The following is a 57,671-nucleotide window of genomic DNA, read 5'->3' as shown; positions in this document are numbered from 1 at the left end:
CCGGACCCCGGCATTATTGAAATTCGGTTGGCGGCTTTTCTCACAAGTTGTTCTATCAACTCCGGAGCATCCGTGGCCTTGCCTTTTTGTCCTGAAGTCAGAATCCTTTCGCATCCTGTTTCAATAACATCTTCCAGTGCTTCGAACGGGTCGGGAGTCAGATCAAAAGCACGGATAAAAGTCACCCCCATAGGATGGGCAAGTTCTACCAGTTGCTTCATTCGGATGACATCCAACCGATTGTCGGGTAATAAAACTCCTGTAGCAATACCTTTACAACCTGCATCTTTGCAAAAGAGGATATCTTCCTTCATCATTTCAAACTCATCCTCTGAATAGCAAAAACCACCTCCCCGTGGACGAATAATGGGATATACCGGGATGTTGCATTTCCGGCAGGCTGCTGTTACCAAGGCAGGGTGAGGTGTTGTTCCCCCTTCCATCGGGTTGCTGCAAAGTTCCAGCCGGTCTGCGCCACTATTTTCAGCTTTCATTGCCGCATCCAGGGAAAAGACACAAATCTCAAGATTTCTTTTTCTCATTCTTATAAATTTAGCCTACTTTATTGACTCCGTCGAACAGCGTTTTTTTTAAGGCCGAAGGTCTTTGAGCAATAGCCGTTATATGTATATGATAAATTAATTCAACCTGCATTACAAGCTGTTATTCTTAATAAAGGCAACAATCTCATCAAGGTAACCAAAAGCCAGTCCTATCACCGTATCGGCTGCACCATAATAAACAGCTACTTTCTCTCCGTCACAAAGCGCCGCACAAGGAAAAATTACATTAGGCACATCCCCCGTCAGTTCATAAGTCTCGTTGGGAGCCAGCAAATATGGCTGTGTCCGGTAAAGCACCTTTGACGGATCCTCCGAATCAAGAATGGCAGCCCCCATAGAATAACGGAAACCACGGCAGGTATTGATGACTCCGTGATAAAAAATCAGCCACCCCTCATTAATTCTGATGGGGGCCGAACCAGCACCAATCTTTGTACATTGCCAGGCACTATCTTCAAAATCCGCCACTTTCATGACACATCGGTGCTCTCCCCAGTATTTCATATCGGGACTGTAACTGATATAAATATCTCCAAAAGGCGTGTGCCCGTTATCACTTGGACGACTAAGCATGGCATAACGGCCGTCAATTTTTTCAGGAAAAAGAACCCCGTTGCGATTGAAAGGGAGAAATGCATTTTCGCACTGATAAAAATCCACAAAATCGAAAGTGTAAGCAATACCAATGGTCGGTCCGTGATATCCGTTACACCAGGTCACCCAGTAACGATCTTCGATAAAGACCACCCGCGGATCGTACTTATAGTCCGAGTCGATCATATCTGTATTCCCGGGTTTCATCTCAATGGGCGTGTGATTGATATCCCACTTTATCCCGTCTTTGCTGAATCCGGCATAGATATTCATCTGAACGGCCTTGTTATCGGATCGAAACACTCCGGCATACCCGTCTCCAAAAGGGACCACTGCACTATTAAAAATGCTGTTGGAAGAGGGAATGTCATACCGACCAACTATCGGATTGTTGGAATACCGCCACATAACATCCTTGCATTCTGCAGGACGTTCTTCCCAGGGAATTGAAATATCTTTTGCACTCATAAATATCAATCAATGTTTTTTATATGATCGTACCAGGTAAATTTTAATATTGCAGACGTTCCAACCAGCACTGCCAGTGAAATCCAGGCAGCCGTATATTCTCCAGAAAGAAAATAGAGCGGCAACACCACCATAGACATTTGCCAGGTGATACCAATTAGTACATTAAAACTGTCACGTTTAAAATCTTTATTGGGGATGAAAGACGGATCATCTTTAATAACCTCCCTTTTTACAGGTTCCCAAAATCCCCAGGGACGTGTTTGTTTATAGAACTTTTTCAGGACATCCATTTTATCGGGTTTGGTCATTAAGGTTCCAATAACAGAAGCGGACATGGAAATCAGCAGGGTAACAGGAAACATATAAATATCGATGGCACCGGGCACTATAATTCTGTAAATCGGCGGCACCACAACCGATGCGACCAAACCTCCCAGCATCCCGTAGAAATAGCCCATTCCGTTGAATCGCCACCAGATCCACTTCAAGACGTTTGCAGCAGCATAGCCCCCATATAGAGAAGAAGTGATCCACAAAGTAAGACTGTTCAGCGATTGGGCAAAAAGACCAAAAATCAGACCGATCACTACCAGCAACAAACTGGACATATAACTGTAACGAACCAGTTTTTTATCGGAGGCGCCGGGATTCAGGTATTTCTTATACAAATCATTGATCAGGTAGGCAGGTGCAGCATTAATAAATGCAGCAAAAGTCCCCATGAAAGCGGCAAGTAAACCGGCAAGCAACAATCCTTTAATACCTACCGGAATAAACTCCTGAATAGCCATGGGCAGCACCATTTCAAAATCCAGATCAGCCCCCATCTTCATCAACTCAGGTTTCAGATAAACCAAACCCAGAACTGCAAGTCCCCCAATCATAAGGTAACGTGGGATAAAAAGAACCAACGAGGTCAGTCCGCTCATTTTAGCGGCTTCAGCCGGAGTCCGGGTGGATAAGATACGCTGCATATCATAACTTGGAACCGGCCCTGCAAGACTGGCAAAGACTCCTTTGAGAATCATCAACAACAACAACATACCAAACATCTCATATCCGTCCTGATCTATTTTATCGTTAAGTTCAGGAAATATTCCCGACCAGTCAAGGCTCAGGTTCCACTCGGGCCACAGATTGGCCCACCCCTCAGGTGTGGCAGCTGCAATTTGATCAGGTGTCACTTCATTAAAAGCGATTACCCCGATGGAAACACAGGCAACTGTCATAATCAGAAACTGAAGCACTTCGGTACTTACCACACTATACATACCGCCTTTCATGGTATATACGGTAGTGATGGCAATTATTATCAGTGCATAAACCTGCTGAGATGTAAGCTGGAAACCCAGAATTGAAGCCGACAGATCCCAAGTGAAAAAGGTGGTGGCAAACTTCCCAATGCCTTCTACAAAATAGGCAATAAATCCAATTACACTCACCACCGCAAAAAGCACCACGATAATATGAGACAAACGTCCGCCCCGTCCATCTCCAAAACGGAAAGTGATCCACTGCGCCCCTGTCATGGCATTGGAGCGTCTCATCCAGACGGCCAGAAAAACCATCACAAATATCTGATTCCAGACAGGCCACAGCCAGGGAATCCAGGCGCTCTTAAGACCATAAACAAAAACAATGGCCACAGTCCACATTGTGCCGGAGATATCAAACATTCCCGAGGCGTTTGATAACCCCAGGTAGTACCATTTAATCCTGTTTCCTCCAAGAAAATAAGCTTCCAGATCCTTGGATGCCCGCTTTGACAGCCAGAAACCGATAAATAAGGTGAGGACTAAATAACCAAGAAGAATGCTTATATCTATTAGTGAGAGATTCATGAGATCCTTTAAAGGTTAAACTGATAACTAATCAACTTTAATTGTTCCTGACAACCTGATATCATCCGATGCTGCACCAATCATCAGTTGAAAGGTCCCCGGTTCCACTACCCATTCTTTTTTTTGATTGAGTATGGCAAGGTCTTTTTCATTCAAGTGAAAAGAGACCTGCTTTTCTTCGCCCTTCTTCAAGAACAATCTCTTGAAGTGTTTAAGCTGCTGAACGGGTTGAACAACTGATGCATACTCATCTCTCAGGTATAACTGAACCACCTCATCTCCATCAAAGTTTCCGGTGTTTTTCACTTTAAAATTCACAACAAATTCCTCTTGCCCCACAGGAGCAACTTCAAGATCAGAATACGTAAAAGAAGAATAACTTAACCCATAACCAAAACTATAAAGTGGTGTTGCAGATAACTCCACATAGTCATGCGGCCTGGGGTTCTTTTTATTATAATAAATGGGCAATTGTCCCACATCTCTTGGAACCGACATGGGCAATCGGCCAGCAGGATTGTAATCTCCAAATAGTACATCAGCGATCGCATTACCACCTTCCTGTCCCGGATACCAGGCGCAGATCAGGGCATCGGCATTTTCAGCGGCCCAATTCATCTTCATAGGACGTCCCTGAATGTAAACCACCACCAATGGCTTACCGGTTTTCTTTAACGCTTTCAACAAGTCCGTCTGTTTGCCGAGCAAATCCAGTGTTGCCCTGTCAAAACCCTCACCTGCATCCATGTCACTAACCGATTGGTTGTTGGCAACGGCAGCACCAGTCTCCAAATACTCAGTTTTAAAGTCCCTGGCACTTGAACCTCCAACCACAGCAAGAATAACATCAGAATGCTCAGCAGCCTCCACTGCCTTATCAATATTTACATTGCTGGTATCGCGGATTGCGCAACCTTTAACATACTCAACCTGTTCGGGTGATAATTTATTCAATACTCCTTCCAATATAGTAACCACATTGTCAGAATCCTGAGGGGCTGTGTAATCACCCAGCATATTGTATTGGTTGTCCGCATTGGGCCCAACAACCAGAATTTTTCCCGGATCCCTCTTTAAAGGCAAAATCTCATGGTCATTCTTCAGCAACACCAGTGTATTTTGTGCTACCTCTCTGGCCAGAGCAATATGTTCGGCACTACGAACCATTTTTTCAGCCTTCGTAGGGTCAACATAAGGATTATCAAAAAGTCCCATTTCGAACTTCAATCTTAACACCCGGGTGACTGCTGTATCAATCAAGGACTCCTGAACCTCTCCGGCATTTACCGAATTCACAAGTTTAACGAAGGCATTGGATCCAAGATCTACATCCACACCCGCTGACAAAGCCATATTGGCAGCTTCCTGAACAGATTGGGCAACGTAATGGGATCCATAAAGACCTTCAATACTTGCAAGATCAGATACCACAAATCCGTCAAAGTTCCATTTTTTTCTTAAAACATCTGTCAACAGATAATGATTGGATGTGGAAGGAATACCATCAATAGAATTATAGGAAGTCATTACCGACAAGGCCCCGGCATTAATAGCCTCTTTAAAGGGTGGCAGGTAATTTTGCATAACATCCAACGGGCCTATCGTTGTTATTCCGCCATTTTGACCAGCCTCCGGAGTTCCATAAGCCAAAAAATGCTTCAATGTAGCAATCAGACCATGTTTATCATGCAGACCATCACCGGCCATTCCCCTGACCATAGCTGCCCCCATAATTCCGGCAAGCACGGGATCCTCCCCATAAGTCTCCTCAACTCTGGACCAACGGGCATCACGTACCAGATCTAAAACAGGTCCATAACCAATGTGTCCTCCCTGGAGGCGGACTTCCCGACCAATAACCTTACCAACTTCTTCAATTAATTCCGGAGCCCAGGTGGACGCAAGGCCTATCCCGGTTGGAAAAACAGTAGCCCCGATAGCCATATGTCCATGAGGAGCTTCTTCTGCCAGAAAAAGAGGGATTCCCAAACGGGTTTCCTCCATGGCATACTTTTGAATAGAATTGGCCGCTTCAGCTGCCAATACCGGTTTTAAACCATTCCTCAAAGTTTTTCTGGTCCATGGATCTGCCCGGAAAGTAGCCCACAACATTCCAGTATGATTCTGCTTCAGACTTTCTTTAAATTGCATTGAAACTTCCACCCCTTTCCCATTCTTCTCATACATTGGCCATCCAAGAGGGCAAAGCAGCTGTCCAACTTTTTCTTCCAAAGTCATTCGGGATAGTAAATCCTGAGTTCTCTCTTCAACACCGTTGGAAGAATTTTTATAAAACTGCCCGGACATTATGCCAACACTCAGGCTCAGCAACAATGTCAAAAATATCTTCTTATTCCTCATTAATTATTTCTTATCCGGTTTCTTACAATAAATGTATTAAACGCTATTTTTTATACTTTTAAAAAAATAGAAAAACAGCACTGTTCTTTAATTTATAAAATTGATCATGCACGCTAAACCACCTCCCATGAACTCTACATCATTTTCGATAATAACCGCTCTTTTCTATTGGCACAACCAACATGCATTTACATTTCACGGTAATTAGAATTTATCATTATGCGAATATACAAAAAATAACACAACATCATTTTCTTTTGGTATTTTTTGATAAAAGTCTTGCAAGAAAGAAAAAAAATAGTGTGCTTTGTAAAATCTAATTCACTATGTTGCAAAATAAAATGGAAAATATATTACTTAACAGTTTCTTATTTAAAACACTCTCCAATATTGAGAAAAAAAAATATAATTTATTGGTCAGAGTTTTAAAGTACCTTTATTTTAAAGGCCCAAATCCCGTTGCGGACATCTGCAGTCATCTCAAGATCAGCTCTCCAAATGGAAATGCCATTTTGGGAATGCTCATGGATCACGACCTGATAGAAAAAAAAGGTTATGGTCTTTCCAAGGGAGGCCGCAAACCCGAATTGTATGGTCTGAAAGCAGATGCCTTCTATACTGTGGCAGTGGACATGAACATCCACAAAACACGGTTAACCATTTTTGACAGCGAGAATAAGCAAATCTCGGAAACATTTATTTTCCCCCTTGAAATGGACAGTGAGTTGACCACATTAAAAAAACTCACGTCACAAATAAAGAAATACATACAAACAAAGGAGATTGAGTCCTCAAAAATTATTGGCGTAGGAGTTAGCATGCCCGGACTGGTAGATTCACAAAACGGGTTTAATTATTCTTACTTCAATTATGGAGAAAAATCTTTTAGAAAGCTCATGCAGGAAGAGTTGGATCTTCCGGTTTTCATAGAAAACGATGCAAAGGCAGTTGCTTTAACAGCCTGGCGGTTCGGAGCTGCCAGAAATCAACAAAACGTACTGGTACTATTGCTGGACTGGGGTATTGGCCTTGGAATGATCTTAAACGGGAAATTATACCGGGGGGCCAATGGGTTTGCCGGAGAATTGAGCCACATCCCCATGGTAGAAAACGGGGCTTCATGTATATGCGGAAAAAACGGATGTCTTCAAACAATCGCTTCCGGGTCTGCACTTGTGGCCAAAGCCCGGGAAGGAATCATGGCCGGAAAAAGTTCTCTAATGTCACATTATGCCGCCGAGAACATTGAAGATGTAGATATGACAACTGTTGTAGAGGCCGCCCTTCATGGAGATCAGTTTGCCATCAATCTGCTGTCAGAAGTGGGTGAACATCTTGGAAAAGCCATCGCAATTCTCATCCAGATTTTTAATCCCGGAATGATCATCCTGGGAGGTAAAATGGCAGAATCGGGACAATACATTACCATTCCTGTACAGAAGTCAATCAACACCTATTCGATGCACAAAATCAGCGAAGGAGTTACCATCAAAAACTCTGAGATGGGCAAAGAAATAGGTTTAAAAGGGGCTTTGGCTGTAGCCATGGAAGATGTTTTTGATGAATTGGCAGGACTACACAGCAAGAAAAAAGGTAAGATTCTTGTCTGACACCTGCACAAAACATTTTACAATTAAATAAAGCCTATTGAAGAAGCCCTACCCAACAGCGGTTTCAAAGAATTGAATGGCTGACCATTGGTTTTAAATTCAAACACAATTTGGTATGTTCATCAGAGTTTCCATATTGCTTATTTGCACCCTGATTATATCGGGATGCCAGACCCACGACACACTGACAGGGGATAAAAAAAAAGCACTGGAAATAAAACAAAAGAGTGAAGAAACCCAAATTCTGGCATCTGGCAGAAAAGATAAACTCTTCAACTTTGAAAATGAAAACCTCTCTCATTCCGAAAAGCAGGCATTAGACTTTCTCTATGCATGGATGCCCCTCAGCGACCTGTCAAACCATACGGGAGATTTCTACCTGCAAAACGTTCGCTATGCGCTGAAAGCAAAGAATACACTTCCATGGGGGAAAAACATTCCGGATGAAATTTTTCTGCATTACGTCCTGCCCCACCGGGTCAATAATGAATATACTGATACTGCCAGAGTCGTTTTTTACAATGAACTCAAAGACCGGGTAAAAAACTTGTCTTTAAAAGAGGCCGCCCTCGAAGTTAACCACTGGTGTCAGGAAAAAGTAATCTATCATTCCACCGATGAATACCGCACCAGTGCCCCGTTAAGCACGGTCAAGACAGCCTATGGACGTTGCGGAGAACAGTCCACATTCACAGTCGCTGCAATGCGCTCTGTAGGTATTCCTGCACGCCAGATTTACACACCCCGCTGGGCACACACCAACGACAACCACGCATGGGTGGAAGTATGGATCGACGGCAATTGGTACTTTCTGGGAGCTTGCGAACCCGAACCTGAACTTAATATGGGTTGGTTTGAGAGCCCTGCTACCAGAGCAATGCTTACCCATCATCGTACTTATGGACACGTTTCCAATGGCGGGGAAATCGTCACTCAAAACAGGCCCTTTACCGAAATTAACACCCTTGACCACTACGCCCCCACAAAAAAAATATGGGTCAAAGTTCAGGATGAGAATCAAAACCCCCTTAAAGATGCGGTTGTACATTTTCAGCTTCCCAATTTTGCTGAGTTTTACGACATTGCAAGCATTCGCACCAACAAAGACGGAATAATTGAATTTACCACAGGACTGGGCGATCTGATGGTGCAGGTCATTCATGATCGGCAATATGCCTGGGAGAAACTTCCCGTGCCCGAAACAGACACACTCCTTGTCACTATCAGCAACAACAGCATGCCAGCTGCCGGAACGCTAAAGGAGTTCTCGATAAATGTACCCCAACCATCGTCCACTGAAGATCACAGCAATGTTGACAGAACCGGCCATGCAGAACGATTAAAACAGGGGGATTCTATTCGCAATGCTTACGTCAGCACCTTCATTGATTCTCTGACATCACTGAAAATCAGCAAAAATTTGGAGATCGATCCAACGCAAACCATTACCCTGTTTAAACAAAGCAGGGGTAACTGGGACATCATAAAGCAATTTTTGGAGTACGCTGTCCCCATTGATAAACAAAAAGCATTGACCCTTCTTTCAGTGATTTCTGACAAAGACAGGCGCGATACCCCCCTTGAGGTATTTACAGACCATTTTGATCATTCCATCAATGAAGAAAATATCGATCCGGAAATCTTCAGGAGTTACATCTTGAACCCGAGAATCGCCAATGAAAAAATTTCAGCATATAAAGCTTTTATCCGGGATTATTTTGACGATCAGTTTAAAACTAAAGTTCAATCGGATGTTTCTGTGTTAGTTGACTGGATTCACCACAATATTGAAGTCCGGGATTCTGCAAACGCATGGGGAGTCCCGCAGCTTCCCTCAGGGGTTCTTGAATTGAAGGTTGCCGACACCAATTCAAGAAATATTCTTTTTGTAGCAATTGCACGCAGCTTCGGAATTCCTTCGAGAATAAACCAGGTTAACAAAGAGCCACAAGTTCTGCTGAACAATGAATGGACAGATGTTGATCCGGACAATAACAAAGTAGGCAATGCCGCAAAAGGGGTTCTGAAACTGACGTTTGATGATCCGAAGGAAAACACTTCCCTTCCGGAATATTTCAAAGATTTTACGCTCAACCGTTTTGAGAAAAATCAATTCAAGACACTGGACTATAGCAATACCGATGTGTTCAACCAATTCCCGGCGTCAATTCAACTTGACGAAGGCTTGTACTCTCTGGTAACTGTTAGAAGATTACCTGATGGTTCATCAAAAATCAGACGTCTGTTTTTTGAAATGAACGCAAACCAGAAACAGGAAATTATCCTTAAAATACCTGAAGAGAGCGAAGAGGAAAACACGCTGGCCGGTAAAATCACCATCGATCTTAATCAATCCGTAAAATCATGGGATACTGCTGAAGATATAAATATACAAACGCTTCACAGTGAATCCGGATTGGTGCTTATATGGTTTGACCCAGCCCGTGAACCTTCCAAACACCTGCTTAACGATCTGATCAGATTAAGAAGTAATTTCAATAACTGGAATGGAAACATTCTTCTCCTGACAGACCATGATAAAATCACCCCGGCCTTTTCCCCAGGCGAATACCCCGGATTACCCACCCGAACTGTTTTTGCCACCGATGACTCGGACTGGCTTTCAAAATTAAGCCAAAAAATCAACGTCATTCAAAAAGATGAGCTGCCCGTAGCACTTGTCATCAATGGTGACAAGGAGGTTATTTATCACTCTTCGGGATACAGAATCGGAATTGGTGATGATGTGTTAAACCAGGTGGTTACGGGATGTGCAGTCAACTGATTATCTGAAGAAAACCCTCTCCATCTCTACCCAGATAAATCAACCTCCTACCCCACACACCCAAACATTACTTTCAAACACAGAAACTTAAAACCATGTAATCAAATCCCATTTTCTAACTTTCAATAATCTTGAACATGAAAAATCTATTCCTTACAACAATCATCATACTCTTTACAGTCGCTGCAACAGGCCAGGCAATATATGAAGACGAACGATACGTCCCGGAAACAGACCCGCTGGTACTGGAAAAACTGGAACAATGGAAAGACTTTAAGTTCGGTCTGCTAATGCATTGGGGCCCTTATAGTCAATGGGGAATCGTTGAATCCTGGAGTATTTGTGCCGAGGATGAAGGTTGGTGTCGGCGTCCACATGAGGATTACATTGCATACAAAAAAGAATACGAAGGATTAAAAGAAACTTTCAACCCCGTAAATTTCAATCCCGACAAATGGGCCAAAGCAGCCAACAATGCAGGAATGAAATATGTTGTTTTTACCACCAAACATCATGATGGCTTTTGCATGTTCGACTCCAAATATACCGACTACAAGGTAACCTCCAAGGAGTGTCCGTTTCATACCAACAAGCGTTCAAATATTGCGAAGGAGATATTTGACTCATTCAGGAAAAAAGATTTTTGGATTGGAACCTATTTCTCAAAACCGGATTGGCACAACAATGATTACTGGTGGAGCAATTTTGCCACACCAGACCGCAATGTCAACTACGATCCGGAAGAATATCCTGAGAAATGGGAATCTTTTGTTCAGTTTACCCACAACCAGATCCTTGAATTAATGACGGACTACGGAGATATTGATATACTATGGCTTGATGGAGGATGGGTAGCAAAGAAATCTCCCAAAACCATCAAAGAAGCTTATAATCGCAAACTGGAAAACACTGAATCAGGATTTATTAAAGCCCAGGTAATAAATCAGGACATTCGTATGGATGAGTTGGTGCAGAAAGCAAGGAAAAAGCAACCCGGGCTTATCGTAGTAGATCGTGCTGTTCATGGGAAAAATCAAAACTACTTAACTCCGGAAAACAGGGTGCCGGAAAAACCACTTCCCTATCCGTGGGAATCCTGCATAATCTCAGGAGGTGGATGGTCATATACTCCTGATGCAAAATACATGAGCGGTCAAGAGGCCATCCATATGCTCATCGACATTGTAGTTAAAGGAGGAAACCTTTTATACAATATCGCTCCCGGACCTGATGGTGATTGGCAACAGGGAGCCTACGACCTATTGGAAGACATCGGTGAATGGATAAAGATAAACGGAGAGGCCATCTACGGAACCCGCACGATGGAACCCTATAAAACAGACAACATCGGCATTACCGAAAAAGAGGGAACTGTTTATTTTCTCTATTTAGACGAAAAAGGTACCAATCAGTTGCCTCAATCAATTTCCATCAACACTCATTGTCCTGCAGAAGGTGCAAAGGTATCCCTTCTTGGAACCCAGGAGCAATTGGATTGGGAAAAAACTCAAGAGGGTTTTACAGTCAAAATCCCATCCGCGTTGCAAGAAAATCCACCCAGTAAATATGCCTGGGTAATTAAGGTTACAAAAATCGAAAAGTAGAATCTCTTTTCACACACACTCAACTTAAAGATGCAGGTTTCGCCTTCTGATAACAGAGGACGGAACCTGCTTCACAAGAGCATCTTAATGCTGAAAAATAAAACAGCACCAATTGACTAAAATCTATTCCGCCACTAAGCGACTCTCTCCCGCCCCACTTTGCAGTTTATTTCAACACCCCTTCCCAATCATTCTAGAAAACAAAAACAGAATAAATCATTTCAACGATGAAAAAAATATTTTGGAGTATTTGCACGCTCGTTCTGACACTTGCTTTTTCAGACGCAAAAGCTCAGGAGGTTACCAATGTGACGACCCACGATCACATAACCATCACGACTGATGTCTCGCAGGGCACCAATTCATTTACTGAATGGGGGTTATTCCCGCATCAACAGGAAAGCATTCGTCGCATCAAAATGCAGGTAACTCTGGGACATCCGGATTCTCTGGCTATTGCCCACTGGGATTACCTGGACTTTATCAACATCAAAAAAACAGGAGGAATTTCAGGACAAACACGTGACATTGAGCTCGGACGACTGATAACTCCTTATGGAAGCAGCTTCACCAAAGACTGGAGTTACACATGGGAAGTGGATGTTACTGATTTCTCTTCAATGCTGCGCGACAGTGTCCTGATTGAATTTGTCCATAACGGCTGGGAGCCCGAGAAACTGGGATGGGAACTGACAGTCAACTTTGAGATACAGAAAGGAACGGAAATTGCAAAGCAAATCAAGTTCACCGAGCTTTATAAAGGTGATTTTCCTTACGGAAACATTGATGACCCGGTGGAGAATTACCTGACTCCCGTTTCATTCAGATTTGAAGATCAGGCAGACTTCGGAAGGATAAGAATCCAGCATACCGGACATGGTTTTGGAAAACCGGACCTTTGCAGTGAATTCTGCACCCGCTGGCGCGAAGTGGTTTTTAATAACCAGATAATTGATAAACGACACCTCTGGAAAGAGTGCGGAGACAACCCGTTATATCCTCAGGGAGGCACCTGGATTTTTGATCGCGGACACTGGTGCCCGGGAGATCTGCAGGATCCGGATGTATTTCAAGTGCCAGCCAAAGAAGGAACCAACTCCATTGACATCGATATGATGCCCTATGTGGACTCAATAGGTGAAGTGGAAGGGCGTGAAATAGTAACTGCTTATCTGATTGAGTACGCTGCTCCCAACAACAAATTTGATGTGGCCATGGAAGAAATCATGGTGCCCAATAAAAAACAAAATTACGGACGCATGAACCCGGCGGTTTTTGAACCGGTAATTCGTTTCAGAAACCTCGGAAGTGAACCGCTGAAAGAACTTAAAATCAAATACGGAACTGAGGGATTCAAGACTAAAACATTCAAATGGACAGGAAACCTCAACTTTAACGAAGAGACAACGCTTTACCTCCTGGAGATGGTACAGTTCAATGCCGGACAAAATACCTACAGCGTTGAATTGCTGCGTCCAAACGGAAAAAAAGATCAATGGCAGGGGGACAATAAAATGAAATCGGTTTTCCATGCTCCCAAACAGTTACCCACAGAATTTGTGGTAACCTATAAAACCAATAACAACCCCGAAGAGAACCACCTGTTTCTGATCAATGAAAAAAAGGACACCCTTTATCAAAGGATGCCATCAGAATGTGAAGCCAACACGCTTTATCAGGACACCTTGAGGTTAGATTCCGGACTTTATGAGTTCGAGCTTACAGATAGCGAAGGAAACGGACTTGAGTTCTGGGCACAACCGGATGCCGGATATGGATACCTGCGCTTTCTGGATATTGAGGGGAACATTCTTCATCACTTTATAAGCGACTGCGGCAATGGCCAGTTCCTGTCGTTTGAAGCTACAACGGATGCACAAAAAGACACCACCGTTTCTCAAAATGCCTTTTTCATTTATCCACGTCGCACAAAAGACAAACTTGAGCTGGATGCTTTTCTTGAGAAACCCCAAACCATGAGAGTACAATTCATGTCTGATGGTGTAGCTGTGGAAACACATGAATATTCCAACTTTAAACAGGGAACTTTTGAGTACTCTCTGAGTTATCTGCCAGCCGGACGTTATGTTGTGGAAATATACGTGGACGGTCAGCTGGTGCATAAAGACCGGATCAACAGGGATTAAGGGTCCCTGAAAGGGGCCAATTTGAATCGAAGATCGACGACAGTCAATAACCCCGGGTGGGTAACCCGGGGTTGGCATAACAAATGAATCAGGTCCCCGAATGGGGTCCAATTATTAATTATCTGATTTTTTTGCTTATTGCAAAAATCTGTCATCGGTAACGCAGTGAAGCAACCTCAATTTTTAACCGAACTCCAGTAAAATTTTATACGAATGAAACGAGCATGGCAATGGAACCACAATAGAATATGTATAATATTCTTACATGCGAGTTCCATCAGACCAATAACTTAAACAAACATTATACTGATGAAACGAACTATCTTTTTAATTGCCATCCTGCTTAGTACTCTCCCGGTCCACAGCCAGAAAGGACCTGACATCATTCCGACTCCGGTAAAGATGCAGGTCAATGAAGGTACTTTCACGATTGATGCCAAAACAACCATTCAATTCGATAAGAAGGAGAAAGAACTAAAAGAGGTTGCCGCTTTCCTTACAGGTTACATCAGAGACATCTCCGGAATTGAATTGTCACACAACAGCAGAACCAATAAAAGGATCATTTTAAAAGAGTCCAATGATGCTGAATTAGCCATGGAGGGGTATCACCTTAAGGTAACTTCTGAGAACATCCTTATTGAGGCTGCCAATGAAAAAGGAATTTTTTACGGCATACAATCCCTTCTTCAAACACTTCCCGCCATCCGGACCAATGCCTCACTGGAGATCCCGGCTATGGAGATTACCGACCATCCCAGGTTTCAGTGGCGGGGGATGATGCTGGATGTCAGCAGACATTTTTATTCGCCCGAAGCAGTAAAACAATACATCGACCTGTTGGCTACCTATAAATTCAACACCTTTCACTGGCATCTGGTAGATGATCCGGGCTGGCGGATTGAAATAAAAAAATATCCAAAACTTACCGAAATTGGAGCATGGCGTGTAGATCATCTCGACAAAGTATGGAGCGAACGCCCACCTGCTCAGGAAGGCGAAGAAGCTACGTATGGAGGATATTACACTCAGGAACAAATCAAAGAAATTGTTGCCTATGCACAAAAGCGCAACATCACCATTGTTCCCGAAATTGAATTGCCTGCCCACTCGGTGGCAGCACTAGCAGCCTATCCCGAATATTCCTGCACCGAAGAGCCCCAGTTGGTAAATACAGGAGGAATATACCCAAAAGGGATCCAGAGTGCCTATTGTCCGGGAAAAGACAAAACATTTGATTTTCTGGAAGACATCTTTCTTGAAGTATTGGAACTGTTTCCTTCAGAATACATACACATCGGAGGTGACGAGCTGGACAAATCGCAATGGGAAAAGTGCGATGCCTGTCAGGCCAGAATCAATGAAGAAAATCTTGCAAACGAAGACGGCTTGCAAAGTTACATGGTCAAAAGAATCGAAAAATTCCTGAATGCACACGGACGAAAACTCATTGGATGGGATGAAATACTGGAAGGAGGCCTGGCTCCCGGCGCCACCGTCATGAGCTGGCGCGGTGAAGCAGGCGGTATCAAAGCTGCCAAGATGGGACATGATGTGGTGATGACTCCCGGCTCACCCTGTTATTTCGACCATTATCAGGCCGGACCCGAAGGAGAGCCGGCAGCCATTGGAGGGATGAATACCCTTAAGGATGTTTATGAATATGAACCAATCCCGGAGGAACTTAATGCAGAAGAAGCCAAATATGTGCTGGGAGCCCAGGCAAATGTCTGGACGGAATACATTGCCACCCTGTCGCATCTCGAATATATGGTTCTCCCACGTATGCTGGCATTATCTGAGGTGGTCTGGTCTCCTGCAGAACATCGTGATTGGGAAGATTTTAACAACCGACTTCGCGGTTGGCATTTCCGGGCATTCGACCAAAAAGGATATCATTACAATAAAGGAAACAGCAAAGTGGTGATTACACCACAATCTGTTGATGGCAAACTCCTGGTGGAACTTGAATCCGAAATCGTAGGGGCAGAAATTGTTTACACCCTGGATGGTTCCCGGCCGGAAAGAGACAGCAAAAAGTATTCAAAACCTGTCGAAATCAAAGAATCAGCCACCATCAAAGCATCCACACTGCTAAATGGAGAAGTACTCGGGATGGTACCTGCATCACAGTCGTTTGAAATTCACAAAGCGGTTGGACAAAACGTCGATTACAAAAATCCTGTGAGCCGGTATTATATGGCCGATGGTCCCAACTCCTTAACCGATGGTGTTCGGGGTACCTTCACCGTAGGAAAATACTGGCATGGATTTCACGCCACAGATATGGCCGCCACCATCGACTTAGGAACCATCACTGACATCAATCGTTTATCGGTGGGAATCCTGCAAAAAAGAAAAGACTGGATATTTCCGGCCTCTTCTGTAACATTTGAAATTTCTACAGACGGGAAAACATTTTCCCGAATGGAAACTGTGGATTTGCCGATAAAACGGGACAATAAAGAAAACAAAATCCTGAATTACACCACTGATAAGAACACCACTAAAGGCCGGTTTATCAGAGTAACTGCCGAAAATTTCGGAGTTTGCCCGGCAGGTCATCCGGGAGAAGGAAAACCCACCTGGCTTTTTGTTGATGAAATTGTTGTTGAATAAATCCGGAAAAAATGAAATTTGTATTACTCGCATTTACACTTATTCTTTTAACCGCCTCAATTCAGGGAAAAACAAAAAACAAATACTGGCACAAAGATGCACCAGTACCTGAATTAAACCGGGAAAAATATGTTTGTTACAGAACTTCTGATTCCATTAATATTGATGGAATTCCGGATGAGAACAGCTGGAAAGAAGCAGAATGGTCAGGGGAATTTGTGGATATCAGAGGATCGGAATTCCCTGCTCCCACGCATGCTACCAAAGTCAAAATGCTCTGGGACGACAACTATTTTTATGTGGCTGCACATTTGGAAGAACCCCACATCCAGGGAACCATCACCCGACATGATGCAGTTATTTTTCGTGATAACGACTTCGAGGTTTTCATTGACCCATCGGGAGACACACACCTCTATTACGAATTGGAAATAAATGCCCTCAACACCATTTGGGATCTGTTGCTCATTAAACCTTACAGAGTTGGTGGCCCCCCGGTAAATAGTCTGGAGTCTCCGGAAATAAAAACAGCAGTTCACATCATTGGCACTTTAAACAATCCGGCAGATACCGATTCCTGCTGGTCTGTGGAAATGGCAATCCCGCTGGGGACTCTTACGGAACTTAACGGAAAAAGGAAGCCGACCGAAGGGACCCAATGGAGAGTAAATTTCAGCCGTGTTCAGTGGCACACCAGAGTAGTGGATGGTGCTTATGAAAAAATAACAAAGCCCGAAACCGGAAACCCCCTGCCTGAAGAAAACTGGGTGTGGTCACCCCAGGGGGTAATAGATATGCACCGACCGGAAACATGGGGTTATGTCCAGTTTTCGGAATCAGAGTCCGGAGCCGGAAGCTCAAAATTTGAAAACCGCATAGAAGAAGAGACCAAATGGGCCCTTCAGAATATCTTCCTGGCCCAACGAAAATATCATGGCCTTCATGGTCATTTTGCCAATTCTCTAAATCAGCTCAGAGAGGTGGGATTTAATCCTGATGCGTTAAATGGATCTTATGAAATTCGCAGGGGATGGCACACCTTTGAAATAAAATCATCCCTAAGCAACTCCGACTGGTTTATCAACCAGGAGGGCCGGGTGTGGTCAGCAAAAATGAATAACTAATCGTTCTTAAACATTCAGCTATGATTCGCAAATCAACTCTGTTTTTAATTTCATTCCTCATGGTTTTATTCACCGTTGAGGCACAAGAAACAAAAGAAGAAAAGGCCGAAAGAATGGAATGGTTCAAAGATGCCAAGCTGGGGATTTTTGTTCATTATGGTATATATGCCGTAAACGGAATCGATGAATCCTGGTCTTTCTTCAACGGATATATCTCTCATGAAGATTACATGAACCAGCTTAACGGATTTCATGCCTCCAACTTCGATGCCGAACGATGGGCAAAACTTTTCAAAAATGCAGGGGCTAAATACTCGGTCATCACCACCAAACATCATGACGGTGTTGCTCTCTGGGACTCAGAAACAGATCACTACAAAGTGACAAAACACACCCCTGCAAAAAAGGATCTGATAACCCCCTTTGTCAATGAACTTCGCAAAAACGATCTTAAAGTGGGACTCTATTACTCACTAATAGACTGGTCGTACCCGGATTACCCGGCATTCACACGCGACAGCGTAAGATATTCGAAAAATCCGGAGCGATGGTCCCGTTTTGTGGACTTTTACTTCGAACAACTGGATGAACTCTCCTCCACATTTAATCCCGATCTTTACTGGTTCGACGGAGACTGGGAACATTCTGCCGACGAATGGAGATCAAAACAGGTAAGAGAAAAGCTGTTTTCCTATAAAGAAGGGGTAATCATCAACAGCCGACTCAATGAATACGGTGATTACATGACTCCCGAACAAGGAGTCCCGGTAGCTCAACCTGAAAACCCATACTGGGAACTTTGCCTTACCATGAACGACAGTTGGGGCTATCAGCACAATGACCATAATTACAAAACGCCTTATCAGCTCTTACGTACTTTTGTAGATTGCATCAGCAAGGGAGGAAATCTATTATTGGATGTAGGTCCTATGCAGGATGGCACGATCCCTGAACCACAAATCGAGATCCTTGATGAGTTTGGTCGTTGGACAAGCAAACACAGTGAAGCCATTTACGGTACCAGAGCAGGACTGCCCGAGGGACATTTCAATGGCCCCTCCGCCCTTAGCAAGGATCATAAAACACTGTACCTCTATCTGGATTACACTCCAGAAAGCCCCATTTCTGTGCGAGGTATCAAAGGAAAGGTTGAGAATGTAAGACTGCTAGGCAAGAAAACCGGAATCGATTATCGATACAATCAGGAGCAGGCCAACCTGATGGTTAACATTCCGTCAGAAGCATGCGATCCGGCAATAACTGTTGTTGCGGTTGACTTTGCTGATCAGGTAAAACCCGGTGAAACGGAAGCGAATCAGGCAATGGAGGATTTCTCCAAACTTGCGGAAAATCAGGCTTGGAATAAAAAACACCTCCCCCTGATGGGAAAAGTAAAACCCGGCATCTCTACTCAGCATTTTGCAGGAAACTCCCTGTTGTCTGAAGATGAAAACATTTTGTATCTCATCCTGGATGGTAAACCCAACGGACCATTAATGATTAAAGGATTACACAATAAAATTAACCGCATTTGGGTGGTTGGCAACGCCACCAAATTATCGCACCAAATACTTGGGAAATTGTATTGGAGTGAAGTCCCGGGAATTGCCTATATCCCGGTTCCTGAATCAGTACTCGACCCTGAGGCTACAGTTATAGCCGTTTTACTCGACGGACCCGTAGATCTTTATACCGAAGAGGGACAAGTCATTGAAAGTAATTAGAATCTGTCCATAAAATCCCGTTTACTGCGTTACAGCATTAGCGGAAATTGCTCATTTACTCGAGTAAACTCCGCATTTCCGCTAATGCCAAGCCTTGTAAACGAAACCTTCTGAACAGACACAGCGAACTTGAGATACTTTGCTTAGTTTATGGACAGGCACTAATTAGCCTGTCCATAGAGTCAAGAATCCCGGTTGCAAATCTGCATCATTAAAAACCTCCTCAAAAGGGCACTTTACTTCCTAACATACAAACACTTACCGTTAAGACAAAAAACATTGACACCGTTAATTTTTGTCTTTTATTGTAGTTTTTTGTATTAGCCATTGTTCGTTAAACAATAAAAACAAACAAGAATAACCCGGCCAACAAAAGAAACTTTTGTAAAAAAATAATAAAAGAATGTGCAAAAGAAATAAAAAATAATACATTTGCACAATATAAAACACCATTAAAGAATTAACTCTATTCTTTTTTAACAAAAGAAAGTTAATCAATGAAGCCATTTTATGTAAAAATTTGTAAATTGAATGAAATTCAATTTAAAAGTCAGGTTTATGTTTTACTTAATTATTAATTAAAAATCTAGTCTATGAGGCGATTAAAAAGTTGTTTCCCCCTGGAAACGGGGAAATGGAACAGCAAAATTGGGGCTTTAACATTAGCCGGGTTACTGGCTTTTGGGGGAGCTTCTTCAGCTTTTGCTGATGAGAACAATGAAAAAGTCATTTCAAGCCTGCAACAGCAACAAACAATTACAGTTTCAGGTAATGTTCAGGACACACAAGGAATGCCTGTTCCGGGAGCAAACATTGTGATACAGGGAACCACCACAGGAACCATCACCGACATGGATGGTAACTATAGCCTGGATGCCCCCGAAAACGGCACCCTGGTATTTTCATTTATCGGATTTAACACACAGGTTATTCCGGTAGAAGGTCGTTCAACCATCAATGTAACCCTTGAGGAAGAGAGTCTGGGCCTTGACGAGGTGGTAGTAACCGCCCTGGGGATAAAGAGAGAGACCAAAAAACTGGGTTACGGAATGACAGAAGTGGCTGGGGATGAAATCGCATCCACAAACACCGTCAACCCTGTACAGGCACTTCAGGGTAAATCAACCGGTTTGACCATCGGTGCTTCTGATGGTGGCCTGTTTGGAAACTCTAAGATCCAGATTCGGGGAGTATCTGTTATGAATTCAAAAAACAACCAACCAATTTTTGTTGTTGATGGAGTCATTCTTGACAACAATATTACAGATTCTTCTGCCGACTGGGCTGCCAGCTCCAACGATTTTGGAAACATGTTGAAAAACCTAAACCCGGATGAATACGAGTCTGTTTCGGTACTAAAAGGTGCCGCTGCAACAGCACTGTATGGATCACGAGGTATTAATGGCGCCGTCGTAATCACAACAAAAGATGGTGAAGGAGCCAAAGGAATAGGTGTTTCAGTAAGTCAAACCGTTGGTATTGATCACGTGTATAACACACCTGATCTTCAATACGAATACGGTCCGGGGGTTATGCCTGGCTATATCGATTATGGAGAGAAAGATGCCAACGACAGATATTATCGATTTGATTCTCAGCAATTCTACTTAAACAGCAATGGAGATCCATCATTCCGAAGCCATCCATGGGGCGGAGGTTACGGATTCGGTCCGAAATATGATGGCCGGATGGTAGAACATTACGATGGGGAAATGCGTCCATATCTGCCTGCAAAAGACAATATGCTTGATGCTTATGATCTGGGAATAAACAATAACACATCTGTTGCCTTGAAGGGTGGAAATGAGGATGGTAATTTTTACCTCTCCCATTCTTACAACTACAGGAATGGTACCTTGCCAAAAAACACCTTCAGCAGAAATGCAACCAAATTTTCCGGCTCATACAATTTAGCCAGTTGGCTTAGAGCTGAAGCATCAATCTCTTTTACTACATCCACGCCCAAGAATCCACAAAACGACCTTGCACAGCAATTTGCAACAGGTGGTCTAAACAATCTCTATGATACTGAGCGTTGGAAAGAAAGAGAAATTTATCAGGCTTCACATGGCGGAACACCAAACAGTGCATATGGAGACAAATACGCATATGTCCCCGGAAACTCCATTTGGTTTTCATATAACATGAATGAGAATGTTCGAAAAGAACAGGTAACCCGTCCGATTGTAAGATTAACAGCCGATCTCTCCGATTGGGTTTCCATCACAGCCGAAGGAAACATGAACCATTATACCATGGAACATGAACTTAAGCAACTAGGACAAGGATATGCCAATGAAGGAGGATACTACGAATTGAAACATGACCGGAATGTTAGTCGCACCGGGAAATTAGTAGCCAACATCAATGGTGACATCACTGAAGATATCTCAACCAGTGTAATGCTCGGTGGGGAAATTTTTGACCAGGAAATGTCAATGACCCGTGCCTGGACTGACGGAGGACTGATTGTTCCCGGTAAATTCTTTCTGGACAACTCCAAAAAGACCAAGCTCAGCGAAGGACGTATATATGGAACAAAACAGATTAATTCGCTTTACTTCCTGGCAAATTTTGGATGGAGAGACCAATTGTTCCTTGACATCACAGGACGAAACGACTGGTCTTCTTCTTTAGTTTATACCGATGGTACAGGAAACTACTCCTACTTTTACCCTTCTGTTAGTTCATCATGGATTTTCACCGAATCATTTGACACACCGTCATGGATGACCTTCGGAAAAGTTCGTTTATCATGGGCACAAGTAGGTAATGACACAGATCCTTACAATATCAACAAGGGATATTCTGTCGGAAACCATCAAATCAATGAGTCAAGCTTTGCTTATTACAATACAAGGTCAACAACATCTGTAGATCCTGACATTAAACCGGAACGCAAAAACTCATTTGAAGCAGGTTTGGATTTAAGAATGTTACAGAATCGGGTTGGTTTGGATGTTACCTATTACGATGAAACCATTGAGAACCAAATCGGTAATGTTCCTATCCCTTATGAATCCGGAGTTAATGAATTATTGACCAATGTTGGAACATTGAACAATTCAGGTCTTGAAATAAGTTTGAAACTAACCCCGGTTAAAACATCAAACTTTAACTGGACCACAACTTTCAACTATTGGGACAACACGACCAAAATCACTGAGTTGCACGAAGATTATGGTGCATATCGTGTACTTGGTGGTTATGTTGATTATGGAAACTTCCGGATTGGTTCGGTTGCCTACGAAGGCGGTGAGTATGGTGTTCTGATGTCAGACAGCAAACCAAAAGTATGGCAATCTGAAGATGCCAATGATCCCCGGAACGGAATGAAAGTTCTTACCTGGAGAGATGACTGGAGAGGCGCATATTATACACGCAGTTATGAGGTGGAAGAAGTTGGTAAGATGCAGCCAGACTTTGAAGGCTCATGGGACAACAGTTTCAGTTTTAAAGGGCTCACCTTGTCAGTTCTTTTGGATGCCAGATATGGAGGACACCTTGCATCATATGCAAACCGTTATGGTACTGCTTACGGATGGCTTGAGACATCTCTTGCCGGACGCGACCCGCAACATGGAGGTATGGAATGGACTTCAGAATATTCTGATACTGAAGGAAGAACATATTCAGATGGAATCATACCTGACGGAGTCTTTCAGGAAGGACAAACAGTTACTGCACCTAATGGATCAACTGTTGATGTAGGAGGAATGACCTACCAGGAAGCTTTTGATGCAGGATACGTTGAGCCTACACATGCTGGAACGCACACTTATTTCAACAATTCATGGGGAAGCGGTGTCGTAAATGATGATTGGTTTGAAGAAGTTAAGTACATTGCTTTACGAAATATCTCTGTAGGATATAACCTCCCCAAAAGTATAGCTCAATCCATCAAAGCTCAGAACCTCTACGTTGCTTTTAACGCACGAAACCTGGGTTATCTTTACAACTCAATGCCCAACAATCTAAATCCCGAAGGATTCCGGGGAACTACCAGTACAGAAAGCTTCCTGGAGCGTTCGTTTATGCCTTATACCGCAAGCTATACTTTCACCGTAAAAGTTGACTTCTAAGAATAACTAAAAGTATTAATTGTTATGAAAAATATATCATTTATCCTATTAGCTCTTTTCCTTATTACGGCCATAGGCTGTGATAAAGATGAGTTTGCCGAATTGAATACTGATCCGGCAGTCCTGGATGAACCCGATTTGCGTTTTTCTCTTACCAAAGCCGTTGAGCAAATGTATGAGAATGACTATACAACCTGGTTCTACAACAACTTTCAGTACATCTTCCCATGGTCTCAGCTGACCTCAGAACAGGGAGGCAATGGTCCTGACCTCAATGAAATGGGCCCATATGGATCTCAAAACATTTATCGTGCTCTGTTCCCTCAAACAAGAGATATTCAGTATCGGATTGATCAAATGGGTGACGAAGAAAAGGCCAGACATCAGGTCCTCAAAGCAATCACTTACCCTGTTCAGATATTGCCGGCAATGGCAAATTCTGACCTCGTAGGTTCAGTAATTTATGAAGAGGCAGGTATGGCTCCTTTCACCAACCCTCCGTTAATTACTCCCGAGTATGACAATCAGGAAGAGCTATACAATCTTTGGTTAAATCAATTAGACGAAGCAATTAGTATTCTTACTAATGCTGAAAACCAAATCGACTTTGGTACTCAGGATTTAATCTACAATGGAGACTATTCAAAATGGGCAAAATTTTGCAACCTTCTCAAGCTGAAGATTGCCGCCAGAATGATTAACATCGATTTGCAAAAAGCCCTTCAGATTGCAGAAGAAGTTGCCACATCAGAAGCGGGCTACATGAATGCTCTGGGTGATGACTTTATCTACCACCGTGGAATAAAGTATTACGGAACTCTGGAAGAAATGTGGATTGGTTATGGAGGTCAGAACGTAATCAACTTTTTACGTGACAACCTGGATCCCCGCTTACGTTTCATTTTCGAGAAAAACGGTTTCAACGCTGAAGTTGTACAAGCTTTTATTGATGCAGAAGTTGATCTTCCTCCATACGTGGAGCAATATGTCACCTATGACGGAGATGGAAATTTCGCAGGATGGGCAGGTCCCGGTGAACCCTGGGTTCGTTACCATGGAATTCCTTTGGCCCCGGATGCTCAGCTTGAAGGCGAAAATGACATCTACTTCAACCAGGGATCACTGTTTAGAATCTCCGCCGGAGACGCAGAAAAATCGTATGCAGGAACCTCTTTGTATTCAGAAAAAGTAGTCAGAACCTCTTACGACTACACTTATCCCACAAAACCAGGGGGAAGTGTAATCCAGCTAAAAGACAACGACCCTCCTCTGAATGTAGTATTAGGATCATCAGCTGAGACCAATCTTTACCTGGCTGAATTCAAATTATTGGGAGCAAACATCCCGGGAGCTGCACAGGATTATTTTGACCAGGGAGTAAGATTGTCTGTCAGAAGAATGGATGCTATTGCTGACAATAATCAAATGCCTTATTACGAAAGTGATCCGGTTTATGCTTTGGAGAAAGGACCTGAAGCTGAAGATAAAGCAGAAGCCGCTTCTACTAAATTAAAGGAAGGAGAGATTGATGCGCTGCTAACCCAACCGGCATATGATTTAACAACAGACGGACTGGAAAAGGTTTACATCCAACAGTATATCAACTTTGCAAACACCCCAAATGATATGTGGACACTGGTGCGCAGAGCTGGAATTCCTAAAAAGAACAGTAACTATCTCGCTTGGGAAGATTTGTTATCTTCCGGTAATGAGATAACATTACCACGTCGTTTTAGAATTGGCACGCCCACTGAAGATAGCAAAAACTACGAAAACGAGTTGAATTCTGTTACTGAACAAGGATTTACCACAGGAACATTAGATCCTCAAGTTCTGAATACTGAAAGATTGTGGTTCGACAAAAACAACCCACAATACGGAGCCGGTTCAAATAACTAAAACCAATCTCCAAAGTAAAAACAAAGGGCTGCTTCTCGCGAGGCAGCCCTTTTATATTACCTAATCCTGAAGATTACTCTACCATTACTTCATCAAACCCAATCCTTCCCGGATCATTTTCCAATACATGTCCTTCCGGCATTATCCCGGTTGCTTTGAGGATGATCTTCACATAACGGGCATTCATCTGATCCAGATCAAGTCCAACCATTTCATGCTTAATCCCCTCTGATATGCGTTCATGTTCTGAAAATGTTCGATCGACCACCAAACGATATTTGCGTCCATTTTCACTTACTGAAATCTGAATTTCAGAAGGTAGATGCACAGCACGACCATAATTGTTCAGAAAACTGAGCGTAACATTTGAAAAGGACTTCGTCTTACCCAGGTCAATTACAAATTCACCACCACGATTGTAAAGATCAACATGCTCCCCGTCAGTAAGCTTCTCACTTCCCAGTAAACCGTTGGTTAAAGCACCGGAATTGGGTTCCTCAGACACCACGATGGCTCCGGTAGCTTTATTGTACCTCAGATTCAGTGTCAATATCTCCCCTTTTCTTTCTGCTCCAACAAATGAAGCAGCACGGACAATCTCTCCATTCTTTACTTTGAATGGGGCATCAAATATCGTTGAAGAGGCATCAGGCTCACTCCCGTCAGTCGTATATCTAACATCCACATCGGGCCGGATACACGACAAGTCAATTTCAAGATCTCCATTCAACGGACGAACCGTATGAAACAAATTATACATTGACTTGGAAGCATAATTCACCCCCAAATGGTCGTAAATACTGGTAAGATTATCCAACCGGGGTAGAAATGCTCTCCAGTCGCGATTTCCAGGATTACTCCAGGCAACCTCCGAGAATGCTGCCAACCGGGGAAATATCATGTATTCTGCCTCCTCCGGATCATCGATAAATTCACTCCACAAACATGCCTGAACGCCTTTCAGCAATTCAAACTGACCGGGATTCATGTCATCAGCAGGTTCATAATTATAAACATCCAGCAGCGTATTGTTCCCAAAATAAGTAAATGGCTCAAACCACTGAGGGCCCTGGTAACGAATAAAATAAAACGGAATGGCAGGGGACATAATAAATGGGAATCCCTGATCTGCAGCCTTCAATGCATGACGACCATCACCTCTCCAACCAAATATGTTAGCGCCTTCAGGAATCTCTCCATTGGTGAGTTCATCCCAGCCCATGACCTTCTTCCCTTTTCCGCGAATGTAGTCACCCATCCGGTTGACGAACCATGCCTGAAGTGCTTCTTCATCTGCAAGACCTTCCTCATTTATCCTGTTCTGACAAAGCGGGCACTTCTCCCAGTTATCTTTCCATGCTTCATCACCGCCAATATGGATATATCTCGACGGGAACAGTTCAGCCACCTCATCAATCACATCCTCCAAAAAAGTGAAAACAGAATCATTTCCGGCACAGTATATCACGGAACTCATATCACTACCAATTCCGGGTAACACATTAATTGATCCTTCCACCACAGGGCAGTCAAGGTGGGGAAACGCCGACAATGAAGATACCGTATGAGCGGGCATTTCAATTTCCGGTATCACTTCTATTTGCTTGCTGGCAGCGTACGCAACAATATCCCGTATATCTCTCTGTGAGTAGTAGCCCCCAACAGACGTAGGTTCCCCATCAACAGGATTCTGTCGAGCTGAAAAATAATTATATCGATCTGCCCGCCATGCGCCCACATCCGTTAATTCAGGATACTTTTTGATCTCCAGGCGCCATCCATTGTCATCGACCAGGTGCAAATGAAGATAATTGATTTTGTGCAATGCCAGATAATCAATGATCTTGAGAACATGCTCCTTAGGCATAAATTTACGTGCCACATCCAACATAAAACCTCTGTAACTGAAGCGTGGATAGTCTTTAACAGTAACACCCGGAACTTCCCATTCAATATCTTTTTCCCACTTGCTCGAATAAATCTCAGGGGGTAGCAGTTGCATCAGGGTATTCATTCCATATTGAAATCCTGAAGTGGAAGAAGCCTCCAGTCTTACAACATCGTTTTTCACATCCAACAGATATCCTTCGTCCGGCAAGCCATTGTTGGTACGAAAAACAACCGCATTTTTTACATTTTCACTACCAAATTCGGGACGATACCCTATGTTGACTGATACCCTGAAATACTCCAGATAATCTACCAGCAGTTTTTCCTGCGTCCTGTTTTCCGTAACCCAACGGGTATTTCCATCAAAACGGAAGACGCCGGGATGCATGGTTACCTCCCGGGGAACCGGAACAACATTTATCTGAGCTGTTTGATTTTGAGACAGAAGAGCAAAGAAAGCAATAAAAAGCCCTGTAATAATTTTCTTAGAATTGAATCGTTGACACATGAATACGAAGTTTTAATCTTGTTTTGAATTAAGCGATCAAAACATTTTTATGTTTGGAAGTTTTCCATGGACAAAAAATGTCTTTCTCACCTCATTTAACTTTTCCCGGTAAAGTCAAAAATAGATTTTATCAACCTCGTATTTTTCTGGTTTTAACTGTTATTTTTTCAATATTGTCTTTGTTTAAGGTTTCTTTAGCCTTTTGAAAAGGAGACTTTAAACAGCTTTATAAATACAAATACAATAATAGAAAAGGAATGATATGATATGTAGTCCATTTCTCATCGGCCCGGAAAAAACATTGCAATGAAACGAGCATGATAATTTTAAACATAAATATCACGAGAGAACATGTTAAAAAATATTATGCGAGAGCGAAGCGGTTCCATTCGTTCTCAAATATTTAATTAGTTCTTTTTCATATAATTACAAAATTTTAGGCTAATGAAACGAGCATGGCAATGGAACCACAATAGAATATGTATAATATTCTTACATGCGAGTTCCATCAGACCAATAACTTAGATAAATTTTCACTATTGTCCGGAAAAAACTGTTATTATGAAAGAAGATTGCTTCGCTCTGCTCGCAATGACAGCGTCTAAAAGAGTTTAGCAGGGTTGGTAGGGGTTGATTTTCGGCGTTGCCGAAAATCAACCCCTACCAACCCTCAGTTTCATGTAAAGCCCCGTCATTGCGAACGTAGTGAAGCAATCTCAATTTTTTAACCGGACACCTGGGAAAATTGTAATAAAGAGAGAGAGTGGGCGTGAGGGATAACTATAACCCCTTGGCGGAGCCCCAGGCTATTGCTGTCAGGCTTTCAGCCTGATTATGATTAACCTGTTTTATGATTAAGGTAGATGGACCAGAGAATTCCTGATAACTCAATGGATGGTTTACAAACCTTACACTACAAACAGGATCATTAATAACTTTTTGTTCATTACAAAAGTATCAAGTTTTTTTACCAAACATTACTCAACCTGCCGGTACTTTTTAGGGGAATACCCGGTTTGTTGCTTAAATAGCGTACTAAAATAACCCTGACTTGAGAATCCAAGTTTAAAAGAAATTTCGGCAATCGACAGATCTGTTTCTTTCAACATTCTTGAAGCAAAATTAATTTTGTACTCATTGATGTAGTTATTCACACCGGTACCCACCACAGCTTTTACCATTGTATATAAAGAAGCCCGGCTCATTGCCATACGATCGACCAGCAAATCCACGTTCAATCCGGGATTCTCAATCTCTTTCTCTATAATTTCATTCAATTTATTCAGAAACTTTTCATCCGCATTACTAAACGTAACATCTGCCACATCCACCACATTCCTGTTCTCCCGGTATTTCTTTCTCAGGTCCGCCCTGGAATGTACCAGATTCTGCACTACCGAAGTCAGCAGATCAAGACTGACCGGTTTGGTCAGGTAATGATCGGCTCCCAGTTTATATCCGTGAACCGAATCCGCCTCGGAACTCCTGGCGGTTAGCAGAATTACGGGTATGTGACTGATTTCCGGGTCTGATTTCAAAGTTCTGCATAGTTCCCAACCATCCATCACCGGCATCATCACATCGCTGATGACAAGATCGGGGCTGTCGGTGCCAATAGTATCCAACGCTTCGCGCCCATTTCCGGCAGTCAGCACTTTTTTAAACATCCCTTTTAATGTTTCCTTTAAAAAACTTAACAATTCCCGGTCATCCTCTACCAATAAAACAGTTAAGTGACCCAACGCCTCTTTATCCACAATATCTGCTTGCTGATTTTCCTGCTCCTGAACGTTATCCCGAAAAATTTCTTTCTCTGCCTCAACTGCATTATTCTCTCCTCCGGAAATCATCGGCAATTCAAAGTACAACTCAGCTCCTGTTTTTTCCCTATTCACAGCTCCTATTTTCCCTTGATGCATCTGAATAAGCATTTTGGAAAAAGCCAATCCTATTCCCGTTCCACCATCGTTCTCCTTGTCAGTATAATAGCGTTCAAAAATTCTTTCGACATTATCAGCAGAAAAACCCGGTCCCTCATCTCCAACTGTTACACGAACTCTTTGGTTGGAAAGCAATTGACTACTGATGGTAACAGTTTTTGTCTCAGGTGCATGACGCAAAACATTCATCAGAAAGTTATGAATAACCCGCTTTAGTTTTACATAATCAAAGGAGGCCTCGCCAATTCTATCATCTAACTCAAACTCAAATCCAATCCCCACATTTCTAAAAACATTCTCAAATTCTCTAACTGTTGAAAGCAACCATTGATTAAACACTGTAGAGGATAGCTCTAATTTATTTTCAGCACTCTCCATTCTGGAGTAGTCCATCAATTGATCAATAAGTCCTTTAATATAATTTACGTTCCGGAATATATTCTGCAGCCATTGAGCCTGCTCCTCCTTTAAATTGCAAAGCCCTTTCAACATCCTTTCAAGTGGATTGTATATTAAGCTCAAAGGGGTTCTCAACTCGTGGGAGATATTAACCAGAAAATTAACCTTCTGTTCATTTAACTGGTTCTCTCTTTTTATAAGCTGTACCTGCATTTTATCCATTGCCCGACTGTATATGAGGGACCTGACAAGGTACAATAACCCTCCAAAGAGCAATGATGCCAACAAATAAAACCACCAGGTATTCCACCAGGCAGGCTTAACTTTAATTTCCAATAGATTTTCAGCTTTTCCCCACAATCCCTCAGATGTTTTTGCAAAAACATAAAGAGTATAATCCCCATGCTCCAGATTTGAGAAACTAAGATTCATCGATGTGGTTTCGATGGTATCCATCATTGCTCCCTTAAGCCAATATCTGTAATATTGCTTATTAAAAAGTTCCTCATCATTAAAAAACAATTGAACTTCCAGATTATTAAAATTGTGTGGCAAAAAAACCTTACCCTGTTCAGAAAAGCTTTGGAATTGCTTTTCATCCAACAAACGCCCGTCTTGCTTCAACTTAACAATGGAAGGTTCTGCAACGGATTCCAAATCTTCATATAATCGTTCTGCTCTAATTCTGACAAAACCAGCGACCCCTCCCATGTACACATCTCCGTTTCGTGCCCTCAAAACTGGCTTGTGCAAAAACTGATTGGGTCTAACACCATCTGACGGTCCGTAAGATTGAATGACATCCAACTCTTTGTGATAGCTAAATAAGCTTCCGGAGGTTCCAAACCAAATACGATTCTTATGATCTGCAATAATACTGGTTACCTTTCTAAAAACATCAGACTCTTCATTGCTAATAACACGTCCGGACTGTGTAACCTGGTAAATTCCTCTGGCGCCCCCGATCCAAATCATCCCATCGGGTGACATACAGGCAGAATAAATCATATCCTCTGACAGTTTTTCTGCACTAAACAATAAATCAATTTCTTCCTGGTGATAATTAAACCGATAAATCCTCTGATTACCATAAAGAATAATATTCTCCATCATCCTACCGGCAAACTTTAATTCCCCTTCCATCGGTCGGACACCTTCCAGTTCCAGCTTTCTAATTTTATTGTCAGAATTATTGTAAACAAATATTGAATCCTGAAAAATAAAGATCCGTTCATCAACCCTATGCATATTTACCCCTAACCGACCGGTTCCCGGCAAATCAAAGTCCCCCAGCTTCTCGGGAAGAAAATCCTTTAATTTATGCGTATCAATATCAAAGACTCTGGGTCTGTGACCATAATCATTAAGTAACAACTTGCCCCCAGGCATTGTGGACATGCCATTTACCTTTAAAGATAAGGTAGATGGGAAATGCTCAAATCTGTTACTGTCCGGGTAAAAAGCATTGATTCCGCCTCCGTCTGTGCCTACCCAAATGGTACCGTCAGTCGCTTCAACCAAACTGACTACCGAAGGGTTTGTTGTTCCTAAATTTGTTCCCAGGGGAGCTTCAGAGAAAGAAGAGATACCTGTATTTCTAACCCCAAAAACTCCTCCCCGAATAGTTCCTAACCAAATATTTGAATAATCATCCTGATAAATCTCGTAAATTGAATTCAACTGACTAAAGACTTGTTCGTGCGTAACATTTGACAAGGGAAGAATTTCACCTTTGTCGGGATAAAGGACATTCACTCCACCACCGTCTGTACCAATCCAGATAGTGCTGTCAACCAAACAAATGTCCAGAATAATATCATTCGTTAAACCTGAATCTGCACTCTTATAAGATGCCTCTAACTCACCTCGGCGATTAAACTTCATCAAACCTTGACCATATACGCTCAGCCAGACCTTCCCTGCCTGATCAATAGTTAAATCCATAATTCGACTGCCCAGATCCCAATCAAGGCGCTCAACCTCACCTGTCAACAGATGACATAGAAACAATCCATTCCAAATGGATCCAATTAAAACATGCTCTTCATCCCAGGGAAGGATGGAATACTGAAGGGATATCAAACCAACCTCACCCTTAAAAGACAGTAATTTATAAGATTGGTCGTTTTTTGAGTAAATTACGAGGTGATCAGAGCTTCCAAAAACAACCTTGTCTTCCAACTCCAAAAAACCTGAATAATCACTCTCCCACTGCTCTTCTGAAAGTTCCACTCTGTCAAACCCATTGGTACGCGGTTCATACCTTGCAAGCCCCTGACTCGTTCCTATCCAGAGATTCTGATTGTCATCTTTTTTTACAAAATAGATATGATTCCCGGGAATAGAGGTTGGATCTTTACTATCTCTATAGTAAGTAATCATTTCATTACCATCATACCTGTTAAGACCATCAATGGTCCCAATCCAGAGAAGCCCTTTGTCATCCCGCAAAATGGATTGAACCATGGGTTCAGAAAGCCCTTGTTCCAGAGAAATCTGCTCAAAGTGATAGTTCGCCTGTCCCCAAAGTCCGGTCAATAAGGAAGAAGAAAAAACAAGAATGATTATCAAGTTTTTCATGTCTGAAATTCAAAATGAAACGAAACCAAGTTAAGTGATAAGTTAAGAAGAAACAGGGTCGGTTCCAAACAACCGCTGAAAATGATTCTCCAGATGCATACGCATCGCTTCTCTGAATTTCTCAGCACTTCCATATTCCAATATCTCCACCAGTTGCTTATGCGACATATAGGTCTTTTTTTCGACAGGCCGCTCAACCAATTTAGAGTCGTAAACATAACTAAAAACCGGTAGCAGAAGAGTCTGAAAATTCATCATGGTCTGATTTCCGGTAATCTGATACAGCTTGCTGTGAAATTTTATTTCATGATCAATTTCAAAAAGCACATTTTCACTTGAATCTGGTTCATTCTCCACTATTTTATGCAGTTCCCGGATATCTTCCGGTTTCTTCCGCTTGAAGATAAGATCACCCATTCCAATCTCGAGCACCAAACGCAGTTCAAATATATCGCGGAGGGTACTGCTGTCCATCACGCCCGGAATTATAGCTTTTTTTAACACTTCAAGCAGGTCAGGACTTTTGATAACAGCCCCTCTGTGTTTAACTGACTCTATCAACCCAATCGTTTTTAGACGATTAAGCGATTCCCTCACTACCGTACGACTAACACCAAGAACCTCAACTAACTCAATTTCTTTGGGTATTCTGTCTCCGGGTTTCAGTTTTTTACGAATTAAATAGTCTATTAAGGTCATCTCAACCTTATCAACCAGGCTTCGGGTATCAATCCGAAAGTGCTCTCTATTAAAATCTTCCATAATAAATTATGTATTGCATAATATATTCCACCTACAAATCTTAAAAAATAATTTGGTTTTTACGCCATATTTTAAATAAATTCGACGCGTGATTATGTATTACATATAGAGTACTGAATAAGAAAAAGGAGACCCCAACTCTAAGATATTGCTTATATAAGCAAAACAAGAAACCTTAACCTCAACAGCTCGTCCATAGACAATTTAGAGGTTGAATTAGTAGAGGAATTCCATTATCATCTATAAAAGAAAACCTGAGACAACTGACTGGAACATTGTTCGATTTAATTATGAGACTGGTCTCAAAAAAAGCATCAACTCCAGTTTTTGCTTACCATTAAGCTGAAGATGCAAAAGCCTTCAACATTCTCCCTTAAAAACTAAATTACGGTCTAAATATTTTTTGCACAGACATTTTTCTTACATCCCCAAAAAGACAACAACAACCTATACTTATTAATTAGTCCACGCTTGAATAACAACAAAAAAGGAAATATCATGATCAAAAAAATTATCGCTGCAGGCCTTCTGATTCCTCTCTTAAGCGGATGTCATTCGGAAGACAATTATGACGTTATCCCCCCCGGGATTTCTAACATTGGAACAAATACCCGAACAATTCCCCTGGTAAAAGAAAAAAACACCGAGGGTTTTGTAAGTATTCTAATCGTGCCGGGAGAAGAAGGCAACAAAGAAATTACTGAAGTAGAATTCACTTTTGACAAAGAACTGTCCGATGTTTTTCAGGAAGCTTCATTGTCAACAAAAAGTCCTGCCTCAAACACAACTCAAAAAATTTCCACAGAAACAAAATTCAGCACCGATGCAGTGCGGTTTTCCCTCACTGACCTTGCGGTTAATGACACAACTGCATTATTCTTAAACCTTACAGCATCAAAAGCAATGAGCATTTCGTCTTCAGTTAAACTGGAAGAGATGAAATTAACTTTCGACGATAAAGACATCTTCAAAACACGCATTGAGCAAACATTTCGTCCTGCCATTGAGGTTCGCGCGGCAGGGCAAGACAACTGTGACACTTACCGCATTCCGGGCATGGTAACCACCAATGAAGGAACGCTGATTGCTGTTTACGATAATCGCTACACCCGCAGCAAAGACCTCCAGGAACATATCGATGTAGGCATGAGTCGCAGTACCGATGGCGGAGAAACCTGGGAGCCCATGCAAGTCATCATGGACATGGGCGAATGGGGAGGAAAGCCCGAACACCTGAACGGCGTGGGAGATCCTGCGGTTCTATATGACAAGAATAGCGGTACCATCTGGGTGGCAGCACTGTGGATGCATGGTTTCGACCGGGATCAAATGACCTGGTGGGCATCACAACCCGGAATTAAGCCTCATGAAACAGGACAATTCCTCCTGGTTAAAAGCACAGACGACGGAAAAACATGGTCAGACCCCATCAACATCACCAGACAAATAAAACATCCTGACTGGCAGCTTCTGTTACAAGGCCCCGGAAAAGGGATTTGCATGAGTGATGGCACCCTCGTTTTTCCTGCACAGTTCAAAGAAGACATCGGCAAAAAAGCCATAGACGGCCATCAATTCACCCCTCATTCCACAATTATCTACAGCAAGGATGCAGGTGAAACATGGAATATTGGAACGGGTGCAAAAACCAACACCACAGAAGCACAGGTAGTGGAGCTGAATGATGGTTCTCTGATGCTGAACATGCGGGACGACCGAAACAGAAAAGTAAAAGACGAGACCAATGGTCGCGCTGTAGCTGTCACAAAGGATATGGGCCAAACCTGGGAAGAACATCCCACTTCAAATTCGGCCCTTATTGAACCTAATTGTATGGCAAGCCTTATTGCCGGCAATGTAACCGTGGAGGAAAACAACAAAATGGTTCTCTTCTTTTCCAATCCTGCCAGCAAACACCAACGGGTGGATATGACCATTAAAGTCAGTCTGGATCAGGGGAACACATGGCCCGGGGAGTATCATATATTACTAAATGAAGCCCCCGGTTTTGGGTATTCATGCATGACCATGGTGGATGAGCAGCATGTGGGGATTTTGTATGAAGGGGTTAAAAACCTCTATTTTCAGAAGATCCCTGTTACTGAAATATTAAAGAAATAGCCAACGAATGAACTTTTCAAGCATATAGTCATGAAACTTCAGCATCCAATGATAAAAACAGCTCACATCGGAAGAGTTTTTACCATACTCCTTGCATTGGTATTTTCTATTTCCACCAAGGCTCAAAGGGAAGAAGTGCCCTCCCTCCTGCCGATGCCACAGCAGGTGACCTGGCATTCCGGAAACACTCCCGCATCCTTCGCTTCAATTTCAGGAAATGATGAAAAAGTAGCTGTTGAGCAGTGGCTCAATACCATTGGACTGAAACAAAAAGATGCTTCTCCTGTCACCATCCTTGTCAACAAGGTTGGTGACATTGAGGAGGCTTCTGTGAATAAAAACGAGGCCTACCGGCTCAACATCAGAAACAATAAGATAACCATTGAAGCAATCACTGACCTGGGCGTTTACCGGGCCATACAAACGCTTCAGCAGCTAATTATTGCAGACTCTCAGACACCTGTTATCCGTACGTGCTCAATCACCGACTGGCCCGCATTCCGCATCAGAGGATTTATGCACGACACCGGCCGGGGATTTATTCCTTTCGGGGAATTAAAAAAGCAAATTGAATTGCTGGCCCGCTTCAAGATCAATGTATTTCACTGGCACCTCACAGAAGATATTGGCTGGCGACTGGAAAGCAAAGTGTTTCCCGAACTTACCGACAGTTCCAACTTCGAACGCCTACCGGGTAAATTCTACACCATTGAACAAGCCAAAGAACTGGTTCAGTTTGCAAAAAAACATCAGGTACTACTGATTCCAGAGATAGATATGCCCGGCCACAGTGCTGCTTTTACACGGGCAATTGGACATGACATGCAATCTGAAAAAGGAATGGAAAAACTCAAGGTGCTGATGGATGAAATCTGCGATGTTTTTGCTGATGTACCATACATTCACATCGGTACCGATGAGGTTCACTTTACCAATCCCGAATTTGTGCCGGAAATGGTTAGATACATCAGAAATAAAGGGATGAAGGTAATCAGCTGGAACCCGGGATGGAATTACCAGTCTGACGAAATTGACATGATTCATATGTGGAGCTCACGGGGGAAATTATTGCCGGGAACTCCCGCTATCGATTCCCGACTACACTACATCAACCATTTCGACACTTTTGCTGACATCGTAGCCCTTTACAACAGCAATGTTGCAGGTGTGAGTGAAGGAACCCCTGATGTGGCTGGTTCCATCATCGCTTTGTGGAACGACCGACATGTAAAATCCACCAAAGACATCCTCTCTCAAAACGGATTTTATCCTTCCATGCTGACTCTGGCTGAATCCACCTGGCGTGGTGGAAGGGAAAATTATTTTTACAAAGAGGGCACATTGATTAAGCCTGATGAGAAAAGAGATTATCCCTCTTTCACCAACTTTGAAGCCCGGATGCTTCATTTTAAAGAAAAAGTGTTTGCAGGCGAGCCTTTCGCTTACGTGAAGCAATCCAATGTGAAATGGCGGATTACAGACCAATTCCCCAATGAAGGTTATTTATCAAAGAAATTCCCTCCCGAAACGAAAATCAAAAAAGAATACAAGTGGGAAAATGACATTTATGAAACCACCAAAGCAACAGGTGCGGGCATCTACCTGAGGCATGTATGGGGAACCCTTGTTCCTTCCTTTTATGAAAACCCGAAACCCAACCATACCGCCTATGCCTACACATGGATTTACTCACCGGAAAAACAGGATGCCGGACTACATCTGCGTTTCCAGAACTACAGCCGATCCGAAAAAGACATCCCGCCTCCACAAGGAAAGTGGGATTACAAAGAAAGCCGGGCCTGGCTGAACGATAACGAAATAGGCCCGCCCCGTTGGGAAAATCAACACAAAGAAAGGACTTCTGAAATTTCTCTTCGCAACGAAAATTGGGAAGGAAAGGCTCCCATTCCGGTTAGGTTGAAAAAAGGATGGAACAAACTGTTGTTGAAAATGCCTGTGGGAGAATTTACTTCCGAAGAGGTACGACTGGTGAAATGGATGTTCAATGCGGTCATTGTAACTCCCGACGGGAAAAAAGCATTGGACGGAATCATCTATTCACCTGACAAAAAAAAGAAATAGGCCTGAAGCATGAAAACAAAGAAACAAAACACCTGTATAACAAGCCCCGGCAGAGTAAGAAATCTGTTGATCCTATTGCTCCTGGCGGCGGTGTCTCTCCCTGGTTTTAGCCAAAAAACCCGGGTGGCCTGCATCGGCAACAGTGTAACTTTTGGTTACAAAATTGACAAACGGGAAGAGAACTCTTATCCTGCGCAATTACAGGAACTTCTGGGCAACGAGTACCTTGTGGGAAACTTCGGGAAAAGCGGAGCCACACTTCTGCGTAAAGGACACCGACCATACATGGAACAGGAAGAATTTAAACAGGCAGTGGCTTTTCAGCCGGATGTCATCATCATTTCCCTGGGGCTCAATGATACCGATCCACGCAACTGGCCCAATTACCGTGATGATTTTATTGCTGATTACATGAGCCTGATTGACAGCTTCAGAAAGGCAGACGGCTCAAAACCGGAAGTATGGATTGGGCGAATGACCCCCATTTTTCACTCACATCCCAGGTTTATGTCAGGGACACGTGATTGGTTTTGGCAAATCCAAAAAACCATTGAGCAGGTAGCCGAAAACTGTAATGCCAGAATAATTGACTGGCACACCCCCCTCCACACACGTCCGGACTTGTTCCCGGATGCCTTACATCCGATAAAGGAAGGCGCTGCTATAATGGCTCAAATGGCTTTTCAACACATCACCGGAGACTTTGGCGGAATCCGTCCTGCTTCGATATTTGGGGACCACATGGTACTGCAGCGAGACACATTAATCCCGGTGTGGGGATTGGCCAACAGAAACGAAGAAATAAAACTGAAACTTAACAATCAAAAAATAACGACCCGTGCAGGGGTTGATGGAAAATGGAAAGTGAACTTCCGGGCAATGCCGGCCGGAGGCCCCCATAAACTAAAAATAGAGGCCGAATCCCGAACCATCACTTTCAAAGATATCATGATTGGAGAAGTATGGCTTTGCACCGGCCAGTCTAACATGGCCTTCAAAGTTAGACAATCGGCAAAAGGACAGGAACCCATTTCAAATGCCTCTTCTTCTCAAATACGTCTGATGAATTTTCACCCCATCGCAGAAACAAACAACACTGCATGGGATTCAACGACACTCAGTAAGGTAAATAATCTGGATTATCTCTCAGGAAAATGGGAGCCTGCCACTGAAGCATCGGTTGCAGATTTTTCGGCCATCGGCTGGTACTTTGGCAAAAAACTCCAGGAAGAATTAGATGTACCCGTCGGCCTCATTCATGTGGCTGTAGGAGGTGCTCCCACTGAATCTTTCATTGACCGGAAAACACTGGAATTCCATCCCCGACTGGTAAATTTTCTCTATTCATGGAACACCAATGACCACGTAATGCAATGGTGTCGTGAGCGGGCTCAAAAAAACATCAGTCAAGCCAATAACAATTTGCAACGACATCCCTATCATCCGGCTTATCTGTTTGAAGCCGGAATCAGTAAAATCAGCGGCTATCCCATCAAAGGAGTTCTCTGGTATCAGGGTGAATCCAATGCACACAATATCGAACTGCATGAAATTCTGTTTCCCACTATGGTTAAATCGTGGCAAATAGCCTGGAATCAACCCAATCTGCCGTTCATCTTCGCCCAGCTCTCATCTCTCAACCGCCCCAGCTGGCCGCATTTCAGGGACAGTCAGCGACGACTTGCTACAGAGATCCCTTATACCTGGATGGTGGTAACCAGTGACTTCGGAAATGAGACCGATGTCCATCCGGTAAACAAATATCCTGTAGGAAAAAGGATGGCACAGACAGCCTTGAATCAGATTTATGGTCTGACCCATATTCCCACAGGGAATAATCCCATCCTGTCGGTAAAAAGATTGCAAAACAACATTGAAATAAAGTTCTCCCATTCCGACCAACTGCAAACAAAAGACTCTGAACCAATCAGGGAGTTAGAAGTCGCCAGCAAAGATGGAATTTTCAAACCGGAAGCTGGAAGCCTCGAAGGCAACAACATCATCATTCCCGACCCGGAACGAACAATAAAACACATCAGATACGGATGGAGACCTTATTCCAAGGGGAACATTGTCAATGAGCATGGCATTCCTGTTTCGACATTCCAGGTTGAAGTGCCTCATGACAGCAATCATTAAGAAATTCGAAAATCAAAAATTATAAAACCAAAAATATGAAACTAGAAAAATTTAAAGGACTGGTAGCAGCACCATTTACCCCAATGCACGAAAACGGTGAGCTAAACCTTGAAAAGATAGACGACTATTACAACCTGCTTTTAGAAAACAACATCTCCGGTGCTTTCATCAACGGAAGTACCGGCGAGGGAGTTTCCATGTCCATGGAAGAGAAAAAAGAGGTCACCCGCGTATGGTGTGAAAAAGCCGCTGAAAAACCGGGTGTACGCGTCATCAACCTGGTGGGAGGTACTTCGCTCACCGACTGCATTGAACTGGCAAAGTATTCGCAAGAAAACAAAACAGATGCAATTGCTGTGCTGGCCCCTTTCTACTTTAAGCCGCCAACCGTTGGACATCTGGCAGATTTCATTGCCGCCATTGCTGCTGAAGTTCCAGAAATGCCGGTATATTTTTATCATATACCTGTGCTTTCAGGAGTTAACTTCCCTATGACAAATCTTCTGGCAGAAATGGATGAAAAAGTTCCCAACTTTGCAGGAATTAAATACACCCACGAAGATTTCATGGATTTTTTAAGTTGCCTGAATTACAAAGACGGCTACTACGACATGCTGTGGGGCCGGGACGAGAATCTGCTCGCCGCACTGGCTCTGGGTGCCGAAGGAGGCGTTGGCAGTACTTACAACTATGCAGCTCCGCTGTATTATGACCTCATCAAAGCGTTCAATGAAGGAGACCTGAAGAGCGCACGAAAGTTGCAACAACAATCCATCGATATGATCAGCCTGCTGGGCAAATATGGTGGCATCGGCACCGGAAAAGCATTCATGAAATACATCGGACTGGACTGCGGTCATTTTCGTCAGCCCGTGTCGGTAATGAATGATACCGATTTTAAAAATTTCAGTAAAGATGTAGAGGCTCTCGGAATGAATGAATTATTTTCCAGGCTCGGTAGTCAGTAATAATTTCTCTGACAGCAATATTTGAATAAAAAAACAGGACAATGTTAAAAAAAGGATCGTTTTTAATTCTTTTGGGACTATTGCTGGGACTTTTCCCGGCATTGTCACAAAATGTAAATATCACCAATCAGGAAGATTTTGCAACCCTGGATATTTCCGAAAATGACAAGCTCCGGGAAGGGCTATCAGGCTATTTCGGGGGGATTCACAACAATCACCTTATTATTGCAGGAGGCAGCAATTTTGCTTCCGGCAAGCCCTGGGAAGGCGGAGAAAAGCAGGTTTTTGATGATATCATAATCGGTTCCTTGTCTGACACAGGGGCAAAATGGCAATTAAGTTCAAAAAAAATACCCGGAAAGCTGACTGACGGAGCTTCGGTATCAACTGCTGAAGGAGTGGTTTGCACAGGAGGAACAGGTCCTGAAGGAATTACCGACGATGCCTTTATCCTTTCCGTTACCGGCGAGGAGGTGAATCTCACGCCCCTCCCCCCTCTTCCTGTTCCGGTCAAAGGACACAGCATGACCGCCATCGGAACGACAGTTTATCTTGCCGGAGGAGAATCGCCGGAAGGCCCATCTTCAAAAGCATGGTCCCTGAGTCTTTCTGCGCCCGAATATGGATGGCAACAAATGGCAGATATGCCCGGAGCCCGAACCGGGATGATCCTGGAGGCTCAGAGTAACGGAAAGGAAACAGCTTTGTTTATAATAGGTGGTCGTGTCAAAAAACCTGAGGACTCTGTCACCTCTTTCAAAACAAAAGTATGGAGTTACTCCCCCACGCACAATAAATGGACAGTTAAAGGAGCCATCCGGACAGAGGATGCAACCCAACCACTGACACTGGCCGTAGCTGCAGGTGCTCCATCAGGAGCATCCCATATCATTGTTGTTGGAGGAGACCCGGGTACCCAGTACAACAAAATCGAAAAAGTCATCAACCAAATGGCAGAAAACCCGGAAGCAACTGCAAAACGCGACAGCTTATGGATAAACCATCCGGGATTCAACAATCAGATTCTGGTTTATAATACCATCACCGACAAATGGTTCTCCACTGCTCAATGGGAAGGAAAAGCCCCCGTAATGGCCAAAATAATTCCGTGGAACAACAAATACCTCATTCCCATGGGAGAGGTAAGTCCGGGCACTCGCACCTCACAGATAAAAGCACTCACTGTATCTACCAGTCCTCAGTTTGGCTGGCTTAACTACGTGGTACTGGGACTTTACTTCGCAGGAATGCTCTACCTCGGGTTTTACTTTGTGAAGAAAGATGGTGATGTGGATGATTACTTCAAGGCAGGCGGCAGAATTCCCTGGTGGGCAGCGGGTATTAGCATTTTCGCAACCACACTGAGTGCCATCACATTCATCTCTATTCCAGCTAAAGCTTATGCCACGGATTGGCACATGATAATGTTCCAGTTTTGTATCATTCTGATAGCCCCTTTCGTTATTCAGTACTTCCTGCCGTTCTTCCGGCGTTTCAATCTTTCTACGGCCTATCAATATCTGGAGCTCCGATTCAACAGCACCATCAAATGGCTTGCATCGGCACTCTTTATCCTGTTCATGATCACCCGGATAGCTGTGGTGCTTTACCTGCCGTCACTGGCACTCAATGCCGTTACCGGGTTCGACATTTATCTTTCTATTATTCTGATGGGAGTAGTTACCATAATTTATTGTACCTCCGGGGGAATTGAAGCAGTGGTTTGGGGTGATGTCATTCAGGGTATCATCCTGATGGGAGGCGGAATTGTGGCCTTTATCTTTATGTTATTTGGCATTGAGGGTGGTATTTCAGAGTTTACAGAAATCGTCATTAGCCACGAAAAACTGCGCATCTTTGATTTTAGCCTGGATCTGTCCAAACCTGTTTTCTGGGTTGTAATGCTTGGAGGACTGGCAAATACACTCATCCTTTATACCAGCGACCAATCGGTGGTACAACGATACATGACCACCAAAAATGAAAAAGAAACCGGCAGAAGCATCTGGCTCAACGGAATCATCAGCATTCCCGTTTCAATAACCTTTTTCCTGTTGGGAACCGGTCTTTTTGCCTTTTACTATTCCAATCCCGAACGATTAGCTGCCACCAACCCCAATATCGATTCGGTGTTCCCGCAGTTTATCGTAGGTGAACTGCCTGCCGGGGTTGCTGGATTGCTGATTTCGGCCATCTTTGCTGCCGCCATGTCCACCCTGTCATCCAACATCAACTCAGTAGCTTCGGTGTTTACCTCCGATTTTTACATCTCCATCGCAAAAAAAGCCACTCAAAAAAGGAGCATGATGGTAGCCCGGATCTCCAGCATCGTTATTGGAATTCTCGGCATTGGCATGGCACTGATATTGGCCACCTGGAGCATTGAATCGCTGTGGGATCAGTTTAACACCTTCCTGGGAGTACTCACCAGTGGTATCGGAGCACTCTTCCTGATGGGAATTTTCTCTAAACGAATCTCTCCGCAGGCCGCATTAGGCGGACTTATTGGCGGTTTAATTATCACATTGTTGGTCAAGCAAATGACATCAGTCTCCTTTTTGCTTTACGGAGCCATTGGCCTTATCGCCAGCCTCGGAATTGCATTGCTGATAAGTCAGGTACTCCCCAACAAAAAGGACATTAATAGACTTACATACCGAACACTTATTGGAAAAAAATAGCAATCATGGATTTCAAGAACCTAAGCACTCAATATAAAAATGAACTACTGAATAATGTAGTTCCCTTTTGGCTCGACAAGTCACAGGATCAGGAGTTCGGTGGTTATTTCACCTGTCTCGACAGAGAAGGCAATGTTTATGATACCGATAAATTCATTTGGCTTCAGGCCCGCGAAGTATGGCTTTTTTCAATGCTATACAACCGGGTGGAGCAAAAACCGGAATGGCTGGAATGTGCACGACAGGGAGGTGAATTCCTGAAACTATATGGTCACGACGGGAACTACAACTGGTATTTCAGTCTCACAAAGGAGGGACAACCACTGATTCAGCCCTACAATATTTTCTCATACACATTTGCTGCCATGGCATTTGCCCAACTGGGACTGGCAACAGGCAACGATGAATATACACACATAGCCAAAGCCACCTACGACCGGATACTGAAACGCCAGATCAATCCCAAAGGACGGTACAACAAAGCAGTGCCGGGAACACGCAACCTCAAAAACTTCGCCCTTCCCATGATCATGTGTAACCTCAATCTGGAAATGGAACACATCCTGGGCAAAGAATTCGTGGAACAATCAGCCGACAAACTGATTGACGAAGTGATGAACGTTTTTTATCGCCCCGACTTGGGACTCATCGTAGAAAATGTGAATGCCGACGGAACTTTCTCAGATACTTTCGATGGCCGGTTGCTCAATCCGGGACACGCCATCGAAGCCATGTGGTTTATCATGGATCTGGCCGAACGGATGAATAAAAAAGATATCATCACCAAAGCATCGCAAATCACTCTCCAAACCCTTGAACATGGGTGGGATCAGGAACATGGCGGCATTTTTTATTTTATGGATGCCAAAAACCATCCACCTCAGCAACTGGAGTGGGATCAGAAACTTTGGTGGGTACATCTGGAGACACTGATTTCAACCCTGAAAAATTACCGGCTCACTGGTTCCGGGGGCAGCCTCAAATGGTTCGAAAAAGTTCACGACTATACATGGGAACATTTCAAAGACCCGAAACATCCCGAATGGTTTGGCTACCTAAACCGTCGCGGCGAGGTATCGCTCAGCCTAAAAGGGGGTAAATGGAAAGGATGCTTCCATGTGCCACGAGGCCTGTTTCAGGTTTGGAAAGAGTTGGAGAAGGTTTAAAAATCCTTACCAAAGGGGCCGTCTATTAAAATAAGGCAGGCCCCTTCTGATACAAAACAATTTTTATTCATTGATTATGAACAGAATTAAAATTCTTATTGCTGTTATTCCTTTCGCTGTATCGTGTGCCATTTCAGATAAAAGCCCTGCTTTTCGGAAACCTGAGAATCCTATTCAAACGGTAGCTGCTGATTGGAAAGATACAAAACCAAAACTATACGCTTCTTTTTCTTCAACAGACATTAAATTCGAAAAACAAATCCCGCCTGACATTACTATATCCTCCCAACAAACAATTACTGCATGGAAGGGTGAACGGGTAAATCTTCAACTCCTGATTTGGAGTTCTGCCGACATCGATGACATCAGAGTAACTGCAAGCACCCTGAAAGAACCTAATGGGAACAGTATTTCAGCAAATAATATCAATGTCCATCCGGTCAGATATGTCCTCTCAGATGAATTCCTTACCGGATGCGGCTATCGCGATAAAGACACCATACCGGCTTATCTGGTGGCTGATATTCTGAAAAAAAACCAGCCTTTTAATTTAATAGGGAAAACTACCCGCCCCGTTTGGATCACCATTGATCTACCTGCCAATGTTACGCCAGGAAGCTACCAGGGAGACATCATTAAAAAACCTGAAGCAGGAGATGCGCAGACCCTCAACCTCAACCTTGAGGTACAGGACTTTACACTCCCCGCACCGTCTGGATGGGCCTTCCACCTGGATCTCTGGCAAAATCCGTATTCCATTGCCCGCCTGCACAACACTGAATTATGGAGTGACGAACATTTACAGGCATGTCTACCATACCTGTAAATGCTGGCAAATGCAGGACAAAAAAGCATCACCACTAGCATTTTGCATCGTCCATGGGGAGGTCAGACTTATGACCATTTTGAGTCCATGATACAATAGACGCATCAGGGGTGAGAACCAGTGGTCATTCGACTACGAAGTCTTTGACAAGTGGGTCGGGCTGCCTACAGACGCAGGTATTCCTGACCAAATCAACTGCTACTCAATGGTTCCCTGGGGAAACAGAGTACGTTATTTTAATACAGACTCCGCCGGTTATGTTACCAAAACGGTAAAGCCAGGATCGGAGGAGTTTAAATCGCTATGGAAACCATTTCTGCTTAGCTTTAGAGAACATCTGAAAGAGAAAGGGTGGCTTTCCATCACCAACATTGCCATGGATGAAAGACATGTGAATGAAATGAAAAATACCATTGACTTTATTCACGAGGTTACTCCGGAATTTAACATGGCACTGCCCGGGAATTATCATGAGGAAATTGCCGATGACCTGAAAGATCTCTGTGTATTTCATAATCCGGAGCTCAATACCCAGATCATTACTGACAGAAAAGAAAAGGAGCTTATCACCACCTTTTACACCAGTTGTGCAGCACCGGAACATCCCAACAACTTCACTTTCTCACCTCCGGCAGAGCAGACTTTAATTGGATGGTAAGCGGCAGCAAAAGGATTCGATGGATTTCTCCGCTGGGCATACAACTCATGGGTAAAGGATCCATTAATGGATTCACGGTTCATCACCTGGCCCGCCGGAGATACTTATCAGATATATCCGGGCCCGCTCAGTTCTATTCGCTTTGAAAAACTAAGAGATGGCATCCAGGATTTTGAAAAAATAAGAATCATTCGCGAAAAGCTAAAAGAAAAGGATGATCAGGAGGGCTTAGAAAAACTGAACAGGGTACTTTCCGCATTCAGTCATCAAAAAATAACTACTCCGGAAGCTGCGGCCACTCTGGTGAAAAACGCAAAAAAGTAACTAAATGAAATCATTGTCGAGCATCTATAATATGAGTGAGCCCCGCGAATTAGAGATATCCTCGAATTGAGGAGGACCGGATGTTTAGTCCCTGAGTTATCACCTGACAGTGAAGATTCAAAAAGTCGGTTTAACGACCAAGCTGGCAAATTAGATTTTCCAGAGTAAACTCATAAAGCAACCAAAAAGACAAAAGAGATGTCAATTACCGCTTTAATGAAGTGACCAGTTTTTCTTTTTCTTATTTAAAACTGTGCCGGCAACCAGAGAAATCTGCAAATATGCCGGCACAGTCTTTTTCCGGGAAAACACTGATCAGCCCGGGCAGATATTTCCTCAATATAAAAACCTTTATCATCCGGTTCTTGAGAGTCAGAAATAAAGTGGACATAACTTATCCCATTCAGGGAAGCTCGGTTTAACAGAAGTCGGGCGATCGTTTCTCCTCCAGCATTAACTACCGAACAATAATCAGATCTTCCTGACAAATCCCATTCAAATCGCAAATCATGCCATCGATCAGGAGCCAGTGTCTTTAAATCAAGATGAAACATTGCATATTTAAAAGCCGCGGTATCTCCGGCATTAAACCACCTGTCCATGAGGCTTAGGGGTCCACCTCCGCTATCTGAAGGCACAAACACTCTTGTTTCAAGATGTCCTTTCTGTTGAGCAGGGAAATTCCATACAGCACCCTGATGAGGCGTTTCCAGATTTTCATTCATCGGCTTCCTGATTCTCAGTATCTGTCGGGTAGTATCAGCCGGGTTGATGATCAGTTCGGAACCCTCACTCCTGTTATACGCACAGTGTCCCACAACTCCGTTTTGATAAAGAAAAGTACTCCAATTCGTAAGTCCGTTAGAAAAGTCTTCTTCTCTGGAGGTTTCCAATAACCAGTCAGGATAGAAAACCAACAACTTCCGGTGCAAAACATGCTGTCCCAGAGAAACCAGAATATTTCCATCCTTCAGCTCCACAAATTGTGTCTGATGAACACTCATATCAAGACTCAAATCCTGATTAGATTCAGCATAAGCAGTATCATTGCGGTTAGGATTAAGATACAGCTCCCTGAATCCTTTCCAGGTTCTCCCGTCGTCATCAGAAATAGCGACATGTAAAACATCCCTGTTTGTAAATACATCTTCCCAAACTCCATCTGCACCTTCTTTCTCTGGCAATGGAGTGGTATTGTTCCTTAGAAACAACAACCTGCCGTCCTTTAATCTGCCAATGGGAGGCATAGTGATAGTCCCGTAAAACCTGGATGGTTTCATTTCGCTCCAGGTTTTCCACCATCCTTTGAGAAGCTCTCATAGTGATTATCCTGCGCAGTCCGGGCCAGACCGACGTAGGCATTGGCTGGAGGAGTTCCGACCACTCTGGGTGCATAAATCTTTTGAATTGCTTCACGACAGCCCACTGTTAACAATATTATAAATATAAGAGTCACAAAACTCTTTTTATCTATGCACTGCAACCTATTTAACTTTTTTCCCTCATTCTAAGCAGATTTTCAAATCAGATCAGATTCAGACTATTCAATTAATTATTATCAACAACCTTCACTGCACCATCTCCCGACAACTCCACCCTCACATCATCTTCCATATTCAATCCCTTTTCAAACTCATTATCTTCAATCAGCACATTATCCACTTTCTCAAAAAAGAAGATGTGCTCATTCCAGTGAAAGGGATCAAAATCATTGTTGTAGGTAATGGTATTATTTCTGAATTGCAGTCCATCAGTTGACTTGGCATACAGCAATGGCCGGTCAAACATCTCGAAGGTGTTGTTCTCTATCACGATACCGGAATGAAAAAACTCCTCCTGTTCCACTAAATTTAGAATTTCAGGATAAATAGAGATCACCGCATTGGTAAACTGATAGTTGGCTGACAGTGCATTCACAAATTTGTTATTCCGTATAATCACTTCTCTGCAGGATCCGGTCTCGTACCAGCCATTGCAATCGCCGCAAAGCAATATTGCGGTCCCATGGGTGTGATCAAACAGGTTGTTTTCACAAATTACCTTTTTGGGTGTGCTGAATAAGGTTCCCCGTGCCCGGTTATTGCGAATGGTATTGCCCGAAAACATGACTTCCGGAGTCCAGGTCAGATTCTCAATGCCATATGCGCCCTCTCCGGAAATCTCTTTAGGCAAAGGATCATTAAAAACAATTTCAAACTCTTTGGCCCCAAAATAAGTTGGGCGGTCAAGAGCACGAATCTCCTTAATGGTATTCACTTGGTTACCAACCAGCTCCATCTTTTCTGATTCCACAAACTGAACACGGTCTCCCGGTTCTCCCCATTTAAAACCCCATGCCTGAGGATGCATATAACGGGCATGCAGAATGTTGTCAGCAGGTCGCTCAAAAACTTTCAGGTAAGTTCCATGCACATTGATGGCATCATCCGCCATCCCTTCGTAAAGACCGTTTTTAGAAATAATGGTCCCTTTACATGCCGAAAAATGCGTGGCATCTGCCTGGGTTGTGAAATAGCGTGGGTCCTCTTCTCCCTTCAGACAAACATTAAACCCGTCCAGTGTAATGTCTTCGCTCATTTGTGCCAGCAAACCCATCCCTTCAGCATAATGAACCGTCACATTCTCCAGCACACTGTTTTTACTTTCATTGATGAAAATTCCGGGGGTTGGTCGATAATAGGTGCGCAAGGCATATCTTTCTCCCGGAGAAGTAACATTTACCTGATCCCATCCCTCTATTCTGAAGGTATCCTGAGCAATTTCTGTTACCGACTCCGGATTAAAGCTCACATCACCGCGCCTGTAGGAAAGTCGTTTATCTTCCCTGAAAGCCATGGAAACAAAAGGCCGATACTCATAACCTTCCCCGAGAACTACCAGCTTTTCTTCTTCAATCCTGTAATTCCCTCCCGGACAAATCGTGGCCTCAATCACATCACTCTCTTTATCTGCCTCCAAAATTTCAAGTTGTCGTAAAGCAGGGACTTTAAAATCAACAGAAAAGTTCTTCAAGGTAACATTCTCACATCCCGATAGTGCAAATGGGATCATCCGACCGTGAAAAACAAATTCAGACCCCTGACCATTAATGGTAACATTTTTTAAGTTCTCCAGTACAAAGGCAACCCGTTTGGGATTCACCTGATCATGATTGGAAATGTAGTATTCCCGCACAAAAGAACTGTCTTCATAAAAATCATACCTCCCTTTGGGAAAGGTGATGGTTACCTCCTCCCCATTGCCTCTTTCCCGGAGAGATTCTATCATCTTTGCCGCTGCCGGAGAAGAATTTTCAGTCTTACTTTGCATAAACTGCCGGAACGACAACTCATTTTCTTTCTCCTGCCCGCAGCCGATCATGAAATAAGCAAAACAAAGAATCAATATTACTTTTTTAGTTTTCATGTTTCAAAAGGTTAATTCTAATATAATATTACATACAATTATTTCAATTTAGTTAAAGTTTGGAATACAACCTCATTCCGGTATTTCAATTAGTCCTTCTCATACAATTTCTAAAAAACATTAGAAGATTTTGCAAAAAATCCACCCCTCCAATGATTACATTTGCTAAGGTTCTTTTGTTATTTTTGTAAAAAAGTGGAATTAGTTTGTTTATTTTTTATCAGATCATTGGGCAAACTAATTCCGGAATCATATGATATAAAAAAAGGCCCTTCATTTCAACCTGTCACCCAATTGTCAATCAATGAAAACTTTATATTTTTTCATTGTTATTGCTTTTTGGTAAAATTTATTCCTATTTTTGGCATTATGTATTACATATTCTGGATCAAAAATAATCATTACGAACAAAAACACAATTTCAGATTTAAAGACCTAAAGACAGCCCATCAGAAAACAATTCATGAATCCTCAACAAATTCGTGCATAATAGAAAAACAATATAACTATGAAACGAACAACCATCTTCACACTATTTCTGCTAATGGCGGCTTTCCTTGCAGCCCAGGGCAGATACATGGAAAACCCGCGGATGATCTCCGAAAACAAAATGGAACCCCGAAGTACTTTTTACAGCTATTCCAATGCTGAAAAAGCCAAAACCTTTGACTGGGAGCAATCAGAGATGCTTATGCTCAACGGGGACTGGAAATTCAACTTCAATGATACGGAAGCAACAATTCCATCAGGTTTCTATGAAGGCGGATATGATGTCAGCACGTGGGACAACATTGAAGTACCTTCCAGCTGGGAAATGAAAGGATATGGCACACCCATTTACACCAATGTGGTTTATCCATTCCCCGTAAAACCACCTAACATCCTCAGGGACAATCCGGTGGGAATATATGCACGTGACTTTGAGCTTCCTGAAAACTGGGACCAAAAAGAAATCATACTTCATTTCGGAGGGGTAAGTTCCTCGTTTCATCTTTGGGTAAACGGAGAAAAAGCAGGATACAGCCAGGGAAATCGTCTTCCGTCAGAATTCAACATCACACCATTTCTTCAGGAAGGAAGCAACCGCATCACTGTTAAGATTTCCCGCTGGAGTGATGGCAGCTACCTCGAAGATCAGGATCACTGGCGCATGAGCGGGATTCATCGGGAAGTATTTCTGATGGCGCGGAACAAAGTCAATATCAGCGACTTCGCCATCCGCACCCGTTTTGACAAAACATACCAAAATGCTTTGCTTCAGATTCGCCCCGAGATAGCCCGTTTTGACGACACCGACATCAAAGGATGGACCATCGAAGCAAATTTGACCGATGCCAGCGGAAGAAACGTCCTCAACACTCCCCTGTCCGTGGATGTCAATCGCGTGGTCAATGAATATTACCCTCAGCGCGACAATGTCTATTTTGGGCTGATGGAAAAGGAAATTTCTGCACCCCGGAAGTGGACTGCAGAAGATCCTTATCTCTACAATCTCATCCTCACTCTCAAAGATTCTGAAGGAAATGTGGTGGAAGCTATCCCATCCAAAGTCGGTTTCCGGGAAATTGAAATCCAGGACGGTACGTTACTGGTCAACGGAAAAAAGGTAAAACTTAAAGGAGTTAACCGGCATGACCACAGCGAAACAGGTGGGAAAACCGTTACCCGCGAAGAGATGCTCAAAGATGTATTGCTCATGAAGCAATTCAACATCAACTCTGTTCGTACCTCACATTACCCAAACGATCCCTACTTCTATGAACTTTGCGATGAGTACGGTATTTATGTGATGGACGAAGCCAACATTGAAACACACGGAGTGGGAGGTTATTTCTCCAATCAGACAGACTGGTCCTACGCCTTTCTTGATCGTGTGGTGAGAATGGTGGAACGTGATAAAAACCACCCCTCCATTATCTCCTGGTCACTCGGCAATGAATCGGGCTCAGGCCCCAACCATGCCGCAGCAGCCGGCTGGGCAAAGGAGTTCGATCCTACGCGATTTATTCATTACGAAGGAGCCCAGGGCAATCATGAACATCCGGATTATATCAAGCCCGGATCAAAAGAACGAGTTCAATACATGGCCAATCCCACCGATCCTTATTACGTGGATGTATTAAGTCGAATGTATCCCTCACCGGATCAGGTGGAAGGACTGGCCAAAAGTCCCTATATCAACCGCCCCATCGTAATCTGCGAGTATGCTCACGCCATGGGTAATTCGGTTGGAAACCTCAAGGAATACTGGGATCACATCTATGCCTACGACAATCTGATTGGAGCTTATATCTGGGACTGGATGGATCAGGGAATTCTGCAAACAGATGAAAATGGTCGTGAATACTGGGCCTATGGCGGTGATTTTGTGGATACACCCAACGACGGCAATTTCTGCATCAACGGAGTCATTTCTGCCGACCAGACACCTCAACCGGAAATGTATGAGTTGAAAAAGATTTTCCAGGAAATCACAGCACTTCCCGGAGACCTCTCAAACTATGAAGTAAAGATACTTAACCGGCACTCGCACAGCGACCTCTCGGATTACGAGCTGAAATGGAAAGTTTTGGCTGACGGAGCCACTGTTCAGTCAGGAACACTTCAATTTCCTGTAATTCTCCCGGGTGATTATGCAGCTGTTCAAATCCCGGTTAAACCATTTAAGAAAGAAAATAACAGGGAATACCTGCTGGAGCTCAACTACACTTTGAAATCTGCCACAAAATATGCAGACAAAGGCTTTGAAGCGGGTTGGGATCAGTTCCTGCTGGCCGACAATAAAGAATCTTCTGATATTCAGGCCACAGGCAGTCTTACCGTGGAGGATAACAACAATACATATACCCTCTCAGGAAGACGCTTCAGCGCAACTTTTGATAAAACCAACGGTGGCATTGCTTCATTCACTTACAGAGGTAAAGAAATGCTGTCAGCGCCTCTGAAACCAAACTTCTGGAGGGCTCCTACCGACAATGACATGGCCGGAGGGAACCATGTTTTCAAATCCATGAAAGTATGGAAAGAAGCCGCTGCGAATATGAAACTCCAAAACTGGGAAGTTACCAAAAACAATGAGGGGCTTCACACCATCAGGGCAGAGTACCAACTACCCGTTGATGGAAGTATTCTTATCATGACCTACACCGTCAATGGCGACGGGGAAATTGCTGTGGACATGAACATCACTAAAGGAAAAGATACGCCTCCTCTTCCACGTTTCGGAATGCAGGGAGACATACCTGGTTCTTTCAGCGATGTGAAATTCTACGGCAAGGGACCTCATGAGTCCTATTGGGACAGAAAAGAGGGAGCACGACTCGGCGAATTCACCATGTCATTGGATGAAATCCCCTACAACTATGTTTATCCTCAGGAAAACGGTAACCGCAGCGATGTGAGATGGTTAAACATCTCCGGGGCCAGAAATACCATTCAGGTGAAGGGCATTGAGCAATTCGATTTCTCTGTATGGCCATGGTCCATGGAAAACCTGGAAGAAGCCACTCACATCAATGAACTGGAGCCAAGAGAGGTATATACCATTAATATTGATTATGGGCAGATGGGACTTGGAGGTGATGATTCATGGTCGCATAAGGCCATCGCACATCCACAGTTCCGCCTTTCTGACGACAATTATTCATTTTCTTTCACTCTGGATTTTTCAAAATAAGTGAAACGAGCATGGCAAGGGATGTCACAAAAGATAATTCACAAATTCCTTACATGCATATTTCATTAGACCAGCAATTTAGCCTGATTTTATACGAATGAAACGAGCATGGCAATGATTGCCTCAAAAGAGAATGTAAACAATCAACCATGCGAGTTCCATCAGACCAATAACTTAGATAAATTATTTACTGATGAAAGGCAGGGAGTACCGGAGAAATACCGGTACTCCTTTTAACACCCCCAGTCATGAAAAAACTCACTGCACTCAAAAAAACCGGTCAAGGTTTACTCGGTATGTCATTCATTACCGGAGCCTTACTTTCCGGCTGCCAACAAAACGACCGGGACCAACAATCTCCCAACATCATTATGTTCATGGTAGATGATATGGGCTGGCAGGACACCTCTGTCCCTTTCTGGAAAGATTCTACAAAATTCAACAAGCGCTACCATACACCGAACATGGAAAAACTGGCCGAAGAGGGGGTTAAATTTACCCAGGCCTATGCCTGCGCAGTGTGTTCGCCCACACGTGTCAGCCTTATTTCCGGCATGAACGCAGCCAGACATCGTGTTACCAATTGGACACTGAAGCGTAATGCTTCCAACGACAGACCGCATCCGTCATTGAATTTACCCCAATGGAATGTAAACGGGCCGCAACCCACCGATTCCATCGAAAACTCAGTTCACATCACACCTCTTCCGAAAATCCTTCAAGACCACGGTTATTATACCGTACACAGCGGTAAAGCTCACTGGGGAGCCATCGGCACACCGGCCGAAAACCCGATCAACCTTGGATTCGATGTAAACATTGCAGGCCATGCCGCCGGTGGACCGGGAAGTTTCCTGGGCGAAAAAAACTACAGTGCCCAATGGAGAAACGGGGGCACGCAGTGGGATGTTCCGGGACTGGAAAAATACCACGGTACAGACACCTACCTCACCGAGGCTCTTACAATAGAAGCCATTAAAGCTCTGCAGAAACCCGTTAGTCAGAGACAACCTTTTTACCTTTATATGGCGCATTATGCCGTTCATGTTCCCATTGAAAAAGACAAAAGATTTATTCAAAAATACCTGGACAAAGGACTTGATGAAACAGAAGCTGCTTACGCCTCAATGATAGAAGGAATGGACAAAAGCTTAGGGGATCTGATGACTTTTCTGGATAAAAACAACCTTACCGAAAACACTATCATCCTTTTTATGTCTGATAATGGTGGCCTAAGTGCCCATGCCCGGGGAGGAGAAGCTCACACGCACAATCGCCCTCTTGCCAGTGGAAAAGGGGCTGCCTATGAAGGAGGCATCAGAGTACCGATGCTCGCGAAATGGCCGGGAGTTACCAAGCCCGCATCTTTTTGCGAAACTCCTGTGATCATTGAGGATTTCTTCCCAACCATTCTTGAAATGGCAGGAATTCACAATCCTGAAACTGTCCAAACAGTGGACGGAAAAAGTTTTATTCGATTACTTAAAAATCAAAAGTCCAAAGACTTTGACAGACCTCTTTTCTGGCATTACCCAAACAAGTGGGGCGGAGAAGGTCCGGGAATCGGAACAACCAGCTCCATCCGAAAAGGCGACTGGAAGCTGGTTTACTGGTATAAAGATCAAAAAAAGGAACTTTTCAACCTTCGGGAAGATATCGGAGAAAAATACGACTTGAGTGCCGGGTATCCCGAAAAAACAGCAGAACTGTCAGCTGACCTGGGCAGTTACCTGCGAAGGGTGGAGGCACAAAGACCATCATTCAAGGTCTCAGGAAAACCGGTGCCCTGGCCCGACGAAGTATTACAATCAGTCACAGCTCAATAGATCTATCACTACACAAAAATTTGCCACATGACTTTCAAAAAGTATTTCATTTTAGCCATGATTGCCGGATTTGCATTTCTGAATGCTTCGGCACAGGAAAAATACATCAAAAGAGTGGACTTTGAGGAGGGAGAAACGCTCCAAAGCAAAATTCACAAAGCTGCCAGAGTTGTTCCTACCCAACAACAGCTCAACTGGCAAAAGCTGGAAATGACCGCCTTTATTCACTTTGGGATCAATACATTTACCGGACGTGAATGGGGCGACGGAAGCGAATCACCTGAAATATTTAATCCTTCAGAACTGGATGCCAGACAGTGGGTAAAGTCTCTGAAAGAAGGAGGGATGAAAATGGTTATTCTCACCGCCAAACACCACGATGGCTTCTGTCTTTGGCCCACCAAAACCACAGACCACTCGGTGGCATCATCTCCCTGGAAGAACGGCAACGGAGACATCGTAAAAGAGTTGAAAGATGCCTGCGATGAGTTCGGCATGAAATTCGGTGTTTACCTCTCTCCCTGGGACCGAAATGCCGAGTGCTACGGCGATTCCCCTGCATACAGTCAATTTTTCCTGGATCAACTCACCGAATTGCTCACCTGGTATGGCAAAGTGGACGAAGTATGGTTCGACGGAGCCAACGGAGAAGGCCCCAACGGGAAAAAGCAAGTTTATGACTGGTCCGCTTACTACGAAAAAATTGAAGAACTTCAGCCCGAAGCTGTGGTAGCCATCATGGGTGAAGATGTGCGCTGGGTGGGAACCGAAACCGGCTACGGACGTGAGACTGAGTGGAGTGTTACCGCACTTGCTCCGGGTGGAACAGCCGAAATGAACGCCATCAACGAAGAGTTGGACCTCAATGCACAGTCGAAAGATCTTGGAAGCCGGGAGCTGATTAAAAAAGCTGACCATCTCTTTTGGTTTCCTGCGGAAGTAGATGTTTCCATTCGTCCCGGCTGGTTTTACCACGAAGAGGAGGACAGTCGCGTAAAATCACTGGCAAAAATGGTGGACATCTACTACAATTCTGTAGGGATGAATGCAGTGCTTTTGCTGAACGTTCCCCCAGATAAAAGAGGTCTGATTCATGAAAACGATGTAGCTGTTCTAAAAAAATTAAAAACCTACATCGACAAAACTTTTGAAAACAACCTGATGAAGGGCGCCACCTTTGCGCCTGAACTAAAGACACAGGCCATCCCGGCCGACAACCTCTACGGAGCCGCCTGGAAAACACCCCGTATTCCTGCTTCTGCTGAGGCTTCGTTACAAGGGACAAAAACCTTTAACGTTGTTTTGCTGCAGGAAGACATTACCAAAGGACAGCGGGTGGAAGAGTTCAGCGTGGAAGCATGGATCAACAATGGTTGGAAAACCATAGCAACCTCCACCACCATAGGTTACAAAAAACTGCTGCGGGTGCCGGAAACCACCACCAACAAAGTTCGGCTAACCATTCACAAATCACGCGACAAAGCCATTATCTCTAACTTTGGGATTTTTCAGGCCCCGGAGATTTTATCCGATCCGGTGATTCTGAGAAACAAAAAAGGAGAAGTGGTTATCACCACAGAAACGGCTCATCCGGTAATTCGCTACACCCTGGACGGATCAGAACCAACCGCTTCCTCCATGGAATACACAGGACCGTTCATCCTTAAAAGCGGAGGTACAGTCAAAGCACGTGCCTTCATCAACAATTTCGAGGAGCAGAGCAGCGTAGTAACCCGGGAATTTTTCATCAACAAGTCCAAATGGGCTGTCACAGATTACAGCACTCAACACGAGGGTTACCCCGCCACCAACGCCATTGATGGAAACGAAGCCACTATGTGGCATACCCCGTGGGGGGAAAATGTGGACAGTCACCCTCACCACATTACAGTGGATATGGGAGAAAAGCTAAAAATAAACGGATTCTACTACAACCCGAGAGCAGGAGAAAACAAAAGCGGAACCATTGCCCGTTACTCTTTCTTTATCAGCAAAAATGGCAAGAAATGGACGAAAGTTAAAGACAATGCCGAATTCAGCAATATTGCCAATAACCCCATACGACAGGAGGTCACATTCGACAAAACCTATAAAGCACGGTTCTTCAAACTCGTCAGCCATGAAGGTGCTTATAATGAAGCATGGATCTCAGTTGGGGAAATCGGTGTAATGAATGTAGAATAAGTTTGTCCTAAACAAATGTATTGAACATACTGCCTGTCTTGATGGAGACTGACCTTGGCAGGTAAGCCTAAAAACAAGGTTGTTTTATCGTAAAATCGTCTCTGTTTGAATC

Annotated in this window: 29 protein-coding genes and 1 pseudogene (1 of these 30 running past the window's edge); 20 read left to right on the top strand and 10 right to left on the bottom strand. The window is 43.5% G+C overall.

Features of this window, described 5'->3' with window-relative positions:
- From W7W_RS0119415 to W7W_RS0119395, 4 genes are all read right to left on the bottom strand, one after another.
- Window positions 1-542: the 5' portion of a copper homeostasis protein CutC gene (locus W7W_RS0119415; protein WP_010665305.1), read on the bottom strand. 190 nt of this gene lie to the left of the window's left edge; 542 of the gene's 732 nt are visible here — the first part of the coding sequence; its start codon is at window positions 540-542; the stop codon falls past the left edge of the window.
- A 111-nt stretch (window positions 543-653) separates the two neighbouring features.
- Window positions 654-1,625 carry a glycoside hydrolase family 130 protein gene (locus tag W7W_RS0119405; RefSeq protein WP_010665304.1) on the bottom strand — a complete coding sequence of 324 codons (972 nt, stop codon included), beginning with the start codon at window positions 1,623-1,625 and terminating at the stop codon, window positions 654-656.
- Window positions 1,626-1,630: 5 nt separating this feature from the next.
- Complete coding sequence (locus W7W_RS0119400; protein WP_010665303.1) at window positions 1,631-3,469, bottom strand: sodium:solute symporter family protein; 1,839 nt, start codon at window positions 3,467-3,469, stop codon at window positions 1,631-1,633.
- A 27-nt stretch (window positions 3,470-3,496) separates the two neighbouring features.
- Window positions 3,497-5,830 carry a glycoside hydrolase family 3 N-terminal domain-containing protein gene (locus tag W7W_RS0119395; RefSeq protein ID WP_010665302.1) on the bottom strand — a complete coding sequence of 778 codons (2,334 nt, stop codon included), beginning with the start codon at window positions 5,828-5,830 and terminating at the stop codon, window positions 3,497-3,499.
- Between the two features lie 341 nt (window positions 5,831-6,171).
- Between W7W_RS0119395 and W7W_RS0119390 the strand changes: the two genes are divergently transcribed.
- From W7W_RS0119390 to W7W_RS0119345, 9 genes are all read left to right on the top strand, one after another.
- On the top strand, window positions 6,172-7,440 hold the full coding sequence (locus W7W_RS0119390; protein WP_025006860.1) for an ROK family protein: 1,269 nt from the start codon (window positions 6,172-6,174) through the stop codon (window positions 7,438-7,440).
- Window positions 7,441-7,555: 115 nt separating this feature from the next.
- Window positions 7,556-10,225, top strand: coding sequence for a transglutaminase domain-containing protein (locus W7W_RS0119385; RefSeq protein ID WP_010665300.1), 2,670 nt, complete (start codon window positions 7,556-7,558; stop codon window positions 10,223-10,225).
- Window positions 10,226-10,362: 137 nt separating this feature from the next.
- Entirely contained in the window at window positions 10,363-11,829 is a 1,467-nt protein-coding gene (locus tag W7W_RS0119380; RefSeq protein ID WP_010665299.1) for an alpha-L-fucosidase, read from the top strand.
- A 227-nt stretch (window positions 11,830-12,056) separates the two neighbouring features.
- Window positions 12,057-13,976 carry a peptide-N-glycosidase F-related protein gene (locus W7W_RS0119375; RefSeq protein ID WP_010665298.1) on the top strand — a complete coding sequence of 640 codons (1,920 nt, stop codon included), beginning with the start codon at window positions 12,057-12,059 and terminating at the stop codon, window positions 13,974-13,976.
- Between the two features lie 309 nt (window positions 13,977-14,285).
- The gene (locus tag W7W_RS0119365) at window positions 14,286-16,595 is read left to right on the top strand and encodes a glycoside hydrolase family 20 protein (RefSeq protein ID WP_010665297.1); all 2,310 of its coding nucleotides are present in this window, start codon (window positions 14,286-14,288) and stop codon (window positions 16,593-16,595) included.
- A gap of 11 nt (window positions 16,596-16,606) precedes the next feature.
- Entirely contained in the window at window positions 16,607-17,719 is a 1,113-nt protein-coding gene (locus tag W7W_RS0119360; RefSeq protein ID WP_010665296.1) for a carbohydrate-binding family 9-like protein, read from the top strand.
- Window positions 17,720-17,739: 20 nt separating this feature from the next.
- Window positions 17,740-19,443, top strand: coding sequence for an alpha-L-fucosidase (locus W7W_RS0119355; RefSeq protein WP_010665295.1), 1,704 nt, complete (start codon window positions 17,740-17,742; stop codon window positions 19,441-19,443).
- A gap of 593 nt (window positions 19,444-20,036) precedes the next feature.
- Complete coding sequence (locus W7W_RS0119350; RefSeq protein ID WP_010665294.1) at window positions 20,037-23,525, top strand: SusC/RagA family TonB-linked outer membrane protein; 3,489 nt, start codon at window positions 20,037-20,039, stop codon at window positions 23,523-23,525.
- A gap of 24 nt (window positions 23,526-23,549) precedes the next feature.
- Entirely contained in the window at window positions 23,550-25,424 is a 1,875-nt protein-coding gene (locus W7W_RS0119345) for a SusD/RagB family nutrient-binding outer membrane lipoprotein (protein ID WP_010665293.1), read from the top strand.
- 73 nt (window positions 25,425-25,497) lie between these two features.
- Here W7W_RS0119345 and W7W_RS0119340 read toward each other — a convergent pair whose 3' ends face one another.
- The 3 genes from W7W_RS0119340 to W7W_RS0119330 form a co-directional block, all read right to left on the bottom strand.
- Window positions 25,498-27,822: a family 20 glycosylhydrolase gene (locus W7W_RS0119340; protein WP_010665292.1), complete on the bottom strand. Its 2,325-nt coding sequence runs from the start codon at window positions 27,820-27,822 to the stop codon at window positions 25,498-25,500.
- A 977-nt stretch (window positions 27,823-28,799) separates the two neighbouring features.
- Window positions 28,800-32,741: a hybrid sensor histidine kinase/response regulator transcription factor gene (locus W7W_RS0119335; protein WP_010665291.1), complete on the bottom strand. Its 3,942-nt coding sequence runs from the start codon at window positions 32,739-32,741 to the stop codon at window positions 28,800-28,802.
- A gap of 42 nt (window positions 32,742-32,783) precedes the next feature.
- A complete protein-coding gene (locus W7W_RS0119330) occupies window positions 32,784-33,503 on the bottom strand; it encodes a FadR/GntR family transcriptional regulator (RefSeq protein WP_010665290.1) in 720 nt (239 codons plus the stop codon).
- Between the two features lie 498 nt (window positions 33,504-34,001).
- Here W7W_RS0119330 and W7W_RS0119325 point away from each other — a divergent pair, with 498 nt between their 5' ends.
- The 8 genes and pseudogenes from W7W_RS0119325 to W7W_RS24085 all read left to right on the top strand — a co-directional run bounded on the left by W7W_RS0119325 (window position 34,002) and on the right by W7W_RS24085 (window position 46,468).
- Window positions 34,002-35,624: a sialidase family protein gene (locus tag W7W_RS0119325; RefSeq protein ID WP_010665289.1), complete on the top strand. Its 1,623-nt coding sequence runs from the start codon at window positions 34,002-34,004 to the stop codon at window positions 35,622-35,624.
- Window positions 35,625-35,672: 48 nt separating this feature from the next.
- Window positions 35,673-37,706: a family 20 glycosylhydrolase gene (locus tag W7W_RS0119320; RefSeq protein WP_010665288.1), complete on the top strand. Its 2,034-nt coding sequence runs from the start codon at window positions 35,673-35,675 to the stop codon at window positions 37,704-37,706.
- A 9-nt stretch (window positions 37,707-37,715) separates the two neighbouring features.
- A complete protein-coding gene (locus tag W7W_RS0119315; RefSeq protein WP_010665287.1) occupies window positions 37,716-39,845 on the top strand; it encodes a GDSL-type esterase/lipase family protein in 2,130 nt (709 codons plus the stop codon).
- A 35-nt stretch (window positions 39,846-39,880) separates the two neighbouring features.
- On the top strand, window positions 39,881-40,813 hold the full coding sequence (locus W7W_RS0119310; RefSeq protein WP_010665286.1) for a dihydrodipicolinate synthase family protein: 933 nt from the start codon (window positions 39,881-39,883) through the stop codon (window positions 40,811-40,813).
- Window positions 40,814-40,854: 41 nt separating this feature from the next.
- Window positions 40,855-43,494: a sodium:solute symporter family transporter gene (locus W7W_RS0119305; RefSeq protein ID WP_010665285.1), complete on the top strand. Its 2,640-nt coding sequence runs from the start codon at window positions 40,855-40,857 to the stop codon at window positions 43,492-43,494.
- A 5-nt stretch (window positions 43,495-43,499) separates the two neighbouring features.
- Window positions 43,500-44,660 carry an AGE family epimerase/isomerase gene (locus W7W_RS0119300; protein WP_010665284.1) on the top strand — a complete coding sequence of 387 codons (1,161 nt, stop codon included), beginning with the start codon at window positions 43,500-43,502 and terminating at the stop codon, window positions 44,658-44,660.
- Window positions 44,661-44,736: 76 nt separating this feature from the next.
- On the top strand, window positions 44,737-45,486 hold the full coding sequence (locus W7W_RS23340; protein ID WP_010665283.1) for a hypothetical protein: 750 nt from the start codon (window positions 44,737-44,739) through the stop codon (window positions 45,484-45,486).
- Between the two features lie 103 nt (window positions 45,487-45,589).
- Window positions 45,590-46,468, top strand: a pseudogene (locus tag W7W_RS24085) (DUF4091 domain-containing protein).
- 245 nt (window positions 46,469-46,713) lie between these two features.
- Here W7W_RS24085 and W7W_RS22540 read toward each other — a convergent pair.
- The 3 genes from W7W_RS22540 to W7W_RS0119285 form a co-directional block, all read right to left on the bottom strand.
- Complete coding sequence (locus W7W_RS22540) at window positions 46,714-47,748, bottom strand: sialidase family protein (protein ID WP_010665282.1); 1,035 nt, start codon at window positions 47,746-47,748, stop codon at window positions 46,714-46,716.
- Complete coding sequence (locus W7W_RS23010) at window positions 47,745-47,924, bottom strand: hypothetical protein (protein WP_148660849.1); 180 nt, start codon at window positions 47,922-47,924, stop codon at window positions 47,745-47,747. The genes W7W_RS22540 and W7W_RS23010 overlap by 4 nt, the downstream gene beginning before the upstream one ends.
- Window positions 47,925-48,016: 92 nt before the next feature.
- Complete coding sequence (locus tag W7W_RS0119285) at window positions 48,017-49,873, bottom strand: right-handed parallel beta-helix repeat-containing protein (protein WP_010665280.1); 1,857 nt, start codon at window positions 49,871-49,873, stop codon at window positions 48,017-48,019.
- A gap of 508 nt (window positions 49,874-50,381) precedes the next feature.
- Between W7W_RS0119285 and W7W_RS0119275 the strand changes: the two genes are divergently transcribed.
- From W7W_RS0119275 to W7W_RS0119265, 3 genes are all read left to right on the top strand, one after another.
- The gene (locus tag W7W_RS0119275; RefSeq protein ID WP_010665279.1) at window positions 50,382-53,549 is read left to right on the top strand and encodes a glycoside hydrolase family 2 TIM barrel-domain containing protein; all 3,168 of its coding nucleotides are present in this window, start codon (window positions 50,382-50,384) and stop codon (window positions 53,547-53,549) included.
- A gap of 248 nt (window positions 53,550-53,797) precedes the next feature.
- Entirely contained in the window at window positions 53,798-55,375 is a 1,578-nt protein-coding gene (locus tag W7W_RS0119270; protein ID WP_010665278.1) for a sulfatase, read from the top strand.
- Between the two features lie 27 nt (window positions 55,376-55,402).
- On the top strand, window positions 55,403-57,559 hold the full coding sequence (locus W7W_RS0119265; protein WP_010665277.1) for an alpha-L-fucosidase: 2,157 nt from the start codon (window positions 55,403-55,405) through the stop codon (window positions 57,557-57,559).
- The last annotated feature ends 112 nt before the right edge of the window (window positions 57,560-57,671 follow it).

This window comes from Marinilabilia salmonicolor JCM 21150 (genome assembly GCF_000259075.1).
GTDB lineage: Bacteria > Bacteroidota > Bacteroidia > Bacteroidales > Marinilabiliaceae > Marinilabilia > Marinilabilia salmonicolor.
Note: the sequence above shows the minus strand (reverse complement) of the source record. Positions and strands in the feature narration are given on the sequence as shown.

Bases quoted from the DNA above. Each gene is read 5' to 3' on its own strand.
- W7W_RS0119355 (WP_010665295.1), top strand. From the start codon at position 17,740: ATGATTCGCAAATCAACTCTGTTTTTAATTTCATTCCTCATGGTTTTA.
- W7W_RS0119340 (WP_010665292.1), bottom strand. From the start codon at position 27,822: ATGTGTCAACGATTCAATTCTAAGAAAATTATTACAGGGCTTTTTATT.
- W7W_RS0119360 (WP_010665296.1), top strand. From the start codon at position 16,607: ATGAAATTTGTATTACTCGCATTTACACTTATTCTTTTAACCGCCTCA.
- W7W_RS0119305 (WP_010665285.1), top strand. From the start codon at position 40,855: ATGTTAAAAAAAGGATCGTTTTTAATTCTTTTGGGACTATTGCTGGGA.
- W7W_RS0119345 (WP_010665293.1), top strand. From the start codon at position 23,550: ATGAAAAATATATCATTTATCCTATTAGCTCTTTTCCTTATTACGGCC.
- W7W_RS0119275 (WP_010665279.1), top strand. From the start codon at position 50,382: ATGAAACGAACAACCATCTTCACACTATTTCTGCTAATGGCGGCTTTC.
- W7W_RS0119330 (WP_010665290.1), bottom strand. From the start codon at position 33,503: ATGGAAGATTTTAATAGAGAGCACTTTCGGATTGATACCCGAAGCCTG.
- W7W_RS0119380 (WP_010665299.1), top strand. From the start codon at position 10,363: ATGAAAAATCTATTCCTTACAACAATCATCATACTCTTTACAGTCGCT.
- W7W_RS0119335 (WP_010665291.1), bottom strand. From the start codon at position 32,741: ATGAAAAACTTGATAATCATTCTTGTTTTTTCTTCTTCCTTATTGACC.
- W7W_RS23340 (WP_010665283.1), top strand. From the start codon at position 44,737: ATGAACAGAATTAAAATTCTTATTGCTGTTATTCCTTTCGCTGTATCG.
- W7W_RS0119375 (WP_010665298.1), top strand. From the start codon at position 12,057: ATGAAAAAAATATTTTGGAGTATTTGCACGCTCGTTCTGACACTTGCT.
- W7W_RS0119350 (WP_010665294.1), top strand. From the start codon at position 20,037: ATGAGGCGATTAAAAAGTTGTTTCCCCCTGGAAACGGGGAAATGGAAC.
- W7W_RS0119405 (WP_010665304.1), bottom strand. From the start codon at position 1,625: ATGAGTGCAAAAGATATTTCAATTCCCTGGGAAGAACGTCCTGCAGAA.
- W7W_RS0119395 (WP_010665302.1), bottom strand. From the start codon at position 5,830: ATGAGGAATAAGAAGATATTTTTGACATTGTTGCTGAGCCTGAGTGTT.
- W7W_RS0119285 (WP_010665280.1), bottom strand. From the start codon at position 49,873: ATGAAAACTAAAAAAGTAATATTGATTCTTTGTTTTGCTTATTTCATG.
- W7W_RS0119365 (WP_010665297.1), top strand. From the start codon at position 14,286: ATGAAACGAACTATCTTTTTAATTGCCATCCTGCTTAGTACTCTCCCG.
- W7W_RS0119300 (WP_010665284.1), top strand. From the start codon at position 43,500: ATGGATTTCAAGAACCTAAGCACTCAATATAAAAATGAACTACTGAAT.
- W7W_RS0119310 (WP_010665286.1), top strand. From the start codon at position 39,881: ATGAAACTAGAAAAATTTAAAGGACTGGTAGCAGCACCATTTACCCCA.
- W7W_RS0119320 (WP_010665288.1), top strand. From the start codon at position 35,673: ATGATAAAAACAGCTCACATCGGAAGAGTTTTTACCATACTCCTTGCA.
- W7W_RS0119400 (WP_010665303.1), bottom strand. From the start codon at position 3,469: ATGAATCTCTCACTAATAGATATAAGCATTCTTCTTGGTTATTTAGTC.
- W7W_RS0119315 (WP_010665287.1), top strand. From the start codon at position 37,716: ATGAAAACAAAGAAACAAAACACCTGTATAACAAGCCCCGGCAGAGTA.
- W7W_RS22540 (WP_010665282.1), bottom strand. From the start codon at position 47,748: ATGAAACCATCCAGGTTTTACGGGACTATCACTATGCCTCCCATTGGC.
- W7W_RS0119265 (WP_010665277.1), top strand. From the start codon at position 55,403: ATGACTTTCAAAAAGTATTTCATTTTAGCCATGATTGCCGGATTTGCA.
- W7W_RS0119325 (WP_010665289.1), top strand. From the start codon at position 34,002: ATGATCAAAAAAATTATCGCTGCAGGCCTTCTGATTCCTCTCTTAAGC.
- W7W_RS0119270 (WP_010665278.1), top strand. From the start codon at position 53,798: ATGAAAAAACTCACTGCACTCAAAAAAACCGGTCAAGGTTTACTCGGT.
- W7W_RS0119385 (WP_010665300.1), top strand. From the start codon at position 7,556: ATGTTCATCAGAGTTTCCATATTGCTTATTTGCACCCTGATTATATCG.
- W7W_RS0119390 (WP_025006860.1), top strand. From the start codon at position 6,172: ATGGAAAATATATTACTTAACAGTTTCTTATTTAAAACACTCTCCAAT.